This is a genomic window from Kribbella sp. NPDC026596 (assembly GCF_040638415.1).
Lineage (GTDB): Bacteria > Actinomycetota > Actinomycetes > Propionibacteriales > Kribbellaceae > Kribbella.
Genome location: NZ_JBEZYF010000021.1, coordinates 57,672 through 114,363, shown reverse-complemented (window position 1 = coordinate 114,363; position 56,692 = coordinate 57,672). Strand labels below are relative to the sequence as shown.

Annotated in this window: 50 protein-coding genes (1 of these 50 running past the window's edge); 23 read left to right on the top strand and 27 right to left on the bottom strand. The window is 68.5% G+C overall.

Translation table 11 applies throughout. From position 1 onward, the window contains the following. Positions 1-227, top strand: the end of a protein-coding gene (locus tag AB0E63_RS19730) for an LLM class flavin-dependent oxidoreductase (protein ID WP_360367784.1). Its footprint begins 628 nt before the window's first position; only the last 227 of its 855 coding nucleotides appear in the window; its start codon lies off the left edge, out of view; it ends in the stop codon at positions 225-227. A 90-nt stretch (positions 228-317) separates the two neighbouring features. On the opposite strand, the gene AB0E63_RS19725 is transcribed toward AB0E63_RS19730, so the two are convergent. Further along, the gene (locus AB0E63_RS19725; RefSeq protein WP_012921273.1) at positions 318-521 is read right to left on the bottom strand and encodes a cold-shock protein; all 204 of its coding nucleotides are present in this window, start codon (positions 519-521) and stop codon (positions 318-320) included. Between the two features lie 437 nt (positions 522-958). Between AB0E63_RS19725 and AB0E63_RS19720 the strand changes: the two genes are divergently transcribed. Further along, positions 959-1,234 (top strand): protealysin inhibitor emfourin, encoded by a 276-nt coding sequence (locus AB0E63_RS19720; RefSeq protein WP_360367781.1) that lies wholly within the window; start codon positions 959-961, stop codon positions 1,232-1,234. Here AB0E63_RS19720 and AB0E63_RS19715 read toward each other — a convergent pair. From AB0E63_RS19715 to AB0E63_RS19705, 3 genes are read right to left on the bottom strand one after another with little or no spacing between them, the layout of a single operon-like run. Continuing rightward, complete coding sequence (locus tag AB0E63_RS19715; RefSeq protein WP_360367778.1) at positions 1,231-2,763, bottom strand: beta-N-acetylhexosaminidase; 1,533 nt, start codon at positions 2,761-2,763, stop codon at positions 1,231-1,233. The two genes, AB0E63_RS19720 and AB0E63_RS19715, sit on opposite strands and share 4 nt — an antisense overlap. Further along, positions 2,714-3,487, bottom strand: coding sequence for a fructosamine kinase family protein (locus AB0E63_RS19710; protein WP_360367775.1), 774 nt, complete (start codon positions 3,485-3,487; stop codon positions 2,714-2,716). The genes AB0E63_RS19715 and AB0E63_RS19710 overlap by 50 nt, the downstream gene beginning before the upstream one ends. Beyond that, positions 3,447-4,667: an MFS transporter gene (locus AB0E63_RS19705; RefSeq protein ID WP_360367772.1), complete on the bottom strand. Its 1,221-nt coding sequence runs from the start codon at positions 4,665-4,667 to the stop codon at positions 3,447-3,449. The genes AB0E63_RS19710 and AB0E63_RS19705 overlap by 41 nt, the downstream gene beginning before the upstream one ends. A gap of 51 nt (positions 4,668-4,718) precedes the next feature. On the opposite strand from AB0E63_RS19705, the gene AB0E63_RS19700 reads away from it, so the two are divergent. Beyond that, positions 4,719-5,363, top strand: coding sequence for a CGNR zinc finger domain-containing protein (locus AB0E63_RS19700; protein ID WP_360367769.1), 645 nt, complete (start codon positions 4,719-4,721; stop codon positions 5,361-5,363). A gap of 174 nt (positions 5,364-5,537) precedes the next feature. Then, the gene (locus AB0E63_RS19695) at positions 5,538-5,954 is read left to right on the top strand and encodes a VOC family protein (protein ID WP_360367766.1); all 417 of its coding nucleotides are present in this window, start codon (positions 5,538-5,540) and stop codon (positions 5,952-5,954) included. Between the two features lie 52 nt (positions 5,955-6,006). Here AB0E63_RS19695 and AB0E63_RS19690 read toward each other — a convergent pair whose 3' ends face one another. After that, on the bottom strand, positions 6,007-6,753 hold the full coding sequence (locus AB0E63_RS19690; protein WP_360367763.1) for a phytanoyl-CoA dioxygenase family protein: 747 nt from the start codon (positions 6,751-6,753) through the stop codon (positions 6,007-6,009). A gap of 70 nt (positions 6,754-6,823) precedes the next feature. On the opposite strand from AB0E63_RS19690, the gene AB0E63_RS19685 reads away from it, so the two are divergent. Continuing rightward, positions 6,824-7,657: an AraC family transcriptional regulator gene (locus AB0E63_RS19685; protein ID WP_360367760.1), complete on the top strand. Its 834-nt coding sequence runs from the start codon at positions 6,824-6,826 to the stop codon at positions 7,655-7,657. Here AB0E63_RS19685 and AB0E63_RS19680 read toward each other — a convergent pair whose 3' ends face one another. Next, positions 7,658-8,506 carry a DinB family protein gene (locus tag AB0E63_RS19680; RefSeq protein ID WP_360367757.1) on the bottom strand — a complete coding sequence of 283 codons (849 nt, stop codon included), beginning with the start codon at positions 8,504-8,506 and terminating at the stop codon, positions 7,658-7,660. A 64-nt stretch (positions 8,507-8,570) separates the two neighbouring features. Between AB0E63_RS19680 and AB0E63_RS19675 the strand changes: the two genes are divergently transcribed. Further along, positions 8,571-9,512, top strand: a complete 942-nt coding sequence (locus AB0E63_RS19675; protein WP_360367754.1) for a WYL domain-containing protein — start codon at positions 8,571-8,573, stop codon at positions 9,510-9,512. Here AB0E63_RS19675 and hrpA read toward each other — a convergent pair. Further along, positions 9,509-13,612, bottom strand: coding sequence for an ATP-dependent RNA helicase HrpA (gene hrpA, locus AB0E63_RS19670; RefSeq protein ID WP_360367751.1), 4,104 nt, complete (start codon positions 13,610-13,612; stop codon positions 9,509-9,511). The two genes, AB0E63_RS19675 and hrpA, sit on opposite strands and share 4 nt — an antisense overlap. 218 nt (positions 13,613-13,830) lie before the next feature. After that, entirely contained in the window at positions 13,831-14,235 is a 405-nt protein-coding gene (locus AB0E63_RS19665) for a universal stress protein (protein WP_360367748.1), read from the bottom strand. Positions 14,236-14,608: 373 nt separating this feature from the next. Here AB0E63_RS19665 and AB0E63_RS19660 point away from each other — a divergent pair, with 373 nt between their 5' ends. Next, the gene (locus AB0E63_RS19660) at positions 14,609-15,454 is read left to right on the top strand and encodes an LLM class flavin-dependent oxidoreductase (RefSeq protein WP_360367745.1); all 846 of its coding nucleotides are present in this window, start codon (positions 14,609-14,611) and stop codon (positions 15,452-15,454) included. A gap of 152 nt (positions 15,455-15,606) precedes the next feature. Then, positions 15,607-16,329 (top strand): hypothetical protein, encoded by a 723-nt coding sequence (locus AB0E63_RS19655; RefSeq protein ID WP_360367742.1) that lies wholly within the window; start codon positions 15,607-15,609, stop codon positions 16,327-16,329. Positions 16,330-16,333: 4 nt separating this feature from the next. Here the strand turns inward: AB0E63_RS19655 and AB0E63_RS19650 are convergent, their stop codons facing one another. From AB0E63_RS19650 to AB0E63_RS19640, 3 genes are read right to left on the bottom strand one after another with little or no spacing between them, the layout of a single operon-like run. Continuing rightward, on the bottom strand, positions 16,334-17,938 hold the full coding sequence (locus AB0E63_RS19650; RefSeq protein ID WP_360367739.1) for an AMP-binding protein: 1,605 nt from the start codon (positions 17,936-17,938) through the stop codon (positions 16,334-16,336). Further along, the gene (locus AB0E63_RS19645; RefSeq protein ID WP_360367736.1) at positions 17,935-18,822 is read right to left on the bottom strand and encodes an SDR family NAD(P)-dependent oxidoreductase; all 888 of its coding nucleotides are present in this window, start codon (positions 18,820-18,822) and stop codon (positions 17,935-17,937) included. The genes AB0E63_RS19650 and AB0E63_RS19645 overlap by 4 nt, the downstream gene beginning before the upstream one ends. A 10-nt stretch (positions 18,823-18,832) precedes the next feature. After that, on the bottom strand, positions 18,833-19,627 hold the full coding sequence (locus AB0E63_RS19640; RefSeq protein ID WP_360367733.1) for an alpha/beta hydrolase: 795 nt from the start codon (positions 19,625-19,627) through the stop codon (positions 18,833-18,835). An 88-nt stretch (positions 19,628-19,715) separates the two neighbouring features. Between AB0E63_RS19640 and AB0E63_RS19635 the strand changes: the two genes are divergently transcribed. Next, positions 19,716-20,843 (top strand): Xaa-Pro peptidase family protein, encoded by a 1,128-nt coding sequence (locus AB0E63_RS19635; protein ID WP_360367731.1) that lies wholly within the window; start codon positions 19,716-19,718, stop codon positions 20,841-20,843. 24 nt (positions 20,844-20,867) lie between these two features. Here AB0E63_RS19635 and AB0E63_RS19630 read toward each other — a convergent pair whose 3' ends face one another. After that, complete coding sequence (locus tag AB0E63_RS19630) at positions 20,868-21,860, bottom strand: helix-turn-helix domain-containing protein (RefSeq protein ID WP_360367728.1); 993 nt, start codon at positions 21,858-21,860, stop codon at positions 20,868-20,870. 70 nt (positions 21,861-21,930) lie between these two features. On the opposite strand from AB0E63_RS19630, the gene AB0E63_RS19625 reads away from it, so the two are divergent. The 3 genes from AB0E63_RS19625 (at position 21,931) to AB0E63_RS19615 (ending at position 25,977) form a co-directional block, all read left to right on the top strand. Further along, positions 21,931-23,205 (top strand): MFS transporter, encoded by a 1,275-nt coding sequence (locus AB0E63_RS19625; protein ID WP_360367725.1) that lies wholly within the window; start codon positions 21,931-21,933, stop codon positions 23,203-23,205. Positions 23,206-23,251: 46 nt separating this feature from the next. Beyond that, the gene (gene soxR, locus AB0E63_RS19620) at positions 23,252-23,731 is read left to right on the top strand and encodes a redox-sensitive transcriptional activator SoxR (RefSeq protein WP_360367722.1); all 480 of its coding nucleotides are present in this window, start codon (positions 23,252-23,254) and stop codon (positions 23,729-23,731) included. A 119-nt stretch (positions 23,732-23,850) separates the two neighbouring features. Further along, positions 23,851-25,977, top strand: coding sequence for a DEAD/DEAH box helicase (locus AB0E63_RS19615; RefSeq protein WP_360367719.1), 2,127 nt, complete (start codon positions 23,851-23,853; stop codon positions 25,975-25,977). Here the strand turns inward: AB0E63_RS19615 and AB0E63_RS19610 are convergent, their stop codons facing one another. After that, positions 25,978-26,763 carry a metalloregulator ArsR/SmtB family transcription factor gene (locus AB0E63_RS19610; RefSeq protein ID WP_360367716.1) on the bottom strand — a complete coding sequence of 262 codons (786 nt, stop codon included), beginning with the start codon at positions 26,761-26,763 and terminating at the stop codon, positions 25,978-25,980. 107 nt (positions 26,764-26,870) lie between these two features. On the opposite strand from AB0E63_RS19610, the gene AB0E63_RS19605 reads away from it, so the two are divergent. Genes AB0E63_RS19605 through AB0E63_RS19595 form a run of 3 tightly spaced genes read left to right on the top strand, consistent with a single transcriptional unit; the run spans position 26,871 to position 29,128 of the window. Further along, positions 26,871-27,665, top strand: coding sequence for a GNAT family N-acetyltransferase (locus tag AB0E63_RS19605; protein WP_360367713.1), 795 nt, complete (start codon positions 26,871-26,873; stop codon positions 27,663-27,665). 19 nt (positions 27,666-27,684) lie between these two features. Continuing rightward, positions 27,685-28,425, top strand: a complete 741-nt coding sequence (locus AB0E63_RS19600) for an SDR family oxidoreductase (RefSeq protein ID WP_360367710.1) — start codon at positions 27,685-27,687, stop codon at positions 28,423-28,425. Positions 28,426-28,429: 4 nt separating this feature from the next. Further along, positions 28,430-29,128: a TioE family transcriptional regulator gene (locus AB0E63_RS19595; protein WP_360367707.1), complete on the top strand. Its 699-nt coding sequence runs from the start codon at positions 28,430-28,432 to the stop codon at positions 29,126-29,128. On the opposite strand, the gene AB0E63_RS19590 is transcribed toward AB0E63_RS19595, so the two are convergent. Then, positions 29,115-30,671, bottom strand: coding sequence for an adenylate/guanylate cyclase domain-containing protein (locus AB0E63_RS19590; RefSeq protein ID WP_360367704.1), 1,557 nt, complete (start codon positions 30,669-30,671; stop codon positions 29,115-29,117). The two genes, AB0E63_RS19595 and AB0E63_RS19590, sit on opposite strands and share 14 nt — an antisense overlap. A gap of 155 nt (positions 30,672-30,826) precedes the next feature. On the opposite strand from AB0E63_RS19590, the gene AB0E63_RS19585 reads away from it, so the two are divergent. After that, on the top strand, positions 30,827-32,593 hold the full coding sequence (locus AB0E63_RS19585; RefSeq protein WP_360367702.1) for a M1 family metallopeptidase: 1,767 nt from the start codon (positions 30,827-30,829) through the stop codon (positions 32,591-32,593). Between the two features lie 5 nt (positions 32,594-32,598). On the opposite strand, the gene AB0E63_RS19580 is transcribed toward AB0E63_RS19585, so the two are convergent. Next, positions 32,599-32,862, bottom strand: coding sequence for a hypothetical protein (locus tag AB0E63_RS19580; protein WP_360367699.1), 264 nt, complete (start codon positions 32,860-32,862; stop codon positions 32,599-32,601). A 38-nt stretch (positions 32,863-32,900) separates the two neighbouring features. Continuing rightward, entirely contained in the window at positions 32,901-33,209 is a 309-nt protein-coding gene (locus AB0E63_RS19575; protein ID WP_360367696.1) for a GNAT family N-acetyltransferase, read from the bottom strand. A gap of 90 nt (positions 33,210-33,299) precedes the next feature. Between AB0E63_RS19575 and AB0E63_RS19570 the strand changes: the two genes are divergently transcribed. Beyond that, positions 33,300-33,986 (top strand): GntR family transcriptional regulator, encoded by a 687-nt coding sequence (locus tag AB0E63_RS19570; RefSeq protein WP_360367693.1) that lies wholly within the window; start codon positions 33,300-33,302, stop codon positions 33,984-33,986. Here the strand turns inward: AB0E63_RS19570 and AB0E63_RS19565 are convergent. The 10 genes from AB0E63_RS19565 to AB0E63_RS19520 all read right to left on the bottom strand — a co-directional run bounded on the left by AB0E63_RS19565 (position 33,983) and on the right by AB0E63_RS19520 (position 48,165). Beyond that, positions 33,983-35,740, bottom strand: coding sequence for a gamma-glutamyltransferase family protein (locus tag AB0E63_RS19565; RefSeq protein ID WP_360367690.1), 1,758 nt, complete (start codon positions 35,738-35,740; stop codon positions 33,983-33,985). The two genes, AB0E63_RS19570 and AB0E63_RS19565, sit on opposite strands and share 4 nt — an antisense overlap. Positions 35,741-35,855: 115 nt before the next feature. After that, a complete protein-coding gene (locus AB0E63_RS19560) occupies positions 35,856-36,842 on the bottom strand; it encodes an oligopeptide/dipeptide ABC transporter ATP-binding protein (RefSeq protein WP_360367687.1) in 987 nt (328 codons plus the stop codon). Next, a complete protein-coding gene (locus AB0E63_RS19555) occupies positions 36,842-37,819 on the bottom strand; it encodes an ABC transporter ATP-binding protein (RefSeq protein WP_360367684.1) in 978 nt (325 codons plus the stop codon). Before AB0E63_RS19555 ends, AB0E63_RS19560 begins: the two co-directional genes overlap by 1 nt. Further along, complete coding sequence (locus tag AB0E63_RS19550; protein WP_360367681.1) at positions 37,816-38,697, bottom strand: ABC transporter permease; 882 nt, start codon at positions 38,695-38,697, stop codon at positions 37,816-37,818. Before AB0E63_RS19550 ends, AB0E63_RS19555 begins: the two co-directional genes overlap by 4 nt. Then, a complete protein-coding gene (locus AB0E63_RS19545; RefSeq protein WP_360367678.1) occupies positions 38,697-39,650 on the bottom strand; it encodes an ABC transporter permease in 954 nt (317 codons plus the stop codon). Before AB0E63_RS19545 ends, AB0E63_RS19550 begins: the two co-directional genes overlap by 1 nt. Then, positions 39,647-41,338, bottom strand: a complete 1,692-nt coding sequence (locus AB0E63_RS19540; RefSeq protein ID WP_360367675.1) for an ABC transporter substrate-binding protein — start codon at positions 41,336-41,338, stop codon at positions 39,647-39,649. Before AB0E63_RS19540 ends, AB0E63_RS19545 begins: the two co-directional genes overlap by 4 nt. 185 nt (positions 41,339-41,523) lie before the next feature. Continuing rightward, positions 41,524-42,024, bottom strand: a complete 501-nt coding sequence (locus AB0E63_RS19535; RefSeq protein WP_360367672.1) for an N-acetyltransferase — start codon at positions 42,022-42,024, stop codon at positions 41,524-41,526. A gap of 197 nt (positions 42,025-42,221) precedes the next feature. Further along, on the bottom strand, positions 42,222-43,418 hold the full coding sequence (locus tag AB0E63_RS19530) for an SWIM zinc finger family protein (protein WP_360367669.1): 1,197 nt from the start codon (positions 43,416-43,418) through the stop codon (positions 42,222-42,224). Next, complete coding sequence (locus AB0E63_RS19525; RefSeq protein WP_360367666.1) at positions 43,415-46,228, bottom strand: DEAD/DEAH box helicase; 2,814 nt, start codon at positions 46,226-46,228, stop codon at positions 43,415-43,417. The genes AB0E63_RS19530 and AB0E63_RS19525 overlap by 4 nt, the downstream gene beginning before the upstream one ends. Positions 46,229-46,281: 53 nt before the next feature. Continuing rightward, positions 46,282-48,165 carry an ABC transporter ATP-binding protein gene (locus AB0E63_RS19520; protein WP_360367819.1) on the bottom strand — a complete coding sequence of 628 codons (1,884 nt, stop codon included), beginning with the start codon at positions 48,163-48,165 and terminating at the stop codon, positions 46,282-46,284. Positions 48,166-48,344: 179 nt separating this feature from the next. Between AB0E63_RS19520 and AB0E63_RS19515 the strand changes: the two genes are divergently transcribed. The 6 genes from AB0E63_RS19515 to AB0E63_RS19490 all read left to right on the top strand — a co-directional run bounded on the left by AB0E63_RS19515 (position 48,345) and on the right by AB0E63_RS19490 (position 55,973). Continuing rightward, positions 48,345-49,118, top strand: coding sequence for a TetR/AcrR family transcriptional regulator (locus AB0E63_RS19515; RefSeq protein ID WP_360367663.1), 774 nt, complete (start codon positions 48,345-48,347; stop codon positions 49,116-49,118). A gap of 35 nt (positions 49,119-49,153) precedes the next feature. After that, the gene (locus AB0E63_RS19510; RefSeq protein ID WP_360367660.1) at positions 49,154-49,822 is read left to right on the top strand and encodes a TetR/AcrR family transcriptional regulator; all 669 of its coding nucleotides are present in this window, start codon (positions 49,154-49,156) and stop codon (positions 49,820-49,822) included. After that, positions 49,822-51,555: an ABC transporter ATP-binding protein gene (locus AB0E63_RS19505; protein WP_360367657.1), complete on the top strand. Its 1,734-nt coding sequence runs from the start codon at positions 49,822-49,824 to the stop codon at positions 51,553-51,555. Before AB0E63_RS19510 ends, AB0E63_RS19505 begins: the two co-directional genes overlap by 1 nt. A gap of 149 nt (positions 51,556-51,704) precedes the next feature. Continuing rightward, complete coding sequence (locus tag AB0E63_RS19500) at positions 51,705-53,627, top strand: ABC transporter ATP-binding protein (protein WP_360367816.1); 1,923 nt, start codon at positions 51,705-51,707, stop codon at positions 53,625-53,627. 89 nt (positions 53,628-53,716) lie between these two features. Next, positions 53,717-55,048: a hypothetical protein gene (locus AB0E63_RS19495; RefSeq protein WP_360367654.1), complete on the top strand. Its 1,332-nt coding sequence runs from the start codon at positions 53,717-53,719 to the stop codon at positions 55,046-55,048. Next, positions 54,975-55,973 carry a nucleoside hydrolase gene (locus AB0E63_RS19490; RefSeq protein WP_360367651.1) on the top strand — a complete coding sequence of 333 codons (999 nt, stop codon included), beginning with the start codon at positions 54,975-54,977 and terminating at the stop codon, positions 55,971-55,973. The genes AB0E63_RS19495 and AB0E63_RS19490 overlap by 74 nt, the downstream gene beginning before the upstream one ends. Before the next feature lie 36 nt (positions 55,974-56,009). Here AB0E63_RS19490 and AB0E63_RS19485 read toward each other — a convergent pair whose 3' ends face one another. Next, a complete protein-coding gene (locus AB0E63_RS19485; protein ID WP_360367648.1) occupies positions 56,010-56,636 on the bottom strand; it encodes a hypothetical protein in 627 nt (208 codons plus the stop codon). Between the last annotated feature and the right edge of the window lie 56 nt (positions 56,637-56,692).

The following is a 56,692-nucleotide window of genomic DNA, read 5'->3' as shown; positions in this document are numbered from 1 at the left end:
GGCTGGACGACGTCCTCGAGGGCCGCCCGTTCGACCGCTACCTCGCGCTGGACTCGGCCCGCTACGCCCTGTCCAGCCCCGACGCCTTCGAAGATGTCGTCAGCCGCGCCGCCGTCCTTGGATTCACCGACGTCATCACCCACTGGCCCCGCCCCGAAGGCGTCTACGCCGGCTCCGAGGACACCCTGGAGACGATCGTCACCGACATCATTCCGCGTCTGCGCTAGCACGCCGGACCCAGGCGGGACGGCGAAGGGGCCGTGCACCGGTGTGGTGCACGGCCCCTTCGATCACTTGCTAGAAGGGTGATCCAAAGATCAGATCGGACGGATGTTCTCCGCCTGCAGGCCCTTCTGGCCCTGGGTGATCTCGAACTCGACGCGCTGGTTCTCGTCCAGCGAGCGGAAGCCCGAGGTCTGGATGGCCGAGTAGTGCGCGAACACGTCCGCGCCACCGTCATCCGGGGTGATGAAGCCGAAGCCCTTGTCAGCGTTGAACCACTTGACAGTACCGACAGCCATTTGTGTCTATCTCCTTGATGGCTTGTAACAAACCGCGACCCACACCTCATGAGCCACGTGTCGCCGAAAGGCCCCAGAAGACAGAACCGGCCATGCAGCACAGCGAAAGTCAGTGGGAGTCCAAAAGTGCAACGCGATAACTGTAGCCGATCTGTGGCCTTGTGGAAGGGGTGACCACGAACACGTGTCGCTGCGAGTCGCCGCCCGCCACGCTCCGTGGCCGCGCGAATTCAGGCCCCGCTCGGCCGGCCCGCGGCGGAAACCCCGCGCCGACCTGCTGATTCGCGGCCGCGCACGCCTGCGCCGGGATGGCAACGAAGGTCATTCACCGGTACGCCGGGTGATGGCCGCGTGATTCTGATCGAGTTTTCCGGCGTGTCGCGCGACTCTGGACATTCGTTGCGCAGCACGCAAGGGTGAACCGCAAGGAGGCTGGGTTGATCGTCAAAGTCACACGTAGCGGGGGTTTCGCCGGTCTGATGGCGCACGGCGAGCTCGACACCAGTGCCGAGCCGGACGCGGATCGGCTCGAGGCCGCCGTACAGGCCCTCGGCGCCGCCGACCTGGGTTCCGGGCGGCCCCAGCCGGATCGGTACGTCTACCGGCTGGAGGTGCGCGACGCCCCGGACGCGGACGCCACGCACCACACCGTCGCCGAACAGGACCTGGACCAGACCACTGCGTGGCTACTGGACCGGGTCCTGCAGCGCTAACGCCAGTCGATCTCCGGCGCGCGGTAGAAGTTCACGCCGAGGACCTCCCACCGCGACCCCTGCTCGGCGAGGCGGTCCTTGTAGGTGGACCATTCCAGCGCGGACGCCGGTGACCAGCCGAGCTCGGCGACCCCTGGTAGCCGGGGGAACACCATGAACTCGACCGTGGCCATGTTGTCGAGCGTCTCCGTCCAGAGCGGCGCCTCCACGCCGATCACGGCGCTCTCAGGCAACTCCGGGATCAGGGTGGCCGGATCCCAGCTGTAGGACTTCTCCACGCTGATCAGCCCGGCCCAGTCGAGGCCATAGGGCGTGTCCTGGTCGTACTTCATGTCCAGGTACGCGCGGTTGGCCGGTGACATCACCACCTCGGCCCCCTGCGTCACACCCTTGCGGGCCAGCGCCTGTGCCCGGTCGTCGTCGGTTCCCCAGTACTGCACGATGCTGCCGGCCGGAAGGTCGGCATCCGCGATCTCGTGCCAGCCCATCACCCGCTTGCCGTGCTTGACGACCAGTTCGGCCGCTTTCGGCACGAAGGTGAGGTAGTCCGAGTGCGGGGTCGAGTGCGCCTCGTCCCCGCCGAGGTGAATGACGTCGCCGGGGGTCTGCTCGGCCACCTCCCGGAACACGTCGTCCAGGAACTCGTAGGTGAGGTCCTTGTCCACGGTGAGCGAGCTGAACCCCACCTCGGTGCCGGTGTAGAGCGGCGTCGCCTCGCCGTCGGCGTTGAGCTCCGCGTACGACGCCAGCGCCGCGTTGGTGTGTCCCGGGGTGTCGATCTCCGGGACCACGGTCATGAAGCGCTCAGCGGCGTACATCACGATCTCGGCGAAGTCCGCCTTCGTGAAGTGGCCACCCGGTCCACCGCCCACCTCGGAGCCGGCGGCGTACTTCGTCAGCTCCGGCCAGGAGTCCACCTGGATCCGCCAGCCCTGGTCGTCGGACAGGTGCAGGTGGAGCTGGTTGAGCTTGTAGAGCGATGCGAGGTCGATGTACCGCTTGACGTCGGCGACCGAGAAAAAGTGCCGGGAGACGTCGAGCATGACGCCGCGGTAGGGGTAGCGCGGTGCGTCGGAGATCGTCGTACCGGCGATCTCCCAGGGGCCAGCTTGCTCCGTGGCGGCTTCGGCCTTGGCAGGCAGGAGCTGCCTGAGCGTGGTGACACCGCGGAACAGCCCCTCTGGCGTGGCTGCCGTGATGGTCACGGTCGAGTCGTCCACGCGGAGCTCGTAGCCCTCTGCGCCGAGAGAGCTCGGTCCGTCGGTGGAGAGCGTGATGGTGCCGGCGCCTGGCTGGACAGGCAGTGGGAAGCCGGTGGAGAGGCGCAGCCGGGCGGCGAACTGGTCGGCGACACTGCTGGCGGCCTCGGACGGGGTGACCACTCCTACGGTCGCAGAGGACTGCAACGTGAAGGTCTGGCCTTGCAGAGCGGTCTGTGTGACGGGCTGGGGGATCAGGGTGGCCTCCGGAGGTCGTGACTCAGCCGTACTTGTGAGCCATCGCAATGGCTTGTGGAACGTAGCTTCCACCGAACATGACTACGTGAGTCAAGAGGGGGTGCAGACGGTGCAGTCCGACCCGGTCGCGCCAGCCGTCCGCGAGCGGGTGCGCTTCGTCGTACGCGCGCAGCACCCGCTCGAGCTGCGGTAGGCCGAAGAGGCCGAGCATGGCGAGATCTGTCTCTCGGTGACCGCCGTGCGCGGCCGGATCGACCAGATGTACGCCGCCCTTCGCCCACACCACGTTCCCCGACCACAGGTCGCCGTGGATCCGGCTCGGCTCGTCGGACGGGTCGTCGTACTCTCCGGCCTCCAACCGGATGCACACCCGCTCGAACACTTGCAGTTGGTGCCCATCGATCGAGCCCTGCTGGTACGCCGTCCGCACGTACGGCCGCAGCCGCAGATTCGCGTAGAACTCACCCCATGACTTCAGCGGCTCCACCGCATGCGGCAGTCTGATCGTCCCGATGTACCCGTCACCGTCCCAGCCGTCCGGCGGTACGCCGAAGTGCCGAGCGCCGGCGTTGTGCGTGACGGCGAGCCGCCGGCCGAACTCGTCAGCCGCGGCACCGGTCGGCGGAACGATGTCGAGTCGGGCCGTGCTCAGCTGGCCGGGGGAGACGTCGAGCGGCTCCGCGACCAGTGCACCACCGGGTACGGCGAGCCACCGCAGGCCGGCCGCCTCGACCTCGAAGAACCCCGTCGGCGGGTCATGCCGCCTCTTCACAAACCTGTCGCCCAGGTCGCTCATGTTCGCACTCTGCCACCGCCACCCGGCGCCGAGCCAGCACCGGCGGGTCGGCAGTCATGATTACCAGAGCTACGACCGCGAGCAGGCCGCCGACAAGTGCGACACTCCGCACGCCGGTGCTGTCGAGCAGCCCACCACCGATGAGGGCGCCTCCCGCGATCCCAATGTTGAACGCCGTGCTGGTACCCGCCGACGCCATGTCGGTGTTGCCGGGAGCCACCTGCATAGTCCTGCTCAGTACGGCGACCGCCAGCGCGCTGAAGGCCATCCCGGCAGTGGCGACGAGTAGGACCGAAGGCACCTGCCGGTCTCCGAGGGTGTAGAGGCCGAGCAGCGCCGCACTGATCAGGACGAGCGGTAGGACGATCGCAGCCCACGGATGCTGGTCGAGGATCCGGCCGACGAGCAGAGTTCCGGTCAGGCCGCCCAGTCCGCTGGCCAGGAGGACCGGACCGAGTGCACCGGAGGTGAAGCCGCTGACATCCAGCAGGAACGGCGCGACGTAGGTGTTGAAGGTCAGGAAGCCGGCCACGCCGAGAGCCGTGGTGGCGACGAGCACGACGTACCGGCGAACGTCGGGATCGCTGCCGCGGCCCGACGCGGACTCCTGGGCGTCGACCCGGGGCAGCAGGCACGCGATGCTCAGACAGGTCGCGGTCCCGAGCACCGCCATGAGCGCGAAGGGGATCCGCCACCCGAACTGCTCACCGAGCCAGGTACCGAGCGGTATGCCGATCACGGGAGCGAGCGCTGAGCCTATCGAGATCTTCGCGACCACCCGGCCGCGGACGGTCGGCGGGAACAATCCGGTCGCTATCGGGAAGATGATCGACCAGAAGAGAGCGTGCGAGAGCGCCGTGAGCAGCCGTGCGACGAGGAGAACCTCGTACGTCGGTGCCAGCGCGGTGACGGCGGCTCCGACGGCCATCAGGCCGAGTGTGGTGCCGAGGACGAGTCGGCGGGGGAGCCGCAGGGTGAGCCTGGCCAGCGGGATCGAAGCCAGGACGACGACGGCGGCGTATCCGGTGACGAGGAGTCCGACGTCGGAGCGTGAGCGACCCAGATCGGCGGCGATCACCGTCAGCAGTCCGATCGGCAGCACTTCGATGGTCACATAGGAGAACGTGCCGACACCGAGCATGACCAGTGAGGCATGGGCTCTGCGGGACGTGATGAACATGACGTCACCTGTGATTCCAGTAAAAGTGATTATGGTGGTAGCATCTCATGCATGGCAGACAACCGCAATGACGTACTCCGGATTGTCGGTGGCCATCCGGCCCTCGACTTGGTGAACACGGTCGCGCCGCGCGTGCCCGGTGGTGCGGCCGATGAGCTCGACTACCTTCCGGCGCCTGCCGATCTGCTGGCCTGGAGCCGACGGATCGAGTTGACCGACGACACCGAGGCGACTGCGGTCGCGACAGCGTGGGACAGCGCGGCTGGAATGGCTGAGCAGGCACTCCATGCGACGCTCGAGATCCGCGAGGCTGTCTATACCGTGCTGGCCCGGCGTGACGAGTCTGCTGAAATGGCTGCTGCGCTTGAGCTTTTGACGTTGCGATGGTCGGCAGCCGCAGCTCGTTCGGTGCTGGTGCCCGGCGGCGCTGTCGCCGAACTTCAAGTCGGTACGTCGCCGGCGCTGATGATTCCGGACCGATTGGTGGCGGCGGCGGTCGAGTTGCTGCGGACCGTCGAGCTGCACCAGTTGCGGGCCTGTCCGATCGAGGAGGGTGGCTGCGGCTTCCTGTTCCTCGACCGCAGCCGGAACCGTTCGCGCCGCTGGTGCGCCATGGAGGACTGCGGCACCCGGGCGAAGATCCGCAAGCTCTCCGAGCGCCGCCGTGCTACCACCGTGAAGGATGTACACCGGTAATCCTGGCGCCCGTTCACTGTCCGCGACCGGCTGACCGGTCAAGAAGGCGTGTCGAAAGATGCGAACTGTCCGTCCGACCTGTCATCGTAGGCGGCCGGGCCTTCCGACCAGATGGGCCCTGGCCGGTCCTGCCCCGACACGGGCAGGCAGTCGTGAACAGAAGTTGGAGGACAGATGACGCAGGTGGCAGAGCAGCCGGGCAGTACTGCCGGGCGGCTCGGCTCGGTGGTGCTGGATTGCCTGGACCCACTCGAGCTAGCCCAGTTCTACTCGGCGCTGCTGGGCCTGGACATCGACGAGAGCGGTGACGACGACTGGCGGAGCCTGACCGGCCCCGGCTCGTCGCTCGGGTTCTCGACGCTGGCCTTCCGGCGCTCGGAGGAGTACGTGCCGGCCACGTGGCCCGGCACCGACGCGCAGGATCTCCACCTCGACCTGATCGTCGAGGATCTTTCCAGCGGCCACGCCACCGTGGTCGCGCTCGGGGCCGAACCGCTCGACCCCCTGGACCCACCACCCGCCGACAACGCCCGCGGCTGGCGTATCTACGCCGATCCCGCGGGACACCCGTTCAGAATCTGCCTCGAGTAGGCCTTCGCACAGCCCGCCCCGGCCACCTGGCCGGGGCGGGCTTTTGTCTGCCTCAGCCCCACTCGCTGCTGCCGGTGAACGAGAAGTGCCGGCCCTCGACGTACGTCGGGCGTGGCTGGTAGCTGTTCACGCCCGGCTCGCCGCGCAGGTGGAAGGCGCTCGGGTACGGCACCTCGGGATCGGTGATCCGCGTCGACGTCGGGATGTACCGGATCGTCAGCCCGCAGCGCCGGTTCGGCGAGGTGTTCGCGTTGCTCCCGTGCACGATGTTCGGGTGGTGCACCTCGACGTCACCAGGCGCCAGCACCATGTCGACCGCCGCCGACTCGTCGACCTCGACCGCGATCTCCTTGCCGAGCACACTCTCGACCTCGGTGTTGTCCCGCATCCCGGAGACGCCGGATCGATGGCTCCCGGGGATCACCCGCACGCAGCCGTTCTCCGGCGTCGAGTGGTCGACGGCCAGCCACAGCGTCACCACGTTCATCGGGTCGAGCGGCCAGAACGCGGCGTCCTGGTGCCACAGCACCGGCTGGCCCGAGTACGGCGGCTTGGAGATGTAGTGCGATGCGAACAGCGCCAGGTCCGGCCCGACGAACTGTTCCGCGATGTCGAGCAGTCGCTCGTCACTGATCAGCCGGACCCAGAACGGATCGTCGCGCAGGTAGATGTGCCCGAGCTGCTCGGGCCGTACGTCGGGATGCCGGGCCTGCAACCATTCGACATGGTCGTTCACTTCCTTGATCAGCTGTTCGTCGATGACATTGCGGAAGATGACGTAACCGTCGGTCTCGTACATGGCTTCATGCTGCTGGGTTGCCTCAGTTGCCTGCTAGCAGCGAGCTGACGAGAACTTGTAGCGTGTTGATGTGGGTCAGGCGCTGCGGTTCGAGGCGCACGCATTCGGCCGGCCGTATCACGCCGCCCGGGTGCGGATCCCGGCCCGCGCCCGCGACACCGAGTTGCATACGCATGCGGACTTCCACGAGTTCATGGGCGTCGTATCGGGGAGCGGCGAACACTTGCTGCCTACCGGCGTCGAGCAGCTCCGGGCCGGGGACGTGGTCCTGGTCCGGCCGAGCGACCGGCACGCCGTTCGGGGCTCGGCGCCCGACGGGCTGGAGTTCGTCAACGTGGCCTTTCCGAGCTCTGCCTGGCTGGGGTTTCTCGACCTGACCCGGACCAACCCGACCGCGAGCTGGGCGTCGGCGCGGCGGCCCGTCACCTTCCGCGCTACTGAGGCGATCGCCGTCTTCGACCGCGCACTGGAACGCTTTCAAGACCAGCCAGGCCCGTACGACCTGGTCCGCTTCTGGATTGATCTCCTCGAGCTGCTCGCACCGGCGGACGACACAGCCGGTCCGGGCACACCCAGCTGGCTCGCCAAGGCCTGTACGGCGATGCGTGCCGAGGACAACCTCCGCGGCGGGGTTCCACGTCTCCTCGAACTGGCCGGTGTCAGTCCGGCACACCTGTCTCGCTCGATGCGTTCGACGTACGGCGTGACACCGACAGCCTTCGTCGCCGACCTCCGCCTCGAGCACGCCGCTTCTTTGCTAGCGGCAACCAATGCCCCGGTGGCAACCATCGCCACCCGCTGCGGCTTCAGCAGCCAGTCTTACTTCACCCGCTGCTTCACCACAGCCCACCAACTCTCGCCCCGCGACTTCCGCCACCGCTCCCAACGGGCCTTCGTGCCCTGATCAGAGCGTTTCCAAGTACTCGACGATCTCCGGCTGCTTGAACCATTTCGCCCAACCGAGCACGTCGGCGCCGAACCGGGGATCGGTCGCCGACAGGTCCGCGCCGTGCTCCACCAGGAATCGCAACGTGTCCAGCGAGCCGGTCCCCGCGGCCAGGTGCGCCGCGGAGACTCCATCCGCGGTCCGCTCGTTGATGCCGAAGCCCAGGCCGGCGAGCTTCGGAACGACGTCCCATCGCTGGGCGGCGGCAGCTTCGGCGAGCAGGGCCGGGCGCTCAGCCGGTGTCACTTCACCGGCCAGGGCGGCCGCGAAGGGGTCCTCGGCTCGCACCCCGCGGTAGAAATCGCGGACGGTGCCCACCTCCGCGCCGTGGTGGATGAGTTCGTCCAGGATGTGCAGGGCGAACGCGGTGCCGTCGTGCTCGGCCCACGGACCGGCGATCTCACCCATCGGCCGGTCGAGATCGTCCTGGCTGAGTGCGGCAACGCGCCGGCGCCAGACGTCGTACGCCTGATCGAGCGCTGCCAGGGCGGCCTCGGCCGATTCCGGCACCGGCAGTTCGCCGTCGCCGGCCGCCGGTTCGTGTCCGAGCCAGGTGGCGGTGCGCTCCTCCTGCAGGATGTCCACGATATGGGTGATCCGCCACGCGAGGGTGGTGAACGGCGCCGGCTCCGGGGGGATCCAGGCCCAGTCCGCGGAGAAGCCCTCCGCGGTCTTCCGGACCGTCCAGCAGCCGTCGAACGGCTCCCAGAAGTACTCCTCGTCGGTCAGGCCCTCCACCCGGCCGCGCAGTCGCTGCCAGGCGAAGTCGGACAGGTCCAGGAGGTTCTGCTTCAGCGTCGTGGTCATGACGTCACCGTAGAACGACCTGCGGACAGAATCGGTCCGCAGGTCGAGGCAGAATGGCCGGACCATGGATACCGCGGCCCGGTTGCTCCGCCTGCTGTCCTTGCTGCAGTCGCGCCCCCAGTGGGACGGTGCCGAACTGGCGACAAGGCTCGATGTCACGCCCCGCACCGTACGGCGTGACGTCACCCGGCTCCGATCACTCGGCTACCCGGTCGACGCCGAAGCCGGGATCGGTGGTGGCTACCGCCTCGGACCGGGCGGCCGGCTGCCACCGCTGCTGCTCGAGGACGAGGAGGCGGTGGCGATCGCGGTCGGCCTGCGCGTAGCGACGACCACGACGGTGTCGGGGGTTGAGGAGGCGGCGATCTCCGCGCTGGCCAAACTCCACCAGGTGCTGCCCGCCCGGTTACGCGCGCAAGTCGCGGCGATCGGTGCGCACACCACCCAGTTGCCCCAGGGTGAACTGCCGACCGTTGATGGCGAGGTTCTGGTCACGCTCGCGGCCGGGTGCCGTGATATCGAAGGGATCCGGTTCCGCTACCGCACCCACGACGGCGCCGAGTCCGAGCGCAGCGTGGAGCCGCTGCAGATCGTGCACACCGGCCGGCGCTGGTACCTCGTCGCGCGTGACCGCGACCGGCAGGCCTGGCGAACGTTCCGCGTCGACCGCATCGCCCACCCCGTGCTCACCGGCGCGCGTTACCGGTTCGACGACCCACCCGACCCGGTCAAGCTCGTTGCCGAAGGCACCGGAGTGGCGCCCTGGGACATCGTCGCCCGGATCCGCGTGCACGCCGACGCCGCGACGGTCAGCAGAGCGATACCGCCACACCAAGGAGTGGTCGAGCCGATCGATGCCACCACCTGCGAGGTCCGCTTCGCCGCCAACGAGCTGGGCCCCCTCGTCGCCCAGGTCACCCGCATCTATTGGCCTTTCGAGATCCTCGATCCCCCCGAACTACGCACCGCCGTCCACGCCCACGCCCGCGGCCTCCTCGACTCCTAGCTCTGCGCCAGCGCCTTGCGGATGCGCTTCTCGGAGACGGGGTACGGCGTACCGATGGTTTGGGCGAAGAGGCTGATGCGGAGTTCCTCGAGCATCCAGCGGACTTCGAGGAGTTCGGGGCTGGGGTACTTGCCGGTGGGGACGGCCTGGAGGCGTTTGCGGTACTCGTCGGTGAGGGTCTGGACGATCGCCATGCCGGAGCGGTCGCGCATCGCGTTGGCGCCGATCTTGTCCAGGCGTTGCTCCATCCCGCGCAGGTAGCGGACCAGATCCGGAAGCCGCCGGGCGCTGGTCTCGGTGATGAAGCCCGGGTGGACCAGACTCTCCAGTTGGCCGCGCACGTCGGACCACGCTGCGATCAGTGCTGGGCTCGAGGCTCGCGAGATCTGTTTGTCCACGGTGCGCGCGTGGGCTAGCACCTGCTCGACCTGGCGCAGGATTGTGAGAACGGTGTCCGCGAGCTCCGAGCGTACGGCGTCGCGCAGTACGGAGAATGCGGTCAGGTTCCACGCCGGGCCGTGGGCAGCGGCCATCAACTGGTCGACGGCCGCGGAGATCGCATCGTCGAGCAGCTCACCGACGTTGCGGTGCGGGCCTGCCATCAGCGTCATCTTCTGCTGGTTGGTCAGGTTCCTTTGTACGACGTCGATCACCGACGGCATCGTCAGCAGCAGGAGCCGGCGGGTTCCGTTCCACATCGCGGCGGCCTGGTCCCGTTCGGTCTCCTGCAGCCGGATCGCAACAGTTTTGCCCTCGTCGACCAGCGCCGGATAGCCGGCCACCGTCAGGCCGTTGCGATGCTCGGAGAAGCTGCGCGGAAGGTCACCGAACGTCCAGTCGGTCAGGCCTGACCGCTCCAGCCCGCTGACCGCCTTCGACGCGACCTTGGAGATGGCCGCCGTAGTCTTCGGCTTCAGGCGTTCCTTGAGCTTGGCGAGATCCTTGCTCTCGGCCACGGTCTTGCCCTTGTCGTCGATCACCCGGAACGTCATCCGCAGGTGCTCCGGAACCCGGGTCCAGTCCCAGTCGCCGGGCTCGATCACCACGTCGCGCAGGTTCCGCAGTTCGCGGGCCAATGCATCGGTGAGCGGGCCGGAGGCCGGGTCGAGCTGGGGGAGGACCTGGCGAGCGTGGTCCGGCGCGGGCACGATGTTCCGCCTGATTGCCTTCGGCAAGGATTTGATCAACGTGGTGACCAGCTCCTCGCGGAACCCGGGCACGCTCCACTCGAACCCGTCCGCGGTGACCTGGTTCAGCACCAGCAGCGGGATGTGCACGGTCACGCCGTCCGCGTCGGTCCCGGGCTCGAAGGCGTACGTGAGATCGAAGGTCATCCCGTTCTGGGTCCAGTGCAGCGGGAACTCCTCGGCCCTGACCTCGGCGCCCTCGCGGACCACCAGCGACCGCTCGAAGTCGAGCAGGTCGGCATCCCGCTGCCGGGCCTTCTTCCACCAGGTGTCGAAGTGCGTCCCGGTGACGACCTCGGAGCCGATACGTTCGTCGTAGAAGGCGAACAGCGTCTCGTCGTCGACCAGGAGGTCGCGGCGGCGGGTGCGTTCCTCGAGCTCCTCGACCTCCTCGATCAGCTTGCGGTTCTCGTGGAAGAACTTGTGGTGGGTGTCCCAGTCGCCCTCGACCAGCGCGTGCCGGATGAACAGCTCGCGCGACACCTCCGGGTCCACCTTGCCGTAGTTGACCTTGCGCCGGGCAACGATCGGTACGCCGTACAGCGTGACCTTCTCGTAGGCCATCACGGCACCGGCCTTGCGTTCCCAGTGCGGCTCGGAGTACGAGCGCTTGATCAGATGCCCGGCGAGATCCTCGGCCCACTCCGGCTCGATCTTCGCGTTCACCCGCGCCCACAGACGGGACGTCTCGACCAGCTCGGCCGCCATCACGAACTGCGGCGGCTTCTTGAACAGGCCGGAGCCGGGGAAGATGGCGAACTTGGTGCCGCGGGCACCGAGGTACTGGTGCTGGTTGGCCGGGTCCTTCATGCCGAGGTGGGAGAGCAGACCGGACATCAGCGCGACGTGGACGCTCTGCGGATCGGCCGGCTCGCCGGTGTTCAGGGTGACGCCGATCTGGGACGCGACCTGGCGGAGCTGGGCGAAGATGTCCTGCCACTCGCGGACGCGCAGGTAGTTCAGGTACTCGCTGCGGCACATCCGGCGGAACTGGTTGCCGGAGAGCTCTTTCTGCTGCTTCTTCAGGTAGTTCCAGAGGTTCAGGAACCCGAGGAAGTCACTGTTCGGATCGCGGAAGCGGGCATGCGCCTGCTGGGCCTGGGCCTCGGCGTCGGTCGGGCGTTCGCGCGGGTCCTGGATGGACAGCGCGGCCGCGATCACCATCACCTCGCGGACGCACGCATTCTTGTCGGCCTCGACGATCATCCGGGCCAGGCGCGGGTCCAGCGGGATCTGGGCCAGCTGACGACCGATCGGGGTGAGCCGGCGGTGGCGATCGGAGGCCTTGGCGGCTTCGATGGCACCGAGCTCGGTGAGCAACTGCAGGCCGTCGGTGATGCTGCGCTTGTCCGGCTCGTCGATGAACGGGAACGCGGCGATGTCGCCGAGCCCGATCGAGGTCATCTGCAGGATGACGGACGCCAGGTTGGTGCGCAGGATCTCGGGATCGGTGAACTCCGGACGGTTCTCGAAGTCCTCCTCGGAGTACAGCCGGATACAGATGCCGTCGCTGGTCCGGCCGGAGCGGCCCTTGCGCTGGTTGGCGCTGGCCTGCGAGACCGGCTCGATCGGCAGGTGCTGGACCTTGGTGCGATGGCTGTATCTCGAGATGCGCGCCGTACCGGGGTCGACCACGTACTTGATGCCGGGGACGGTCAGCGAGGTCTCGGCGACGTTGGTCGCGAGGACGATGCGGCGATTGGTGTGCGCCTGGAAGACGCGGTGCTGCTCGGCGTTCGACAGCCGTGCGTACAGCGGCAGGATCTCGGTGGTGTTTCGCCGATCGCTCTTGAACTTGTCGTTCAACGCGTCGGCCGTGTCGCGGATCTCGCGTTCACCGCTGAGGAAGACCAGTACGTCGCCGTCGGCCTCGTACTCGAGTTCGTCGACGGCATCCAGAATCGCCTGGGTCTGGTCGCGGTCGATCGTGCTCGGGTCGTCCGGGTCGTTGATCGGGCGGTAGCGGACCTCGACCGGGTACGTCCGGCCGGAGACCTCGACGATCGGGGCCGGCGTACCGCTGCTGTCGGCGAAGTGCGCGGCGAACCGCTCGGGGTCGATGGTCGCCGAGGTGATGATCACCTTGAGGTCTGGGCGGCGGGGGAGCAGCCGCTTGAGGTACCCGAGGATGAAGTCGATGTTCAGGCTGCGCTCGTGCGCCTCGTCGATGATGAGGGTGTCGTAGCGGGTCAGGTCGCGATCCCGCTGCAACTCGTTGAGCAGGATGCCATCGGTCATCACCTTGACCAACGACCGGTCGCTGACCTTGTCGGTGAACCGGATCGCGAACCCGATCGTCTCGCCGAGCTCGGTGCCGAGCTCCTCCGCGATCCGCTCCGCCACCGTCCGCGCCGCCAGCCGCCGCGGCTGGGTGTGCCCGATCATGCCCTGCAGACCACGACCCAGCTCGAGACAGATCTTCGGAATCTGCGTCGTCTTCCCGGAGCCGGTCTCACCCGCGACCACCACCACCTGGTGATCCCGGATCGCCGCCGCGATCTCGTCCTTCAGCTGACTGACCGGCAACTCTTCCGGATAAGAGATCTCCGGCACGGCAGCCCGCCGTACCTCGACCCGCCGCTCAGCCTGCTCCACGGCCCCGACCAGAGTCTGGAGCGCCTGCGCCCGCTTCCGCGCATCCTGCGTTCCCCGAACCCGCTCCAACCGCCGCCCAAGCTGCTCCCGATCAGACGTCAGCAACCCATCCAACCGAGCCGCCACCTCACCGACCGACAACCCACCCTCGCCGGGGAGGTTGTCGCTGGTGTCGGTCTGAGTCGAGCCCTGCTTGGATCCCGGCGTACCGCCCGGCTTCGGTCCACGCCGGCGACGAGGCCGACGGCGTACGGCGGGGTCCTGGACGGGACCGGTGGCTGGGGAAGGACTCGACGACTCGGTCCGGGCATCAGGCATAACCACACCAGTTTAAGCGCCCACCCCCAGCCCCTCACCCGGTTTACCAAAGCCGACCAGCCGTACCGGACCCCCAAGCCATCACAATCGGCCGGCCAACCGACTCCAAGGCGGAGCGATCCGACATCAACTGCAGATGTGATGGCCTGGGCGTCCGCAGGAAGCCACCTCGCCGGACCCCTCGCCAGCAGCCACCGCGTAGCTGGCGAGCGGGGCGGCTACTCGTGTGCGGACGGAGCCTTGACGGCGAGGACTGGGACGGGGGACTCCAGGAGGACGCGTTGGGCGGTGCTGCCGAGGATCAGTTTGCCGACAGGGCTCCGGCGACGCAGACCGAGGACGATCAGGCCGACATCTTCGGCGGCAGCTGCTTTGAGAAGTTCACCAGCTACGTCGCCGCCGGAGACCGCCTGCTGCACCGACACCTCGACACCGTGCTCGCGCAGCCTGGCCTCAGCGGCGGCCAACTCATCGGCGTCGGCGTACCGAGCGTCGATGTAGGCATCACCACGACTGGTGTTCAGCAGCAGAACAGACGCCCCACGCAGCCCGGCCTCCGCAGCCGCCGCAGTAAGCGCGGCCTCACCCTCGGGAGTTGGCACATAACCGACCAAGATCTTCACGCTTTCACTCTCCCATCACTCGCCAACCCCACACGCCGCACCCGGACCGGCGTCCCACCCACCGGTACACGCCCGCATAGCCGCCTCCACCAAGACCGCTGACCACTCCACCCCGGACCTGCACCACTCACTCACCAGTACCCGCTGACCACTCCACCCCGGACCTGCACCACTCACTCACCAGTACCCGCCGACCACTCGATGCCGGGCTTGCACCACTCACCAACCAACCTACGGACGGGTAGCTCACGCTCGACCACCTCGCGGCCGCGGTCAGGCACCCGGCTTGGTGAGTGGCACAGGTCCGGCCTGGCGCTCGCCTGACCTACGCCTGCGACCCGCTGGCCCCCTCAGAGCGGTTAGGGTCGGGCGCATGGTCGAACTGCAGGTGGTTCTGCCGGACGAGTCGGCAGCCATGGCTCCCGAACGGTTGGTCGAGCTCGCCGTCGCGGCCGAGGAACTCGGGTATGGCACGGCGTGGTTGCCGGATCATCTGTTGCCGCCGGGTGAGTTCGGCTCGACGTACGGCGGTGTTTACGAGCCGCTGGTGACCATCGGGTTTCTGGCAGCGCGAACGACGCGGATCCGGTTTGGCACCTCCGTGTTGGTGCTGCCGATGCGCAACCCGTACGTCGTCGCCAAGCAGGCCGCGACGTTGCACCGGTTGTCCGGTGAGCGCGTCGTCCTCGGAGTCGGCGCCGGGTGGGAGGCGACCGAGTTCGCCGCGGTGGGTGCGTCCTTCGAGGATCGCGGCCGGCGGACGGACGAGTGCCTCGGGATCATTCGAGGCTTGTTCTCCGGCGAGGATCTGGGCGGTGTGTTCGAGCCGAAGTTGCGCGCGCCGCTTCCGATCATGATCGGCGGTACGACGGTCCCCGCGTTGCGCCGTGCCGCGCGCTTCGGTGACGAGTGGCAAGGCCTCGGCCTGGACGCGGCCGGGTTCGCCGCAGCCGTCACCCGCCTCCGCGCGGAGGCAGCCGAGCCTGGCGGCCCAGGCCAGCCGGACCACACGGGCCGATCGGACCACACGGGACGATCGGGGCGCGCGGTGCGGGTTGGGACGCGGCTGGACTGGTCCGGCGGGGATCCTGGGCCGGTCGTGCGGTCGGCCTACGAGCTTGCTGAAGCCGGCGCCGACACCCTGGCGATCTACTTCGGCGACGAGCACGATTACCTGGCCCGAATGACCCGCTTCCACACCCTCTTCAAGCCCAACTGAACCCGCCGCACATCCCATTCCCGGGCGGCCGAGCCCCGCTCCGCAGCCGTTTACGGTGGGATCTGGCACAGTCGGGGGTTGGCGAGGTCTTGAGGCTGGGGCGAAACGGTTCTGTTCTGGAGGGAGCGGTGGCGTCTTCAAAGAGGAGAAGCATGAAGCACCTTGCCATCCTGGGGAGTGCGGTAGCGACTGTCGCGTTGTTCGTCGGCATGGCTGTTCCACTGCGCGGCGGTCAGGACCGGGGTGTTGTTCCGGCACGGGCCGACTTCGGCTCCGGGACGTTGGGTAATTGGCCGACGATGTCGCACGGCATCGTGGGCAACTGGTCGACGGCGGAGGTCGGGCTGATCGGCGATTCCGTCACCACGCGGTGCTACCGATCGCTGGCAACGCTGGTGGCGCGAGCGGGCAGCACGCTCGCGGTCAACTACTGGTCGGGACGTCCTGCGACTCCGGCCGTCGACTGGCTGTTGGCCCAGCCGAGGACTCCGAGAGTTCTGCTGGTGCAGTCAGGTCCGAGCGACATCTTTGATCCACCTGCGGTCACCGCGCAGGTCGTCCGCCTGAAGGCCGGCCTCCCGATCGGCACCAGACTGCTCTGGTCGGACGTGCAGGTCGCCCGTACCCGCTACGCCCCAGCCGTCCAGCTGGCGGACCAGCGGAACTCTCTGTGGGTCAACAACCAGCTGCGGGAGAACCTCCCGAAGTCCCAGATCATCCCGTGGTCGTCGTGGTTCTCCTCGAGTCCCGGACGCGTCCCGTACTACCTCCAGGACGGAGTGCACCCGTGGGCCACGGCAGGCACGGGTCACGGCGACGGGTGCGCGTTCTGGGCCGCGGCGATGATGTCTGCCGCGGCGAGTGCGATCAGGTGACACGTCACTGGGGACTGAGCCTGCTCCGGAGGACCTTGCCGGTGGCGTTGCGGGGGAAGTCGTCGAGGATGACGATCTGGCGAGGTGTCTTGTAGCGGGCGAGGTTGGCGCGGACGTGGGCGATCAGTTCGTCCTCGGTGACCGGCTCGTGGAGTACGACGTACGCGACGAGGCGCTGGCCGAATTCGTCGTCGGGGACCCCGGTGACGACTGCCTCGGCGACTGCGGGGTGGGTGGCGAGGCATTCCTCGACCTCGACCGGGTACACGTTCTCGCCGCCGGAGACGATCATGTCGTCCTCGCGGCCGTCGACGAAGAGGTGGCCGGCTTGGTCCAGGTGGCCGAGGTCGCCGGTGCTCATCCGGCCGTCGACGACGGTCTTGCTGGAGCCGTCGGAGTAGCCGCCGAAGACCAGGCCGCCACCGGCGAAGATGCGGCCGGTCTCGCCGACGGGCATCGGTCGGTCGGCGTCGTCGAGGATCCGGATCGAGCTGCCGAGGCAGGGCCGGCCGACCGTGCCGGGCGCCGCGATCAGGTCGGCCGAGGTGGCGATCGTGGCGATGCCGACCTCGCTGGATCCGTACGCGTCACACAACACAGGCCCGAACCGTTCGATGAACCGCTCGGCGAGCGGCGCGCCCAGTGCGGATGCGCCGGAGATGACCGCGCGCAGCGAACGTAGGTCGTGCTCCGCGATCGCCGTCGGCCCGAGGTCGAGCATCCGGCGCAGCATCACCGGTACGGCGACGATCGCGCCGGCGCGGGTTGCTTCGGCGTCGGCGAGCACTGTGGCTGGGTCGAACTTCGGCCGCAGTACGAGCGGTGAACCGAGGAACAGCGCGAGCATCGAGGTCAGCAGACCGAGGCCGTGGAACAGCGGCGGGCAGATGATCATCGGCTCACCTGACCGCAGACCGAACCGGCTGAGCGCGCTCGCCGTCAGACCGGCCAGACCGAGCGCGGTCGGCACGCGCGGCGCGGCCTTCGGGGTACCGGTCGTACCGGAGGTGAGGATCGTGATGTGGCCGGGGGATTCCGGCGGTGGTGCCGGAGACGCTGTTGATCCGGCCAGTTCGTTGCGGTCCGAGAGGACGGCCAGGATGCCGGGTGGGGGAGTGAACTCGGCGTCGTGGATGAGGAGGTCGGGGCGGTGTCGGTCGAGGACGGCCTGCAGTTGCGGGGGAGCGAACTCGGTGTTCACGAAGAGGACGTCGGCACCGATCCGGGAGGCGGAGAGTGTTGCCTCCAGGAAGCCGCGGTGGTTTCGGCACAGAACTGCGACCTTGCTGCCGGCAACGATCTGGTAGCGGTCGTGGAGGCCGGCAGCGATGCGCTCGCAGCGGCGGTCGAGCTCGGCGTACGTGATCTCGTCCGGCCCCGAGATGACCGCGGCGCGATCGGGATAGCGGATCGCCGCGATCGCCCCGAGGGCGGCCATCGACTGGCCCCAGGTGCGCAGTGCCCGCTCGATGCCGATCAGATGTCCCGGCCGCGCCGGCCGCCAAACACCGGACTTGATCAGCGCGAGCGATACCCCGCCGACCTCGGCCGCGCCCTGCACCAACCACTCCGGCGGCCGCATCGGCCTGATCGGACGCACGGTCCTCATGGCTTGCCTCGCTTGGTGCGACCCCCAGTACGGCGGAAGTACTGCTCGAGCAACCTGTCCGTCGGGACGCGCAACAGGTTGCCCAGGGCATCGGCCGGGCGAACCATCGGTGGGGTGATGTTGTGCGGCCGCTCGGCGACCGCCGTACAGACCTGGTCGGCGGCCTGCTCCGGTGTGAGCCCGGGCATCTTGTTCAGCAACGGGGTCGGCTCGCTCATCCGCGTGTGCACCAGCCCCATATAGACGGTCGACGTGGTCACACCGTCGCCCCGGATCTCCTGCGCGATGCAACGCAGCCAAACGTCGAACGCGCCCTTCGACGCTAGGTACGCCGACCAGCGCGCCATCGGCGGGGTCCGGACACCGGCCGTGGAGACATTCACGATGTGGCCGGAGCCGCGGTCGCGCATCGACGGAAGCAGCTCGAGTACGAGCTTGGCCGGGCCGAGGTAGTTGACCGCATTCGTTCGCTCGATGTCGTGGAAGCGCTGGTACGAGTCCGCGATCGACCGCCGGATGGACTTGCCGGCGTTGCTCACCAGTACGTCGACCCGCCCGTGCTCGGCCAGCACCGTGCGAACCAGCTCCTCGACCGCCGCCGGCTCAGCCAGGTTCGCCGGATAGACGTACGCCGTACCGCCCGCCTCCCGGATCTCGCCGGCCACGACCTCCAACTGATCCGCGGTCCGAGCCACGAGCAAGACCGTCGCCCCGGCCCGAGCGAGCCGCCGCGCGGTCGCCTCGCCGATCCCGTACGACGAACCGGTCACCAGGATCACCTGGTCCCGGACGGCCGCGGCCAGCCGTTCGTCGGAGATCCGGGCGCGCCCGTTGGTCAGCGCGACAAGCAAAGGCCACCCGATCGGACGCTTCCCAGTCACCATGCGCCAGATATTACCCGCTGGTAGCCGCGGATGGCAGGCGTTGCAGCCATTCGCGGACCAGGGCGCCGAACAACTCGGGCTGCTCGAGCTGCAGGGTGTGCCCGGCAACGTCGAGAGCGGCGAAGGTGGCGCGAGGGTAGTGCGGCAGCAGCGCGTACTGGTCCGCGTAACCGGTCACCGAGTCTTGTCGGCCACACACGATCAGCGTTGGTCCGGTGTAGACAGGTCCGCTCTCCGGCCCGATCGACAACGTCCAGTTCTGCTGGATGCGGTCGAGCGCCTTCGTATCGGCGGCGGCGAGGCCAGGCGCCACGTCGGACCGATACGCCGCCAGGGCGGCCGCTGTCTGGACCACGGCGAGATCGGTGAAGTCCTCGCCCTCGGTGAGTGACTCGAGCACGCCCGGCTCGGTGCGCAGGACAACGTGTTCGGGCAGGGTCCGCTCACTGTGGATCAGTTCGCCGACAGGGCAGATCAGGCCGAGGCCGAGGATCTGCTCCGGTCGCTCCGCGATCAGCCCACGCGCGAGGTAGCCGCCGTACGACTCGCCGATCACGATGAACGGCTCGGCGCCGATCTCCTCGTCGATGAACTCGCGGACGGCTGCCTGGATGCCGTCGGAGCTGTCGATATCGCCCGCCGGGCTCTGGCCCATGCCGGGGAGGTCGGGGTAGAGCCGCCGGTATCCGGGCAGCTTGGCGAAGATCGGCTCCAGGCAGCCGGTCATCAAGCGGTGGTCGGGGGTCCAGCCGTGCAGCGCGAGTACCGGAACGCCGTCGCCGTAGGACACGTGGTGCAGTGTCATCGTGATCGCCTTTCGCCGAGCCTGATCCAAGCTGGATCCAAGCCGGACCAGTTGTAGCAAGCCCCACCGACAGTCTTAGAGTCGCCTCATGTCGAGTCGCACACCGCAAGGTCCCGCCCCCGAAGCCTCCGTCCTCAAGGCCCGCCTGGAGCGCGCCCGTGAGGCCGCTGCCGGCACCGGTTTGCTGATCGCGCCGGGTTCTGACCTGCGCTACCTGATCGGCCAGGCGGGTGGCTCGTTCGAGCGGCTCACCGCGTTGGTCATCCCGGCCGACGGTCCGGTGGCCCTCGTCGTACCGAAGCTCGAGGCGCCTGGATTCACCGGCTCGCCACTCGAAGAGCTGGGTGTCGACGTCGTCACCTGGGTCGACGGCGACGACGCGTACGGCGTGGCCGCGGATCGGCTGCGTGGCGCGGAACGGGTCGCGGTCAGCGACTTCACCCCGGCACTGCACGTGCTCGCGTTGCGGGACGCGTTGCCGAAGGTCGAGCAGGTGCTGGCAGGCCCGATCGTCCGCGAATTGCGGATGCGGAAGGACGCGGCTGAGCTCGATGCGCTGCGGAAGGCCGGTGCCGCGATCGACCGCGTGCACGCGCGCGTTGGCGAGTGGCTGCGGCCCGGCCGGACCGAGGCCGAGGTCGGCGCCGACATCGCCGCTGCGATCGTCGAGGAAGGCCACGTGCTGGCCGACTTCGTCATCGTCGGCAGCGGCCCGAACGGCGCGAGCCCGCACCACGCGGTGTCCGACCGGGTGATCGAGGCGGGCGACGTGGTGGTCGTCGACATCGGCGGACCCGTTGCCGAGGGCTACAACTCGGACTCGACCCGGACGTACGCCGTCGGCGCACCACGGGACGCGGATGTCGCCGCGACGTACGCCGTACTGCAGCAGGCGCAGCAAGCGGCGGTGGACGCGGTCCGGCCGGGAGTGTCGGCGGAGTCGATCGACGCGGCGGCGCGGGAGGTGATCACGGCGGCCGGGTTCGGCGACCTGTTTATCCACAGGACCGGACATGGGATCGGGCTCGACGTGCACGAAGAGCCGTACATTGTCAGCGGGAACGGGTTGCCGCTCGAGCCGGGGATGGCGTTCAGCATCGAGCCGGGGATCTACCAGCCGGGGCGCTGGGGTGCGCGGATCGAGGACATCGTGGTCGTCACGGCGGACGGCGTCGAGTCGATGAACAACCGGCCGCACCACCTGGTCGTGCTCTGACCTCAGCCCGCCACACGGCAGTGGTCAGCCCGCGCGAAAGGTCTTGCGGTAGGCGAGGGGAGAGACCCCGAGCTCGGAACGGAGGTGATGACGCAGGGAAGCAGCAGTGCCAAGGCCCGCCAACTCGGCGACGCGATCGACGGACAGGTCGGTCGTCTCCAGCAGATGGCACGCGTGCCGTACGCGTTGCTGCAGCAGCCACGTGCCCGGCGATTGTCCGGTCTCGGCTTTGAAACGCCGGCTGAACGTACGCACGCTCATCTGCGCCTGCGCGGCCAGCGTCGGCAGGCTGAGCTCGTCACCGAGCCGCTCGAGCGCCCACGCTCGCGTCGGCGCCGTACCTTCGCTGCCTTCCTCCGGTACGACGCGCTCGATGAATTGTGACTGCCCGCCGTCGCGCCACGGCGCCACGACGCAGTGCCGTGCGGCCCGGTTCGCGACCTCGCTGCCGAAGTCGCGGCGGATCAGGTGCAGGCAGAGGTCCACGCCCGCCGCGAGCCCGGCGGAGGTGAGGATGTCGCCGTCGTCGATGAACAGGCGGTTCTCGTCGAGGTTCACCTGTGGATAGACGCTGCGGAACAGTTCGGCGCGCTCCCAGTGGGTGGTCGCCGGCCGATCGTCGAGCAGTCCGGCCGCGCCGAGGACGAACGCGCCCGTGCAGATCGACGCGATCCGGGTGCCGGGCCGGATGGTCGCGAACGCCTCGGCCAGGTCGTCCGGCAGCGTGCCTTCGTAGCGGGGCTTGGCGATGTAGGTGCCCGGGATGATCACGGTGTCCGCCTCGGCGAGGACCTCGGGGCCGTAATCCGGGATGAGGTTGAACCCGGCGCCGGCCCGGACCGGCTGCCCGGTCTCGAGCCCGCAGATCCGGACGTCGTACAGCTGGGTGCCGTCCGCCTTCGTGGCCGCACCGAGCACGGTCGGCGGAATGGTCAGGTCGAACCCGACCACCGGTTCGAGGGCCAGCACCGCGACGACGTGCGGACCGACCGAGCTCAGGTGACGTTTGGCAGCCATGGCCATATCTTGACACATGATGGCGTTCCGGCCACTGTTTCGACGGTGATCGAACTGGCAATCTTGCCGGGTGACGCAGATTCTGGAGACGAAGAAGACTGCCCGGGTCCATCTGGCCTGGGCAGTCGCCGCAGTAGGGTTCGTGACGCTGATCGGGGCGGCCGGCTTCCGGTCGGTGCCGGGTGTGCTGCTGGATCCGCTGCACGACGAGTTCGGGTGGTCGCATGCGACGATCTCGTCGGCGGTGTCGATCAACCTGCTGCTCTACGGCTTGATCTCGCCGTTCGCCGCCGCTCTGATGGACCGGCTGGGTCTGCGCCGGGTGGTGAGCGGAGCGCTGGTTCTCATCGCGCTCGGCAGTGGGCTGACCGTCTTCATGACCTCGTCCTGGCAACTGCTGCTGTGCTGGGGTCTGCTGGTCGGCATCGGTACCGGATCGATGTCCATGACGTTCGTCGCGACGATCACCGGCCGTTGGTTCGTCCACCGCCGCGGTCTGGTCACGGGGATCCTGACGGCGGCCGGTGCGACCGGTCAGCTCATCTTCCTGCCCCTCATCGCGAGTCTGGCCGGTCACTACGGCTGGCGTGTCCCGGCGCTCGTCGCGGCCGGCTCGGCGTTGGCCGTCGTACCGCTGGTGCTGTTCTTCCTGCGGGACTACCCGAGTGATGTCGGACTGCGCGCGTACGGCGCTCCCGAGGGCAGCACAGCCGGGCAGCGGGTCGAGTCGACCGGCAGTAGCGCGCTGCGGGCGCTGAACGCGCTGCGGACCGCAATGCGGCGTCCGGCGTTCTGGCTGTTGGCGGGTGGGTTCGCTATCTGCGGTGCGTCGACGAACGGGCTGATCGGTACGCACTTCGTCACCGCTGCGCACGACCATGGCATGCCCGCCACGACTGCGGCGTCGTTGCTCGCGTTGGTCGGTGTGTTCGATGTCGGCGGAACGATCGTGTCCGGATGGCTGACGGACCGGTGGGATCCGCGCTACCTGTTGATCGCCTACTACACGCTGCGTGGGCTCTCGCTGCTGGTGCTGCCTTCGCTGCTCGGTCCGACGGCTCAGCCGAGCGTCTGGGTGTTCATCATCTTCTACGGGCTGGACTGGGTTGCGACCGTGCCGCCGACCGTGGCGCTGTGCCGGGAGTGGTTCGGAGTGGACGGGCCGATCGTGTTCGGGTGGGTGTTCGCCTCCCACCAGATCGGTGCGGCTCTGGCTGCGACGGGTGCCGGCTGGATCCGGGACGCGCAAGGCAGCTACAACCTCGCCTGGTACCTGGCCGGCGGACTGTGCGCGGCGGCCGCGCTGATGTCCGCGAGCATCGGGCGCCGACTCGTGACCGCCTGAGCCCGTCCGCTAGCCTCGATCTAGGTTGAGGTTGGAGGGATGAGCGATGGACATCGAGCCGGGTGAGTTGACAGTCGGACAGCTGTCGCAGCGCAGTGGCGTGGCGATCTCGGCTCTGCACTTCTACGAGCGGCAGAACCTGATTCTCAGCCGCCGTACGTCGGGCAACCAGCGCCGGTACAAGCGGGACACGCTCCGTCGGGTCGCGTTGATCCGGATCGCGCAACGGGTCGGGATCCCGCTCGCCGAGGTGGCCGCGATCCTGGCGTTGCTCCCCGAGAACCGGACGCCGACGCGCGCGGACTGGGAACGCATCTCCGAGTGCTGGCAGGCCGAGCTCGACCGGCGGATCCTGCATCTGGAACAGCTGCGCGACGACTTCAAGGACTGCGTCGGCTGCGGCTGCCTGTCCCTCGACCGCTGCGCTCTCGCCAACCCGTACGACGCTCTCGCGGCGAAGGGCCCCGGTCCGCAGCGACTGGTGACCCCCGACGGCGAACCGTGTCACCCCGGGAAGTGCGCCTGACCACCAGCGGCGTGAATTGCTCCTCGAGCAGCCGGCGTCGAGGGTCGGGGCGGGGTGGTTTTCCACAGGGTGGGGGTTGGCGTCAGCGGACTGGGGGTGCGGGCGTCTAGGGTTTCGGCATGGCTGACACCAGCGGAACGCTCACTCTGACCGAAGCTCGCGCCGGGATCGCGGGCGGCGTGATCCAGGCGATCGCGGGGGAGAGCGCGCGGCTGCGAGCCGATCAGGAGACTGCCGTCGCGGCCCTGTGTGAGGCGGCCGCGCGGGTTCTGGTCGTGCAGGCCACCGGGTGGGGGAAGTCGGCGGTCTATTGGGCGGCGACTGCGATCAGACGAGCCGAGGGAGCCGGTCCGACACTGGTGGTGTCGCCGTTGCTGTCGTTGATGCGTGATCAGGTCGCGGCCGCGAGCCGCGCCGGCCTGCGCGCTGCCACGCTGAACTCGAACAACATCGACGAGTGGTCGGGTATCGAACACGACCTGCGTTCCGGTGCGATCGACGTACTGCTGGTGTCACCGGAGCGGCTCGCGAACCCCGGCTTCGGGCGGCGGGTGCTTGATGGGCTGGCTGGGCAGGTCGGGCTGCTGGTGATCGACGAGGCGCACGCGGTGTCGGACTGGGGACATGACTTCCGGCCGGACTACCGGCGGGTGTCCGACGTTCTTCAGCAGCTCAACCCGAAGACTCCGGTCCTCGCGACCACCGCGACGGCGAACTCGCGGGTGACTGAAGACGTCGCGCATCAACTGGGGGAGTCGACTCTGGTACTGCGCGGGCCGTTGGCGCGATCGAGTCTGCAGTTGGCGGTGGTCGATGCATTGTCGCCACTGGATCGGTTCGCCTGGGTGGTCGATCACCTGCCGAAGTTGCCGGGCTCGGGGATCGTCTACACGCTGACCGTGGCCGATGCGCAGCGGCTCGCGGCGGTGATTCAGGAGGTGCACGGTCGCGACGTACCGGTCGCTGCGTACACGGGTGGTTTGGACGCTGGGGAGCGGGAGAGCCTCGAGGACGCACTGCGAGCCAATCAGTTGAAGGCACTCATCGCTACGTCGGCGCTGGGGATGGGCTACGACAAGCCGGATCTCGGGTTCGTGGTGCATGTCGGGTCGCCGCCGTCACCGGTGTCGTACTACCAGCAGGTCGGGCGTGCCGGGCGAGGTATCGATCACGCGGTGGTGGCGTTGCTGCCGTCGGACGCTGACGCTGGAGTGTGGGACTACTTCGCGACTGCGACGATCCCCGTGCCGGAGAACGTCCAGCGGTTGCTGCGCGGGCTGGAGGGCTACGGGCCGGATCAGCCGGCGACCGTTCCGGCGCTGGAGGCCGAGACCGGACTGCGTCGTACGCGCGTCGAACTGATGCTGAAGCAGTTGGCGGTGGACGGAGTCGTCGACCGGGTCGAGCGTGGCTGGGTGCGGACCGGGGCGGAGTGGACCTTCGACGCGGCGCACTACGACGGGATCGTCGCGGTCCGCCGCCGCGAGGCCGACATCATGCGCGCGTACACCCGCGGCGACCGTTGCCTCATGCAACTTCTGCAGGAGTCACTCGACGATCCTTCCGCCGAGCCGTGCGGCCGGTGTTCGGTCTGCCTGGGCGAGTTGCCGGATCCGTTGGCGGCGCGCCCCGATCCGGAGACGGTCGGGACGATCACGCGACTACTGCGTGGCGAGGTGCACGTGCTCGAGACGCGCAAGATGTGGCCCGGTGGCGCATTCGGCGCGCGAGGGAAGATCCCTGCCGGGCTCTCGGCCGAGCCCGGCCGGATCATCGTGTACGCCGACGCTCCCGAGTGGCGCGAGGTCCTGGAAGCTGCCTTCAACGGAACGCCTACGGATGACGCGGTCGAAGCCCTGAGGGCCGGTGCCGTCGCGGCCCTCTCCCGCTGGCGTGGATCGTGGTCCGGCCGCCCCGAGGTCATCGTTCCGCTGCCGGCTGCCGGTCACCGCGAGCTGACGTCCGCGATCGCGGACCACGTCGCCACCGTCGGGCGCCTGGACCGGGCGGAGTTGACAGTCGACCGCAGCGGCTTCACCGACGACCTGTCCTCCGCAGAGGAAGCCAGAGTCTGGCGCGACGGCCTGTCGGTAGACGGCACCACCGCCCAGGCCGTCACCGCCCGCACCGTCCTCCTACTCGTCGACGCGAGCTCCTCCCAGTGGCCGGTCACGGTAGCTGCCGCCAAACTCCGCGAAGCCGGCGCCGCAGCCGTCCTCCCCCTCCTCATCCACAAGCGCCCGTAGTCACTTCACCGCAAGCTCGGTTTCGACGAAGGACTTGAGATCGGAGATGAGCCGGATCCAGCCGTCGCTGATCATGGCGCGGATGGCGCTGCCTGGTTCGAAACCGGTGTGGATGACGGTGAGTTTGACCTGGTCGTCGACCGGCTCGAGCTCGAAGGTCGCCCTGGACAGCGGCTCGCGGCTGGTCTGCTGGTAAAGGTCGTCGTCCATCCCGACCGCCTTCGCGAACTCCGGCGTGATGTGGTGCCAGGTGAACGACAGCCGCGTGTACGGCTCGTGCTCGAGCACCACCTGGCCCGGCCCGGCCATCGCCACCTCACCCAGGTGCCACACCATCTCCGAGCCGGGCTTCCAGTCGGTCTCGTGCTGCACGTGCCAGTACTGCTCGGTGAACTTCGGGTCGGTCAGCGCCTGCCACAGCCGCTCCGGCGTGGTCCTGATGTAGGTCGTGTAGACGAAGTCGTTGTCGCTCATGGTTTCGGCCTCCAAAGCCGTTTTGAGATCGGCGAACAGCTGGACCCGCCGACGGTCGTACTGATGGATCCAGCGGTCCGCGATGGCGTTGATCGGCTCGGCGTTGAGGTGGTGCAGCTTCTCCCGGCCGCGCCACACGGTGGTGACGAGGTTCGCGGCCTCGAGCACGGTGAGGTGTTTGCTCACCGACTGCCGGGCCATGTCCAGACCGGCGCAGAGCTCTCGCAGCGTCTGCCCGTTGCGCGTGTTCAGCATGTCGAGCAGTTGCCGGCGGCTCGGGTCGGCCAGGGCGCGAAACACCTCGTCGTCCATCCCGCTCCGATCGGTTCATGCAGCCGTCTGGCTGCATGAACACATTAGGCAGCCAAAAGGCTGCATGTCAACCGGAATGCGATTGACGGATCCGCGAGGATGGCAGCGTGGAGATCAAGAGCCTCGGATACCGGACCGACCTGTTGCTGCTGGAGCTCAGCGGGAGCGTGTTCGAAGACCGCGGCGAGTACGTCGTGGTGCGGACGCCGGACAACCCGGGCTTCTGGTGGGGGAACTTCCTGCTCTACCGCACGCCGTTCGCGCCCGGTGACACGAAGGCCCGCACGGAGACCTTCCGCCAGGAGTTTCCGGACGCCGAGCATGTTGCGCTGGGCATCGACAGTGTGGACGCGGAGATCGGCGCCGAGGACGAGCTGATCGCGGCCGGCTTCGACGTCGATCGGAGCGTGGTGATGACCGCGAGCGAGGTCGTCGCACCACGCCGGCCCAACGAGGAAGCGACGTACCGGCTGCTGAGTAGTGACGACGACTGGGAGCAGCTGGTCCAGCAGAGCCTGGCAACGGCGACGATGACGGTCGACGAGGACTACGTGCTGTTCACCCGGCGGAAGCTGGCGGCGAAGCGCGCGCTGGTGGAGGCCGGGCACGGGACGTGGTTCGGGGCGTTCGACGGTGACCGGTTGCAGAGCTCGCTCGGGCTGATGTTCGACGGCAAGGGGCTGGCGCGGTTCCAGAACGTGCAGACCTCGCTGGAGGATCGCGACCGGGGGCTCGCGAGCACGCTCGTCCACCGCGCGTCGACGTACGGGCTGACCGAGGGCGGGGCGCGGACGCTGGTAATGGTCGCGGACCCGGAGTACCTCGCGATCCGGATCTATCGCGCGCTCGGATTCGACGACACCGAGACCCAGCTGGGGTTCGCGCTGCCGCCTGCCTCCTGAGACATGACAGGGTAGGGGCATGACTGAGAGTGGGGTCGTGCTGGTCACGGGAGGGAGCCGGGGGATCGGTGCCGCGTCCGCGGTGGCGCTCGCGGCGGACGGATGGGACGTCGCGGTCAACTACCGGACCCGGGCCGATGAGGCCGCGCGCGTGGTGAAGGCCTGTGAGCAGCTCGGGCAGCGGGCGATCGCGGTCCAGGCCGACGTGGTCGACGCCGACCAGATCGAGCGGCTCTTCGACACCGTCACCGCCGAGCTCGGGCCGATCGGTGCCGTGATCAACAACGCCGGCATCGTGTCGCCGGCCGGCCGGGTCGCGGAATACGACGCCGAGCGGCTGGACCGCGTGTTCCGGATGAACTCGATCAGCGCCTTTCTGGTCGCCGGTGCCGCGGTACGCCGGATGTCCACGGCGTACGGCGGATCCGGCGGAGTGATCGTCAACGTGTCGTCACGCGCGGCCGTGCTCGGCTCAGCCGGCGAGTACGTCGACTACGCGGCCAGCAAGGCGGCCGTCGATGCCCTCACCATCGGCCTGGCCAACGAGGTCGCCAAGGAGGGCATCCGCGTACTCGGCGTCCGCCCAGGCCTGATCGAGACCGACATCCACGAACCGGGCCGGCTCGACCGCATGGGTACGACGCCACCGCTCGCCCGCCCTGGCAAGGCCGAAGAGGTTGCCGAGGTGATCGCGTTCCTCGCCTCCGATCGGTCGTCGTACATGACCGGCACCACCGTCGACGTCTCCGGCGGACGCTAAAGCCATGGGACTACGGCCGGTTGATCTGGCGCGGCGGGCAGCCGTCTCGACGCAGCTCGTGCGGAACTACGAGGCGGCCGGGATCCTGCCGCCCGCGCCGCGATCCGACACCGGCTACCGGCAGTACGGCCCGGAGCATCTGTCCGCGCTGCTGACGTATCGCGCGTTGGCGCCGGGCTTCGGCGCGGAGACCGCCACGGAGATCATGCGGGCCGTGCACAACGGCGACGAACCGCTGGCCTACCGGCTGGTCGACGCGGCCCATGCCGCCCTGCACGAGCAGCGGCTGGCGACCGATGCCGCGAGTGAGGCGCTCGGCGCGATGGCCGCCGAGTATGTCGACGAGTCGCCGGCGAACGGGCCCTCGCTGCTGGTGGGGGAGTTGGCGCACCGCTTGGGCGTCCGCACGTCGGCGCTGCGGGTCTGGGAAGCCGCGGGGTTGCTGGCGCCGACGCGGGAGCCGGGGACGAAATACCGGCGGTACGGTCCGGAGCAGGTGCGGGATGCGCGAGTCATTCACATGCTGCGGCAAGGGCGGTACTACTTCGAGCAGATCAAGCCGGTGCTCGACGGACTTCGCCGTACCGGGAGCACTGAGGCCTTGCGAGACGCGATCGCGGAGCGCCGCGCCGCCCACGACCGTCAGACCAGGGCGATGCTGCACGGAGCAGCACTCCTGTATCAGTTGATCACTGAGGGATAGCGAGATGGGTCGGCGCCGAGCGGCCGCGGACCGTGACCTGATCGCCGGGCTGCCAGCAGTCGGCCTCCGCCGGGGCTGACTCCTCGACGGCCGTCATCGAAGCGATCAGCCGGCCGGGCACGGACTTGGCCAGCTCACTGAGCCTGGCGGCTTCGTTCACCGGGTCGCCGATCACCGTGTACTCGTGCCGCCGTACGTCGCCGACCGTGCCGGCGACCACGATCCCGGCCGTCACGCCGATCCCGGCCGTTGCCTCCGGCAACTCCTCGGCCAGCCGCCGGGCCAGCTCCCGGCCCGCGCAGAGAGCGCGCCCTGCCGCGTCCGGCAGTTCGGCCGGTGCACCGAAGACGGCCAGCGCCGCGTCGCCGGCGAACTTGTTCACAAAGCCTCCCTGCTGGTCCACCTCGTCGACCACGATCTCGAAGAAGCGGTTGAGCAACTGGACCACCTCGGCCGGCGGTCGTTCCACCGCGATCTCGGTCGACCCGACCAGGTCGACGAACAGGACCGCGACGAATCGCTCCTCGCCGCCGAGCTGATCGCTGGTGAGCGCTTCCTGAACGACGTCCGCACCGACGTACCGCCCAAAGACGTCGCGGATCCGCTCGCGCTCCCGGAGACCCTCGGCCATCCGGTTGAAGCCCGCCTGCAGTGACCCGAGCTCCGTTCCGTCGAAGACCGGGATGCTCACGTCGAGCTGCCCTTCGCCGATCAGGCCCAAGGCGGTCCGCACCGAGCGGACCGGCGCGACCACGGACTTGGCCGACAGCATCGTCAGCAGCCAGCCGTTGCCCAATGCCACGATGCCCAGGGCAAGGATCACGACGGAGAGGCGCGTCGAGGAGACGTCCTTCTCGATCAGCGCGAGGACGGCGGCCAGCATCAGCCCGGCCACCGGCACACCAGAACCCACCGCCCAGAAGAACACCGTTCGCGCCTTCAGGCCGGCCGCGAGCAACCGGCGCGGCGGCGGTGCGTCGACCAGCGCCCGGGCCGCGACCGGGCGGAGCGCGAACTCGGTCAGGAGGTACGACACCGCGCAGGTGATGATCATGCCGTCGAAGACGGTGACCGCGATGCGCAGCGCGTTCTCCGGCTGCAGCACGACGGTCATGACCGTGAAGATCACCACGGCCCCGAGCCAGAGCAGGACCTCGATCAGCGTGAGCCGCAGTGGAAGCTGGAGGGTCGCGATCTGCTCCTGGCGAGTGGCCGGTCGTTCCTCCTCCACCCACCGCGTCACGCGCCGGGTCAGCCGCGTACTCCAGATGCAGCCGATCGCCACCGCGACGAAGAAGTACAGCGGGATGACGATCGCCTCGAACAGTTTGAGGTGGTCGAGCAGGGGAGGCCCGGGCAGCACGAACACCGCGAGCACGAACACGACCAGGGCACCGATCAGGTTGGTCCCGATCGAGAACGTCGTCATCAGCACCTGCAGCCGGAAGCGCAGGAGCCGTATGCTCTGGTCGGCCGGCCCGAGCAGCCATGACCCGAACGGCCGCCGCTTCAGCACCAGTTCGGGACTTCCCTGCGACATCATGGTCACAGTCTGCTAGCAGCCGCCCCTATTTTCGCAATCGGCGTCAGGATCAAAGCAGGGTTTTGGCACCATGGTGCGGCTGGCTCATTATGGCCGCCCGATCGGGCTGTGGCGTGGGTACTGTTCCCCGGACACCTTCACTCGGGGAGTTATCCGTGACGCACGATCGCCACTCCTACGCCGAACCTGCTCTGGTTCGGACGACCCATCTCGAGCTCGATGTCGAGCTCGACTTCAGCGCGAAGGTGCTGGCCGGGACCGCCACGCACACACTCGGCTGGACAGGGTCCGGTGACCGGCTCGTCCTGGACACCCGCGACCTGACCGTGCTGGCGGTCGAGGGCGCGACGGCCGACGGCTGGGAGCCCCTGGAGTACAGCCTGGCGGCGCCGGACAAGGAGCTCGGCTCGGCCCTGACCATCAGCACCGCTCTGCATGAGCGCGTGCGCGTCAACTACCGGACCGCTCCGACCGCGACCGGCCTGCAGTGGCTCGAGCCGTCGATGACGGCCGGTGGCGTGCTGCCGTTCATGTTCAGCCAGTCGCAGGCGATCCACGCACGCAGCTGGGTGCCGGTGCAGGACACTCCGGGCGTGCGGTTCAGCTACGCCGCCCACGTCACCGCTCCGCCCGAGCTGATGGTCCTGATGAGTGCCGACAACGGTACGACGTCCCGCCGGACCGGCTCGTACGACGTGGTGATGCCCGAGCCGATCCCGTCGTACCTGCTGGCCATCGCGGCCGGCGACCTGGTCTTCGAGCCGATCGGTGAGCGGTCCGGTGTGTGGGCCGAGCCGGAGATGGCCCGGCGCGCGGCGACCGAGTTCGCCGACACCGAAGAGATGATGCGGGTCACCGAGGAGCTCTTCGGACCGTACCGCTGGGGCCGCTACGACCTGCTCGTGCTGCCGCCGTCCTTCCCGTACGGCGGGATGGAGAACCCCCGGATGACGTTCGCGACGCCGACCGTGGTGATCGGGGACAAGTCCCTGGTCAGCGTCGTCGCGCACGAGCTCGCGCACAGCTGGTCGGGCAACCTGGTCACGCAGGACAGCTGGGACGACATCTGGCTGAACGAAGGCTTCACGTCGTACGTCGAGAACCGGATCGTCGAAGCGGTCTACGGCAGCGAGTTCGCGGTGATGGAAACGGCGATCAAGCAGCACGCGACGGTCGTGAAGCTGGACCCGCTGACGCCGGCCGAGCTGGCGGTCGAGCTGCCGGGGCTGAACCACCGGTCCGAGTACCACGGGAACACGGCGACCGGGCCGCTGAAGGGGTCGTGGTTCCTGTCCTGGCTGGAGGAGCGGTTCTCGCGCGAGGTGTTCGACCCGTTCCTGCGCGGGTACTTCGACCGGTTCGCGTTCCGCAGTATCAAGTCCGACGACTTCGTGGAGCACCTGCGGGAGCACCTGCTCGAGCCGCACCCAGGCGTCGTGACGGACGCCGAGCTGGCCGCGTGGCTGGACGAGCCCGGGATCCCGTCGTTCGCCCGCCGGGCGGTGTCGGAGCGCTTCCAGGTGGTCGACGGCGCCCGGAACCGGTGGCTGGCGACTGGCGAGCTTCCGGCCGGTGCGGAGGAGTGGACCACGCAGGAGTGGCTGCGGTTCCTGGACGCGGCCCCCGACGTACTCAGCCCGCTCCTGCTGCAGCAGCTCGACCGGGCCTTCGGCCTGACCGGTACGGCGAACGGCGAGATCGCCCGGCGGTGGTACCAGGTGGTCGCGGCCAGCAGCTACGAGGCGGCGTACGCCGAGCTCGCCGAGTTCCTCACCAACGTCGGCCGGATGAAGCTGGTCCTTCCGGTCTACCGGGCGCTCGCCGGCACAGACCGCGCTTTCGCCGCCGAGGTCTTCGCCAAGGCCCGCCCCGGCTACCACCCCATCACCACCGCGGCCGTCCAGAAGATCCTCGGCCAGTAGCTCTACTAGAGGTCGAGAGTGCGCCGGTGGACTGACTCGGTGGGCTCGTAACCGAGCTGGGCGTTCACGCGTCGCATCGGCGTGTTGGTGTCGACGGTGTCGGTGAGGAGACCGGCCAGGTCGGGGAAGTGGAGCCGGGCCTGGCGGATCTGCTCGGCCTTCATCCACAGGGCCAGGCCGTGCCCGCGGTGTTCCGGGAGTACGGCGGTGCCGTAGTGCTGGCCGTCGCCCTTGCCGTCACCGGGTACGACGAGTTCGGTGAAGCCCACGATTGCTCCGGTGGCGTCGTCGACGGCCGCGACCGTGGTCAGGTGCTCACCGCGAGGAACAGGTCAGCGGGGGAGCCCGCGGTCGCGTCGCCGAGCAGCGTGCGGACCTCGTGGTCGCGGGCCGCGTTGATGACCGCATCCAGCAGCTGAGAGCCCACACCTCGGCGGCGTTCGGCCGGGTGGACGTTCAGCTGGAGCTCGGCCAGATGCGACTGGGTCTCGCGACTGTTGAGTCGCAGGAAGGCGGATCCGACAGGGTTGCCGTCGGCGTCCGCGGCGAGCCAGGCGATCCGGCGGCTGAACGGCCGGAAGTCGGGATCCGTCAGGGGAGTCAGTCTGATGCTCAAGCCGTCAACATAGCTCTCGCCGGGATCACGTGCCGAGGCTCGGCCGATCGGCTACCGTGGCGCGAAGCCGAACGGGGAGAGGAGCATGGGGTGGAGCAACCGGGTTTGGGGGACGGCGTAGTGCGTACGATCGGTGCCGACCATGTGGCGTTGCGCGAGCAGGTACTCGCGGAGTTGCGCCGGCGCATCGTGGACGGCGACTACGCGCAAGGTGAGCGGCTGACCGAGACCCGCCTCGCGGACGACTTCGGGGTGTCGCGCAATCCGGTGCGGGAAGCGTTGCGCGTGGTCGAGGCCGAGGGCTTCGTTCAGATCCTGCCGCGCCGGGGTGCGGTGGTGGCGACGCTCGACGAGACCGCGGTGCGCGACCTGTTCGCCGTACGGGAACAGTTGGAGACGCTGGCCGGCGGGCTGGCGGCCGAGCGGGCGACCCCGGCCGACGTGGCCCGGTTGCGCCGGCTGCTCGACGAGGCGAGCGCCGCGACTGACGCGAAGGACTTCGACCGGGTCGCCGAGCTCAACAGCGCCTTCCACCGGGCGGTGATCGAGGTCAGCGGCAACCGCTGGCTGCTGTCGATCTCGGCCGCGATGTACCACCACGTCCACTGGGTCTTCCGCGTCGGCGCCGCCCAGCGCGCACCGCACTCGTGGGAGGAACACATCCGCCTGGTCGAGACCATCGAGGCCGGCGACCCAGCGGCTGCCACGATCGCCGCACGCGATCACGTGGCAGCCGCTGCCAAGGCCGCACTGAGCAGTCGGCCCGAAAGCGCCTAACGGCCGACGGCGTACCCCTGCATGCCGCGCGGGTTGGCCGCCGCGGCCAGCACCCCGTCCGGCTCCTTCCGTACGGCGCACAACCGGCCGAGACTCCACGCCTCGCCTTCGGTGACAACGTGCCCGCGGCGCGCCAGTTCATCGCGTACGGCGGCGCCGACCCGGCTCTCGATCACTAGACCACCCGGCTCGGTGGTGCGCGGGTAGAACGACGACGGGAAGCCGGTCGTGTGCCAAGCCGGCGCGTCGATGGCCTCTTGCAGATCCATCCCACTGCCGAGATGCCGCAGCAGGAAGAGCAGCTGCCACTGGTCCTGCTGGTCTCCACCCGGCGACCCACAGGCCATCACCGGCTGCCCGTCGCGCAGCACCAACGTCGGCGTCAGCGTGGTCCGCGGACGCCTGCCCGGCGCCAGTGAGGCCGGCAGGCCTTCCTCGAGCCAGAACATCTGTGCCCGGCTGCCAAGGCAGAACCCGAGCTCCGGGATCGTCGGCGACGACTGCAACCAGCCTCCACTCGGCGTGGCGGAGATGATGTTGCCCCACCGGTCGATCACGTCGACATGGCAGGTGTCGCCACGGGTCACGCCACCGGACGAGACGGTCGGCTCACCCGTGGTCGCGTCGCCGAGATCGTTGCCCACAGCAATCGACGGGAGGACGGGCCGGCGACCGTCCGGGTGCCCGGGCCGCAGCTCCAGGCTCGCGTCCGGGCCGATCAGCTTGGCGCGCTCGGCGGCGTACGCGGGGGAGAGCAGCGTCTTCAGCGGTACGTCGGCGCCGTCGCCGTACCAGGCCTCGCGGTCCGCGTACGACAGCTTCATCACCTCGACCGTCGTGTGCACGCCCTCGGCGCTGTCCAGGTCGACGTCACCCAGCTCCGACAGTACGGCGAGCGACTGCAGCAACCCTGGTCCCTGGCCCCACGGCCCGGTCTTGGCGACGGTGTACCCGTTCCAGTCGACCGTCGCCGGCTCCTCCCAGCTCGCCTGGAAGGCGGCCATGTCGTCGCCGGTGATGAGGCCTCCGTGGTTCTCGCCACTGGAGTCCCGGTGGGGTAGCCGCGAGAACTTGTCGACCGCCTCCGCGACGAACCCTTCCCGCCAGGTCTTCCGCGCCTGCTCGATCTGCACTTGCCGGTCCGCGCCGGCCGCCTCGCCCTCGGTCACGAGCTTCTCGAGGGTGGCGGCGTACGCCTCGTTGCGGAACCTGCCAGCCGGCGGACGACCGTCCTGCAACCACAGCGCGGCGGACGTCGGCCAGTGCTGCTCGAACAGCTCCTGCACGGTGCTGACCGTGTCACCGACGCGCGGCACGAGCGGGTGACCGTTGCGCGCGTAGTCGATGGCGAGTTCCAGTACGACGCGCAACGACAGAGTGCCGTGGTCACGCAGCAGGAGCAGCCAGGCGTCGACCGCTCCCGGCACGGTGGCCGCGAGCGGCCCGGAGCCGGGGACGAGCGTCAGACCGAGTGAGCGGTAGTGCTCGATCGTCGCACCGGCCGGGGCGACGCCCTGACCGCACAGCACGCGCGGTGTGGGGTCGTCGGCGGTGGCGACGATCGCCGGGACCTCACCACCGGGACCGTTGAGATGCGGTTCCACGACGTGCAGCACGAACCCGGCCGCAACGGCCGCGTCGAACGCGTTGCCGCCCAGCTCGAGAATCCGCATGGCCGACTGTGAGGCCAGCCAGTGCGTGGACGAGACCATCCCGAACGTGCCGCGCAACGTAGGCCGGGTGGTGAATGTCATGGGGCCTCCCGGCCTGGACTGAGGAGTGTAGGGAGCGTAGCGACTGGAACGACGAGGGAAGGGCGGGAGTCAAAGCCCCATGACCCGCCGCGCCGGAGGCGTGGCATATGCAGGGTCATCGGGTGGCTCCTTCTTTTGCTGTGCGTACGTCGGGTCCGGTGCCGTCGTCGTTGACGAGGTGGCAGGCCACCTGGTGTCCACCTTCTCCGATCACGCGCTGCTCGGGTACGACTGTCCGGCATGTGTCGATCGCGACCGGGCACCTGGTGTGAAAGCGGCACCCGGGCGGCGGGTCGATGGCGGATGGGAGATCGTCACCGAGCAGCACGGGCTTGCGCGCCCGCTGCTCGGCAGGATCGGGTACGGGCGCCGCCGACAGCAGCGCCTGGGTGTAGGGGTGCGCAGGCGCGCCGAAGATGCGTGACCGCGGGCCTTGCTCGACCAACTGGCCCAGGTACATCACCGCGACCTCATCGGCGAGGTACTCGACGGCCGAGAGGTCGTGGGTGATGAACAGGCAGGCGAAGCCCAGGTCACGTTGGAGATCCGCGAGCAGATTGAGCACAGCAGCCTGGACCGACACATCCAGTGCGCTGGTCGGCTCATCTGCGACAAGCAGACGTGGCTCTGAGATCAGTGCGCGAGCAATGCTGACTCGCTGACGCTGGCCGCCAGACAACTCATGCGGCGCACGCTGTGCGACCTCAGGCCGGAGTCCGACCCGGCGTAGTGACTCTGCGACCTTGGTGGAGATGTCTTTGCGACGCATGAGCCGGAGTGGTTCGCCGACGATGTCTCCGACCGACAAGCGCGGGTCAAGCGAGCCGGCCGGGTCCTGGAACACGATGGACACGTCTCGGCGGTGCGGCCGGAGCTGACGGCGGTTGAGATGAGTGATGTCGGCATCCGCGAGTCTGACGGTCCCACCACTCGGTTCGAGCAGTCGGACGATGCATCGGCCGACCGTGGACTTGCCGGACCCACTCTCACCGACCAGTGCGACAACCGAGCCTTGCCGGATCCGCAGAGTCACCCCGTCAACGGCCCGGACCGGCCCGAAGTGCATGACCAGGTCTTCGACTTCCAGGGCATGGGCGTCCACTAGACCTCCACTGGTTCTCTGACCGGGTTCCAGCACGCGACACGGTGCTGGCCATCGGTCAGCTGCGGCTGGGACGTCGTACAGGTGTCGGCTGCTCTGGGGCAGCGGTCGGCGAAGGTGCAGGCGTCGGGCTGCTCCGTCAGAACCGGGACGAGACCGGGGATCTCGTTGAGTCGATGGGTCCCGGCATGGCGGCCGGCTGCTGGTGACGCACCGAGAAGGCCGGCTGTGTAGGGGTGTTGTGGGTTGGCGAACAGTTGGTGGACCTCGGCGGTTTCGACGACGCGTCCGGCGTACATGACCGCGACCCGGTCGGCGAGGTCCGCGACTACTCCGAGGTCGTGGGTGATGAGGACGATGCTGGTACCGAGTCGCTCGCGAAGCCCCCGTAGTACGTCGAGGATGCCGGCCTGGATCGTGACGTCGAGCGCTGTGGTCGGCTCGTCGGCGATCAGGACCTTGGGGTCGCACGCCACTGCCATCGCGATCATCACGCGTTGGCGCATACCGCCGGAGAGTTGGTGCGGGTAGTCGCTGACGCGACGCTCGGCGGACGGGATGCCGACGAGCTTGAGGAGCTCGATCGCGCGGGCCTGGGCGGCCTGGCGGCCGAGGCCGATGTGGGTGCGGAGGACTTCGCCGATCTGGGTGCCGACGGTGAAGACCGGGTTCAGCGAGGTCATCGGCTCCTGGAAGATGTACGCGACCTCGCGGCCGCGGATCGACCGGAGGGTGCGCTTGTCGGCGCCGATCAGTTCGGTCCCGTCCAGCCTGACCGAACCCTCGACGGTCGCGGTGCGGGGGAGCAGACCGGCCAGGCTCATCGCCGTGACGCTCTTGCCGCAGCCGGACTCGCCGACGACGGCGAGCACCTCACCGTCGCCGACTTCCAGGCTGACCCGGTCGACGGCCGACAACAGGCCGTCCTCGGTCCGGAAGGTGACCGATAGATCCTTCACTTCTAGAACAGCCTTCATCGCCGACTCGCTTTCGGGTCGAGCGCGTCGCGGAGACTGTCGCCGACGATGTTGAAGGCCAGCGTCAGCAACATGATCGCGAGGCCGGGCATCACCGCCGCCCACGGAGCCCGCGACGCGAACTGCTGGGCGTCGGACAGCATCGTGCCCAGGCTCGGCGCGGGCGGCTGGATGCCGAGCCCGAGGAACGACAGCACCGCCTCGCCGAGGATCGCCGCCGGGATCGCGACGGTCGCCTGGACGATGATCACCGACGCCGCGTTCGGCAGGATGTGCCGGCCCAGCACCCACGCGTCCCCGGCGCCCTCGACGATCGCCGCGGCGACGAAGTCGAGCGACTTCAGCCGCAGCGTCTCGGACCGGACGATCCGGATCACGCCCGGGATCTGGGCGATACCGATCGCGATCGCCGCGTTGCCGAGACTCGCGCCGCGGATCGCCGCCAGCCCGACCGCGAGGATCAGGAACGGGAACGCGAGGACGAGATCGGTGAAGCGGGAGATGAGTGCGTCGATGGCCCGGAAGTAGCCGGCCATCAGACCGAGCGGTACGCCGATGACGAGTGACGTCGCGACCGCGAGCAGTCCGACGTGGAGCGAGGCGCGGAGCCCGTACATGATCCGGGTGAGCACATCACGTCCGAGGTCGTCGGTGCCGAGAAGGTGGCCGACGGTTCCCGGTGGCGCGAAGGCTTGGTCAAGGTGCGTCTGCGTCGGGTCGTGCGGTGCGAGCCAGGGAGCGAACACCGCGAGGATGACGGCGATGCCGAGGACGACGAGTCCCGTGATCGCGAGCGGGTTGCGGAGGATCCGGCGTACCACTTTGCTTCGGTTGCTGCGCAGTGCTGCGCCGGCGGTGACGGCTTCGGCCACGGCCATCAGGCATCACCTCGAACGCGGATCCGCGGGTCGATGACGGAGTACAGCAGGTCGACGAGCAGATTGATGACGATGTAGGCCGTCGCCGTGACGAGGACGACGGCTTGGATGACCGGGTAGTCGCGCTGGAAGACGGCGTCGACGGTGAGTTTGCCGAAGCCGGGGAGCGCGAAGATCCGCTCGGTCACGACCGCCCCGGAGATCAGAGCGCCGAGTTGGAGGCCGACGATCGTGATCACGACGATCAGGCTGTTGCGCAGCGCGTGCCGGCCGATCACCTCACGCGGCGGGAGGCCTTTGGCTTCCGCCGTACGGATGTAGTCGGCGCTCAGTGCGTCGAGCATCGAGGATCTGGTCTGGCGCATGATCACCGCGGCCAGGCCGGTGCCCAGAATGAGGGCGGGCAGGATCAGGTGGTGCAGGTTGGCCACCGGGTCGCTGAAGAACGGCACGAAGCCGGACGCCGGAAAGAGGCCCAGGGCAACGGACAGGTAGAGGATCGCCATCAGTCCGAGCCAGAAGTTCGGCACCGAGAGTCCGAGCAGCGCGAGCGCGTTGGCGGCCCATTCGGCCGGGCGGCCACGCCGTACGGCGGCGACCACGCCCGCGCCGACGCCGATGACACTCGCCACGAGGATCGCCAGGACGGACAACTCGATCGTCACCGGCAACGCGGTCACGATCATCGTCCGGACCGGCTCGCCGGTCCGGATCGACTGACCGAGATCTCCGCGCACCGCGTGACTCACGAACTGCCAGAACTGCACGAGCCATGACTGATCCAGCCCGTACTGCTCCCGGATCGCGCGCAGCGACTCCGGATCCCGGTCCTCACCGGCGAGCGCGAGCGCCGGGTCACCCGGCAACGCGCGCACGCCGGCGAACACGACGATCGTCGCGAGGATCAAGGTGACGATCGACTGCCACAGCCGATTGAGGAGATACCTTCTCACTTCGCGAACCCGGCGAAGGCTGTTCTGATCACGCCGTCCGGATACACCTGGATGCCGAGGAGCTTCTTGCTGACGCCGGTCAGGTTGCGCTGCCGGTACATGTAGATGAGCGGGTCGTCCTGCTGGAGCTTGGTGACGACGTCGCCGTACAGCTTGATCCGCTGGGCCTTGTCGGTGGCCTGGCGGGCGTCGGTCAGCAACTTGTCCACGTCGGGGCTGCTGTAGCCGGCCACGTTCTGGCTGCCGGTGGTGCCGACGAAGTTGTAGATGTTCGCGTCCGGATCCACGCGGCCGGACCACCCCAGTTGCAGGAGCTCGAAGTCACCGCGGTCCTGCTGGTCGAGCAGAGCGGCGTACTCGACCGGCTTGATCACCAGGTCGAACCCACCGTCCTTGACCATCGCCTGCAGCGCCTGCGCGAGTCGCAGGCTGTCGGGGTTGTTCGAGGTGATCATCGTGACCTTGTACGGCGTACTCACGCCGGCGTCGGCCAGCAACTGCTTGGCCTTGGCGGGGTCGTGCGCCGGGCAGACCTGCGCGGCGTCGGAGGTGAACTCACTCTTCGGTGAAACGGGCGAGCAGGCGACCGTGTTCAGCCCGTTGAAGATCGACTTGACCAGGGCCGCCCGGTCGATCGACAGGTCGAGTGCCTGGCGGACCCGCGGGTCCTTCGCGATCGGCGTGTCCAGCTGCTTGAGCGGATTGCCGACGCCGTTCGCGTTCGCGACATTGATCGTCAGGCCCTGGTAGCCCAGGGATTGCGACTGCAGCACGGTCACGGTGCTGTCCTTCTGCAGCTCGGGCGCGTCCTGGGACGACAGCGAGTCGGCGACCTGCGCGTCACCGGACTTCAGGTTGGCCGAGCGGATGCTCGAGTCGGTGATGATCCGGTACTCGATCGCGTCCAGGTGCACCTTGGCGGCGTCGTAGTACAGCGGATCCTTGACCACCTTGATCGAGTTCTGTGCGACCCGACTGGCGAACTTGAACGGGCCGACGCACACCGGCGCGGTGGAGAAGTTCGCGCCGAGCTTGGCGACGGCGGCCGGGCTGAGCACCATGCCGGCCCGGTCGGCCAGCGCCGCGGTGAGCGGGGCGAACGGCTTCGACAGCTTGATGACCACGGTGTTCGGGTCCGGGGTCTCGACCGAGCTGATCGGGCCGAGCTCGCTCTTGCGGCCGGAGCCGGCCAGCGTCAGGCCGCGGTTGATCGAGATCTTCACCGCGTTCGAGTCGAGCGTGCCGCCGTCGGCGAACTTCACGCCCTTCTTGAGCGGGATGGTGAGACTGAGGCCGTCGGCGGAGATGGTCGGCAGCGCGGTCGCCAGCTGCGGCACGATCTTCGCGTCCGGGCCGAGGTCGTACAGCTTCTCGCACATGGTGTGGAAGACGTAGCGCGAGTACAGGCTGCGCGACAGCGTCGGGTCGAGCTTGTCCGGGTCGGCGGAGAGCGCGACCGTGAGCGTGCCGCCCTGCTTGACCTGGGCCGCGTCGGCCGGCTCGCCGAACACGTCCTGCCCGGTCGCCGACTGGCTTGCTCCACTGCTGTCACTGCCGGCCGGTTCGACGGGGGAGCAGGCGGTTCCGGCGAGGGCGAGCACGATCACCCCCGCGACGGCTCCGGCCACCGGATGGCGGCGCTTGCTCCAACTGGAGCGGTTCAGTAGGAACGGGGGTCGACGAGTCATCACGTGCTCCTGGGTAGGCGGTCTCGACGACTGTTTCATGTATACAAGGCACATGCGCAAGTGATTCGGCGAGTTTGACTGAACCTTTTACGACCGTCCGCCGTAGTTCGGGTGGAACGTTCAACACCGACTGCCGTCCGGGCCGCCGGAGGCTGCAGCACGGCCTCCGGCGGCGCGGGGGCTGGTCAGGCAGTGAACGGATACCGGAGATCGCCGGCCGGTACAGCGGCACCGTCGAGGGCGACCGCCATCAGGTTCGGGCCGTCGTACTGCGGGTGATGGATGCCGAATTCGGTCGCCTGCCGGAACCCGAAGCGCGGGTAGTACTCGGCATGTCCGAGCACCACCACGCTCTGCTCACCACGATCACGCGCCGTGGCGAGAGCGGCGATGACCGCGGCGCTGCCGGCACCTTGCTTCTGGTACGCCGGGAGGACGGCGACCGGCCCGAGCGAGAGGACCGGCGCATCGCCGATGTGACAACGGGTGAGGAGCGCGTAGGCGACGGGCCGGTCGTCCGGGGTGGTCGCGACGATCGACAGCCCGGGAAACCACGCGATCGGGTCGGCGCGGAGGGCGTCGAGGTAGTCGACCTCGAACTGCCGGCCGAAGGCGTGCAGGGTGATGTCACGGATCGTCGCGACGTCGGCTGTGGTCTCGACGCGGGTGTTCCAGGTGTTGGACAACGGGAGTCCCTTTCGGGCAAGGGGAAGCTGCGTCAGGCAGGTTCCACGGTGAGTTGGATGATCGGGCATGCCAAGACACCTGCTCGCGCAATCATCAACTCACCTCCTCCGAAGTCCTCGTCACCTTAATGGGCTGTCGCCGGCGCCGCACCGGATTTACCAGTCGGCGGCGCCCCACCCAGTCGCCGGCCGCCGTGTCACCAGTCGGTAGCCAGTGCTGTGAGCGGGTCTGTTGTGGCTGGTGCCGTCGGGGTCCAGGTGCCGTCGACGAGGCGATACGGGTGCCAGCCTCCTCGGCGGTCCAGGCGCAGCTGGAGGTCGTCACCGAGCGTGAGTTGGTTGCCGGCTGTGCTGATCGTGACGTCGTCGTCTGCCGCGAGGAGTTCGGTCCGGGCCCGGGCGAGGTCGGCTGGGTCAGGCGTCCAGCTGTGTTCGAGTACGTCGAGGCCGGGCGCACCGCCGTACCGCCAGGCTTGGATGCCGAGGGCAAGCTCTTCGGGCCGACCCGTCGCCAGCTGCGTGATCAGCTCAGGGAAGTCGGCGGCCAGGCGGACCGAGTCTGCCCATTCGTCGAGTGGCTGCGGCTCCGGCGTGCCGTGCAGGAGCGCGTTCAGCACCGCTCGCGCCCGGCGGGACGCGTCGAGGACGAGCAGCGGGAGAGTCGCGGGCGTGAATCCGTGCGGCGGCTCGATCCCGCTCACGGCCAGGTCGTCGACGGTGACCTTCGCCGGAAGGTCAGGCACCGCGGGCAGGGCGCGGACCGGAGCCTCGAGTACGTCGCCGAGCGAGACGCCCGGCACATCCGGTGCGTCCGCTGTTTCGGCGCTCGTCGCGGACTGGCTCCGGGCGTGGAGTTGGTCGAGGAGGTCGTCGCGGGAGCGGCCGCGGAGCAAGAGCAGGATGAACGGGTCGTCGTCGAGGAGCCAGGCGACCTGGTAGCAGAGGGCGGCGGCGTGCTGGCAGGGCAGCTCCCAGCCGTCGCAGGTGCAGCTGGGATCGAGGTCGCCGATGCCAGGCAGGAGCGGTACGCCGGCGTCCGCGGCGGCCTCGACGAGGTCGTGCGGCATCTCACCGTCGAGCAACGCGGCGATGTGCCCGGCCCGCGCCGCGACCTGATCGAGGAACCGGCTCCACGCGTCTTCGGTGAGCTCGTCCACCTGTACGACCGCCTCGTAGGTGTCGTCGGGTGAGTAGACCATCGCCGCGATCCGGCCCGCGCTGATCGTGATCGCCCCGACCTGCCCGGAGTTGGCGTACATCCGGCCCCTTCGCAGCTGACCCGCATCCAGCGAGGTGTCCTCCAGCGCCTGCACCCAGGCCTGAGCCCACCACGACCGCCCCCGAGTGCTCCGCCGCTGCGCCGGAAAAGCCACAAACCCGCGCGCTTCGCTCATCGGGGGCCTCCTCGGAGCTCGACCAGGTCGGCTAGCTCGGTGTCGGAGAGCTCGGTGAGGGCCGCTTCGCCGCCGGACAGGACCGCCTCGGCGAGCTCGCGCTTGCTGCTGAGCATCGCCGCGATCCGGTCCTCGATGGTGCCTTCGGCAATCAACCGGTGCACCTGCACCGGCCGCGTCTGACCGATCCGGTACGCACGGTCCGTCGCCTGATCCTCGACCGCCGGATTCCACCACCGGTCGTAGTGCACGACGTGATCCGCCCGCGTGAGGTTCAGCCCGGTCCCCGCCGCCTTCAACGACAGCAGGAACACCGGCGCCGCACCCGCCTGGAACCGCTCGACCATCTCCTCACGCCGCCGCACAGGCGTCCCACCATGCAGCAACTGTGTCCCGATCCCGCGCGAGGCCAAATGTCGTTCGAGCAGCCGCGCCATCGCGACGTACTGCGTGAAGACGAGAACGGCACCGTCCTCGGCCACGATGGTCTCGAGGAGTTCGTCGAGGAGCTCGAGCTTGCCGGAGCGGCCCGTCAGGCGCGCCTCCTCGCCCTCCTTCAGGTACTGCGCCGGGTGGTTGCAGATCTGCTTCAGCCCGGTCAGCAGCTTCACGATCGCTCCGCGTCGCGCCATCCGATCGCTCGCCTGCACCGCCGCCATCAGCTCGCGCACGGTCGCCTCGTACAGGACCACCTGCTCGCGGGTGAGCGACACCGGCTGATCCGTCTCGGTCTTCGGTGGCAGCTCCGGCGCGATCCCGGGATCCGACTTGCGCCGCCGCAGCAGGAACGGCCGGACCAGCTTCGCCAGCCGCTGCGCGACGTCTTCGTCCTTGTCCGCCTCGATCGGCGTCGCCCACTGAGTCCGGAACGTGCCCAGCCGCCCGAGCAACCCCGGTGTCGTCCAGTCGAGGATCGCCCACAACTCGGACAGGCTGTTCTCCACCGGGGTGCCGGTCAGTGCCACGCGCGCCGGCGATGGCACGGTCCGCAGCGCCTTTGCCGTGCCGGACGAGGGATTCTTCACGTGCTGAGCCTCATCCGCGACGACGAGCGCCCACCGATGCTCAGCCAGCCGTACGGCGTCCCGCCGCAGCGTCCCGTACGTCGTCAGCACGAATCCCTCCGTCGCATCGTCGAGCGACCGCGACGAACCGTGGAAGCGTCGCACCGGCGTACCGGGTGCGAACCGCTGGACCTCACGCTCCCAGTTGCCGAGCAGGGACGCCGGACAAACGACGAGGGTCGGGCCGGCAGTGTCCTCCGACAGTTGCCGGTGGAGGTGGAGTGAGATGAGCGTGATCGTCTTGCCGAGGCCCATGTCGTCGGCGAGGCAGCCGCCGAGGCCGAGGGACGTCATCCGAGCGAGCCAGCGCAGTCCGCGCAATTGGTAGTCGCGCAGGGTGGCCTGGAGACCCGCGGGCGCGTCGATCGGCTCGTCGGCACGCTCCGGATCGGCGATGCGAGCGCGCAGGTCGTCGAGCCAGGCGGTCGGGGTGACGCTGATCTGACGGCCGTCGACCTCCGTGCTGCCGGTGAGGGCTGCGCCGAGGGCGTCGATCGGCGTGACCGGTTTGAGGATCCGTTCCCGGGCTTTGCGGGCGAGGTCCGGGTCGATGAGCATCCACTGGTCGCGCAGCCGGACCACCGGGCGGGTCGCCTCGGCCAGCTGGTCCAGCTCCGCTTCGGTCAGTGGTTCACCATCGGGCGCGTTGCCCAGCGCAATCTGCCAGCTGAACTCCAGGGTCGCGCCGCCGCTGAAGAACTTGGGCAGGTTGCTCGGCGGACCGTCCGACGACGTGATCGCCGCCCGCGCGGTGAGCGCTCGCCCGAGACTGCGAGGCCAGTGCAGGTCCACACCGGCAGACGACAAGCGCTGCGCGGACCCGGCCAGCAACTCGCCGACCTCCTCGTCCGCCAACTCCATCCGATCCGGTACGGCGGAATCCAGCAACCGACCGAGTGGCGTCCACACGCGGGCCGCCCGGCGGATGGCGAGGGTGGTGTCGATACGGGCGCGTGGTCCGAAGCCGGGGACGTCTCCGGCCCAGACGTCGTACGCGTCGCGTACGAGGGTCGGATCCTTCAAGCTGTGCAGTTGCACGACCGCGCTGAAGGCGAGTGAGTCGGCCATCTCGATCCGCAACGAGATCCGTACGCCGGTGTCGAGGCCGACCGACACCTCGTCAGCCCAGGACCGCAGGTGTTCGGCTCGCTGAGGTTTGGCGCCGGCGAACAGCCCGGTCCGGTGTGCCTTGGCAGCCGCCGGCGACCGAGGCATCCCATCCGCCACCGCATCCAGGAACCCCCGCACCAAATCCTCAGCCACCGGCAGCCGCACCGAGGAGTCATCTGTCGAGAGGGGGAGCGATCGCGCTGAGGGTGGCATGGCTTCGGCGAGTTCGAGGACTCGCGTCACGTCGGCCGTGTCCAGCGGGCCGACTCGCCAGGCGTCGTGGCCGGTGGGGGAGACGCCGGGGAGGAGTTTGCCTCGGGCAACCAGTTGGAGGGCGACCAGGGCGGCGCCGCCCCAGAAGGCCGCCGACGGATGGGCGGCGGAAGCCTGACGGGCGCGGCCGAGGATGGGAACGGCTTGCCCGACCGGGAGCTCGATCGCGCGCACGGACCGCGGCGACGCATCGACGATCAGGTCGAGCTCGGTCTGCTCACCGACACCGAGGGGGAGTGACCCACCCTCGGGATCCCAGAACGCGACCCGCCCCTCCCGTGGTGGATCCGCCGGCTTGAACACCACCGTACACCCAGCCAGCTCCTGCCCCGTACCCACCAACCCGAACGCCCTCCTGCTCACCCATCAAGACCAGCCGACGAACCCCACCACCACTCGGACCGCGAAACGGCCGCCTAGACCGTGACCACCTCCGACGCGCCCTCGGTCCCGGGCTGGTCGAACTGGGTGCGGTAGAGCTCCTCGTACCGCCCGCCGGCGGCCAAGAGGTTGGCGTGCGTGCCCTGCTCGACGATGCGGCCCGCCTCGATCACCAAGATCTGGTCAGCGGCACGGATCGTGGACAACCGGTGTGCGATGACGACCGCCGTACGCCCGGCCAGCGCCTCGGTGAGCGCGGCCTGGACGGCCGCCTCGTTGGTCGAGTCCAGCGCCGCGGTCGCCTCGTCGAGGATGACGACCCGCGGTTGCGCCAGCAGCAGCCGGGCGATCGTCAACCGCTGCCGCTCACCACCGGACAAGCGGTACCCGCGCTCGCCGACCACTGTGTCCAGCTGATCCGGCAGCGATCGGATCAACTCACCCAACCGCGCCCGCGTGAGCGCATCCCACAGCTCGTCCTCGCGTGCCTCGGGCCGTGCGAGCAGCAGGTTCTCCCGGATGGAATCGTGGAAGAGGTGACCGTCCTGCGTGACCATGCCGAGCGTCTCCCGCAGCGACTCGGCCGACACATCACGGACATCGACTCCACCCAGCTTCACCGCGCCCGAGTCCACGTCGTACAAGCGGGGGATGAGTTGCGCGATCGTGGACTTGCCGGCGCCGGACGAACCGACGAGCGCGACCATCTGCCCCGGCTCGGCGCGGAACGACATGTCGTGCAGCACGTCGACACCGCCGCGCGTGTCGAGCTTCGCGACCTCCTCGAGCGACGCCAGCGAGACCTTGTCCGCCGACGGATACGCGAAGCCGACCCCGGAGAACTCCACCGACACCGGACCCTCCGGCACGCGACGCGCGTCCGGCTTGTCCTTGATCAGCGGCTCGAGATCCAGCACCTCGAAGACCCGCTCGAAGCTGACCAGGGCCGTCATCACCTCGAGCCGCGCACTCGCCAGCGCGGTCAACGGCGAGTACAGCCGGGTCAACAGCAGCGCCATCGACACCACCGCACCCGCGTCGAGCTGATCGCGCAACGCGTAGAAGCCGCCCAGCCCGTACACCACGGCCAGTGCCAGCGCCGAGACGAGCGTCAACGCAGTCACGAAGATCCACTGCACCATCGCGGTCCGCACGCCGATGTCGCGCACCCGCCGAGCCCGGATCGCGAACTCCGCCGACTCCCGCGCCGGCCGTCCGAACAGCTTCACCAGCGTCGCGCCCGGCGCCGAGAACCGCTCGGTCATCTGGGTGCTCATGGTCGCGTTGTAGTCGGCCGCCTCGCGCTGCAGCCCGGCCAGCCTGGTGCCGATCCGGCGGGCCGGTACGACGAAAACCGGCAGCAGAATCAGCGCGAGCAAAGTGATCTGCCAGGACACCCCGATCATCACCACCAGCGTCAGCACGAGCATCACCAGGTTGCTGACCACGCCGGACAGAGTGTCGCTGAACGCCCGCTGGGCGCCGATCACGTCGTTGTTCAGCCGGGAGACCAGCGCGCCGGTCCGAGTCCGGGTGAAGAACGCGATCGGCATCCGCTGGATGTGGTCGAACACGGCCGTCCGCAGGTCCAGGATCAGTCCTTCACCGATCCCGGCCGACAGCCATCGGGTCAGCATGCTGATCCCCGCCTCGGCGATCGCGATCACCGCGATCAGTACGGCGAGTTGCAGTACGACGCTGAAGGCCTTGCCGCCCACGATCGCGTCGACCACCTTGCCGGCCAGCACCGGCGTGGCGACCGCGAGGACGGCCGCGACGATGCTGAGCACCAGGAACCAGACCAACTGCTTCCGATGTGGCCTCGCGAAGGCGAGGATGCGTTTCAGTGTGGCCCGTGAGAACGGGCGTTTCTCGTCCTGGGCGTGCATCGCGTGGTACAGCGAGTTCCACGCGGTCATCTCCATGCTCACGGCTGTGCTCCGATGAATCGGTCGATCGGGAAAGGTCGATGATTCCGGACACCACCGACAAAACCCGACGCTAGAACCTCGACAACCCTTGAGGTCAATCGCTTTCTCACTGCGTACACTGTACGACGTAACCGGACCACCCTAGCCAATCCGGAAGAATCGCGCACATGAAGCAGGAGTACAGCGGCAGCGGGGACCCGGCGAAGAGCCTCGAACTGCTGTGGCGCCGGCGTCCGCAGCCGACGCGCGGACCCAAGCCGGCCCTGACGGTCGACCAGATCGTCGAGGCCGCGGTGCGGGTCGCCGACACCGAGGGCCTCGCCGCCCTGTCGATGCGCCGGGTCGCCGACGAGGTCGGGGCCGGCGCGATGACGCTGTACCGCTACTTCCCCAGTAAGGGCGAGCTCCTCGACGTGATGCTCGACAACGTGTACGGCGAACTGCCGCGACGCGACGTGGACGGCGATTGGCGAGCCAGGCTCGACGAGGTCGCCCGGGAGAACCGCGAGCTGTACCTGCGTCACCCGTGGATGCTGCACGTCGCCGTCAGCCGGCCGCCGCTCGGCCCGAACGTGATGGCCAAGTACGAGTACGAGCTGGCCGCGGTCGAGGTGATCGGGCTGACCGACATCGAGATGGACGACACAGTGGCCCTGGTCAACGGTTACGTGCACGGCGCCGTGCGTACGGCGGTGGAGGCGCGGCAGGTGATCCAGCGGTCGGGGATCACGGACAAGGAGTGGTGGCTGGCGCACGTACCGCATCTGGACCAGATCGGCGACAGCAAGAAGTTCCCGCTGGCGTCCCGGGTCGGGACGGCGGTCGGGAATGAGTTCGACGCCCCGTACGACTCCGATCATGCGTTCGAGTATGGTCTCGAACGGCTCCTGGACGGCGTTTCCACGCTGCTGGCGAACCGGTCTGCGCACAAGCGTAAATAGTTGTGAGTGAGTACTCACTCAGTTAACCTCGAAGCGTGACTCCACGAGCGACTCCACTCCCACCCGAAGAACGGCGCGCCGCCATCGTGCGGGCCACGCTGCCGTTGCTGGAGGAGTACGGGACCGAGGTGAGCACCAAGCAGATCGCCGAGGCGGCCGGGATCGCGGAGGGCACGATCTTCCGCGCGTTCGGGAGCAAGGACGCGCTCATCGACGCCACCATGGCGGCCGCCATGGACACCAGCGACCTGATCACGGCGCTCGAACGGATCGACCGTTCACTGCCGCTGCGGGAGCGGACCATCGCCGCCGTCGAGGTCGGCCAGAACCGGTTGCGGGGCGTGTTCAAGCTGATGTTCGCGCTGCGGCTCCGGCGGCCACCTGATCTCAAGTCCACGCCGATGGACGAGGCCCGCCGCAAGCGGCAGTCCGACCTCGCCAACGCCGCGTTCGCCGAGCTGCTCCGGCCGGACGCGGACCAACTGAAGTGCTCGCCCGAGGACGTGGTCCGGATGATCGGCATGCTCACCTTCTCGGCGACCCACCCAATGATTTCCGGCGGCCACGTGCTGACCGCCGAGGAGATCGTCGACTTCGCGTTCGACGGTGTCCGCAAGCACGACACCGGTCAGCCACTGGCCACCGAGGACACCGCCGAGTTCGCGCTCGACGGTGCCCGCCATCACGACTCTGGGGAAGATTGATGTTACTTCGCATCTTGCGTACGCGCCTGCGCCCGTACGCGGGAAACCTGTCCCTGGTGGTCGTCCTGCAGCTGATCGGGACGATCGCCTCCCTCTACCTACCCAAACTGAACGCCGACATCATCGACAACGGCGTGTCCAAGGGTGACACCGCCTACATCATGCGCATCGGCGTCTGGATGCTCGCGGTCAGCCTGCTGCAGATCACCTGCACGATCATCGCGGTGTACTTCGGCGCCAAGACGGCAGCGTTGTTCGGCCGCGACGTCCGTGCCGCGGTCTTCCACCGGGTCGGCGAGTTCTCCGCCCGCGAGGTGAACCAGTTCGGCGCGCCGACGCTGATCTCCCGCAGCACGAACGATGTCACCCAGATCCAGATGCTCGTGGTGATGGGCTGCACGATGCTGGTCGCGGCGCCGATCACCATGATCGGTGGCATCTTCATGGCGGTCCGCCAGGACGTCGGGCTGTCCTGGCTGGTGGCGGTCGCCGTACCGTTGCTGGCGGCATCGGTCGGGTTCATCGCCAGCCGGATGGTCCCGCAGTTCCGGAAGATGCAGAAGAACATCGACGGGGTGAACCGGGTGCTGCGCGAGCAGATCACCGGCATCCGGGTGGTCCGGGCCTTCGTCCGGGAGCCGCACGAGGTCGAGCGCTTCGGCGAGGCGAACGCGAACCTGACCGACACGGCCATCCGGGCCGGCCGCTTGATGGCGCTGGTCTTCCCGGTGGTGATGCTGATCCTGAACATGTCGAGCATCGCCGTGCTGTGGTTCGGCGCCTCCCGGGTGGAGGACGGGACGATGCAGGTCGGCGCGCTGACCGCGTTCCTGAGCTACCTGATCCAGATCCTGTTCTCGGTGATGATGGGCGTGTTCGTGATGATCATGGTGCCGCGGGCCTCGGTCTGCGCGGACCGGATCACCGAGGTGCTCGACACCGATTCCTCGGTCAAGCCGCCGGCCACCCCGATCAGCACCTTCACCGGGCGCGGGCAGCTGGTCTTCGAGAACGCCTCCTTCCAGTACCCGGGTGCCGCCGAGCCGGTCCTGCGGAACATCAGCTTCGTCGCGTCGCCGGGCCGGACGACCGCGATCATCGGCAGCACCGGCGCGGGCAAGACCACGCTGCTGTCACTGGTGCCGCGCCTGTTCGACGCGACCGGCGGACGGGTGCTCGTGGACGGCATCGACGTACGCGACATCGAGCCGGAGGCGCTCTGGGAGCGCATCGGGCTGGTGCCGCAACGGCCGTACCTGTTCTCCGGGACGGTCGCCAGCAACCTGCGCTACGGCAACCCGGACGCGACCGACGAGGAGCTCTGGGAGGCCCTGGAGATTGCCCAGGGCAAGGACTTCGTCGAGGCGATGGCCGAGGGGCTGAACGCGCCGATCGCGCAGGGCGGCACGAACGTGTCCGGCGGCCAGCGGCAGCGGCTCGCGATCGCGCGGGCGCTGGTCCGCAAGCCTGAGATCTACCTGTTCGACGACTCGTTCTCGGCGCTCGACCTGTCCACCGACGCCCGGCTGCGGGCGGCGCTGCGGCCGATCACAGCGGACGCCTGCGTGGTGGTCGTCGCGCAGCGGGTGTCCACGATCATCGACGCCGACCAGATCCTCGTCATCGAGGACGGCGCGATCGTCGGCAACGGTACGCATGACGAGTTGCTCGAGACCTGTCCGACGTACGTCGAGATCGTCGAGTCCCAGCAATCCGCGGAGGAGGCGGCATGAGCGAGGAACAGCAGACGCCGCCGGCTTCTCCCAACGGTCAGGGACCGTCGGCCGAGGGTAGCAGTACGACGAAGACCGTGAAGGCGACCGAGCGGCCGACGACCGGCCGTGCGTTCGGCCCACCCGGCGGGATCCCGGGCGACAAGTCGATGAACTTCCTGCCGTCGGCGAAGCGGCTGCTCGGCCGGCTGCGACCGCGCGCGTTGCAGGTGGGTGTCGTGATCATGCTCGCCGTCGGCAGCGTCACGCTGTCGGTGCTCGGGCCGAAGATCCTCGGCCGCGCGACCGACATCATCTTCGCCGGCGCGATCGGCAAGCAGTTCCCGAGCGGCATGAGCAGGGAGCAGGTGATCGAGCAGACCCGGGCGGCCGGCAACGGACGGCTCGCGGACCTGCTCGGCGGGATCGACCTGATCCCGGGCGTCGGCATCGATTTCGATGCCCTCCGCAACGTCCTGCTGGGAGTCATGGCGCTGTACGTCGGCGCGTTCTTCCTGTCCTGGATGCAGGGCTACATCCTGAACGGCGTGGTCCAGCGGACGATCCTGGACCTGCGGTCCGAGGTCGAGGCCAAGCTGAACCGGCTGCCGCTGAGCTACTTCGACGGCGCGCCCCGCGGTGAGCTGCTCAGCCGGGTGACCAACGACATCGACAACATCTCGACCAGCCTGCAGCAGACGCTGAGCCAGTTGCTCACGTCCCTGCTCACGGTGGTCGGCGTGGTGACGATGATGTTCGTGATCTCGCCGGTGCTGGCCCTGATCGCGCTCGTCACGATCCCGATCTCGATGGTCCTGACCGCGGCGATCGCCAAGCGGTCGCAGGTCCGGTTCGTCGCCCAATGGCGTCATACCGGCGCCTTGAACGGCCAGATCGAGGAGGCGTTCACCGGGCACGAGCTGGTGAAGGTCTTCGGCCGGCAGAAGGAGATCGAGGCGAGCTTCGCGCAGAAGAACGAGGAGCTGTACCAGGCCGCGTTCGGCGCGCAGTTCATCTCCGGACTGATCATGCCGCTGATGATGTTCATCGGGAACGTCAACTACGTGGTCATCGCGGTTCTGGGTGGTCTGCGGGTGGCGTCCGGCACGTTGTCGCTGGGTGATGTCCAGGCCTTCATCCAGTACTCGCGGCAGTTCACCCAGCCGCTGACGCAGGTGGCCTCGATGGCCAACCTGCTGCAGTCCGGGGTCGCCTCGGCCGAGCGGGTCTTCGAGGTGCTGGACGCCGAGGAGCAGGTGCCGGACGACGCGACACCGGAGAAGGTCACCGATGCGCGTGGACGGGTCGAGTTCGAGCACGTGTCGTTCTCGTACGACCCGGAGAAGCCGCTGATCACCGACCTGAGCCTGGTCGCCGAGCCCGGCCAGACGGTCGCGATCGTCGGCCCGACCGGAGCCGGCAAGACCACGCTGGTCAACCTGGTCATGCGGTTCTACGAGCTGAACGGCGGCCGGATCACGCTCGACGGTGTCGACATCACCGAGCTGACCCGGCACGACCTGCGGTCGCGGATCGGCATGGTGCTGCAGGACACCTGGCTGTTCGGCGGCACGATCCGGGACAACATCCTCTACGGCAACCTGAACGCCACCGAGGACGACATGCTGGCCGCGGCCAAGGCGACGTACGTCGACCGGTTCGTGCACAGCCTGCCGGACGGGTACGACACGGTGATCGACGAGGAAGGCAGCAACGTCAGCGCCGGTGAGAAGCAGCTGCTGACCATCGCACGAGCGTTCCTGGCCGACCCGCAACTGCTGATCCTCGACGAGGCCACCAGCTCGGTCGACACCCGCACGGAGGTCCTGGTCCAACGAGCGATGGCGGCTCTCCGCTCCGACCGTACGAGCTTCGTGATCGCGCACCGCCTGTCCACCATCCGTGACGCCGACCTCATCCTCGTCATGGAGAACGGCTCCATCGTCGAACAGGGAACTCACACCGAGCTCCTGACCGCCGACGGCGCCTACGCCCGCCTCTACAACGCCCAATTCAGCGGCGCAGTAGCAGGCATAGACGAAGAACCCCCCGCCATCCCCACCCCAGTAGGAGCCCCAGCCGCCCGCCGCTAACTCAAGGAAGGGGACGCCAAACCGGCGTCCCCTTCCATCCCTGTGGATAACTTCCGCGGCGTCGTCGCCGAATATGAGCTACTTGATGCATGGCGACCGAACCCGCAGAATCCGTCCGCGCACGAGGCACCGCGGCTGCTCACCGGGTGGCCACCAAGCTGGGGATCGCCGGCCACGACGACATTCAGACATTGCGCGACGCCTACCTCGTTGCGTACGAGTTTCCGGCGCCGCTGATGGTCAGGATCGCTGACGACATGCTTGCCGATCTGCGTGCTGATGTCGGCTCACGCCGTACCGGCCGCGTCGTCGCACTCGGCCGCGACGGACACAGTCTCGCGCTGGCAATGACCAGACTCGACAGTCGGTTCGTCCGTCGGCATGTCTCGAACCTTGTCTTGTCCAGGGCACTTGTCGAGAACGCCCTCCAGGATCTGGAGAACCACCAGGGTCTGAAGTTTCCCCAGGTCCACGGCTATCGGCGCGTGGCACCGCGGGTGGATCCAGCGGACACGATCGGTGGATTCCGGGTGCTGAGCGACTACCTGCAGGCACATCAGGTGCCAGTCGGCGCGCCGCACAGCCGGGTTACGGTGTTCGACACCAGCTTCAAGGGGACGGTGCAGGAGCTTCTCGCGGCGGCGTACCCGGAAACGACCTTCACCGGGCGGTACGCGTTCTTCGGCGAATCACCGCACGATCCGCATCCGGGCAGCAAGAAGGGCTACGAGGTTCATCTGAACGCCTCGGAGACGCGGCAGGGCCGTCCGTTCTACGACCTCCCCGCCGAGGAGTCGAAGACCTTCGCACATCAGCTCGCGCTCAACAGTGTCGAAGAGCTGCTCGACGGTCCGATGACGAGTCCGGTGCGGCTCCGCGCCAACGGTCCAGCCCAGACCGGGCAACGCAACGAGCCGGCTCTGCTCGTGGGCCTGAGCCAAGGACTCGTCTCGCCACGACTTCGGCAGTTGCGGGTGCGTGAGGGTGTGAAGGTGGTGAATCTCCTCGCGGTCGCGGACTGCGCGCAGCACGCGGCCTCGCTCCGGGACTCCGGCGGGGACTACCGTCGAGGGCTGGAGGCCGGTGCTCAGCGATACCGCACCGAGATTCGAGCCTGGATCGGCGGCGGCGAAACCGATCCTCGGCTCAAGGAGTTTCTCGACTCGTTCGTCCACCGAGCCGACAAGCAGCACGCGGAGCTCCTCCAACGAACGCTGGAGGGCGCACGGGTGACCGCGGGGGACAGCGCTCCGATCTGGGCTGCGTACGACCGTTGCGCCAGCGACGACGACAAGCGGGTGTTCGTACAGAATGTTCTCAACTCAGCACAAACAGGCGGAGGTATGCATGGGCGGCAGCCGGAGCGAAGGGGATCCGACCAGCGACTGGCTGGCGCTCGTTGGGCTGAGCGAGAGTCATGAGGAGCTCGGTGACCTCGCCGACGCGCTGACGTCGGGTGGGCCACCGCCGCCGGTCGGACGGTCGCCGATCGCCCGTGCGCCAATGATCATTGACACGGACATTGGTGGGGATCCTGATGACACCGTGGCCCTGGTGGTGGCGGCTCGGCGGGTGCCGGAGCTGGCGCTTGTGATCACCAGTGATGAGTACGGCGGGGAGCGGGCTCGGTTTGCGCGGTATCTGCTGGATCTGGTGGGGAGGCGGGATGTGAAGGTGGTTGCCGGGTCGGATCTTGGGAACAGCCGGTTGTACTTCGTCGACGGGCTGTTTCCGGCCGACGTACCGAAGCAGTCGGATGATGTGGTCTCGGCCGTGGTGGACGTGTGCGGGTCGGTGTCGGGGCGGATTCGGTGGGTGGGGATGGGGCCGTTGTCGAATCTGGCGACGCTGCAGGCGGAGCGGCCGGACTTGGTGGCGCGGCTGGTGGTCACGCAGATGGGTGGGGCGATCAAGTACCGCGATCCGTCGCGGGCGGAGCACAACTTCCGGGTGGATCCGGAGGCGGCGATCCGGATGCTGCCCGCGCTCGAACCGTGGCTTCCCACGCTGGTCGTCTCCGATGTCACGTTCAGCGAGGCCATGGAGATCACGGCCGATTCACCGATCTACCAGCGGTGGACCCACCCGGGCGCGCCGCCGTGGGCGAAGATCCTCCAGTCGCACCTCGACCGCTGGATGGAGCGCTACCCGGGCTCGATGCAGCACGACGCCCTCACCCTCGCGGCGGCGACTCTTTGGCCGGGCATCAGATTCGCTCGGGAGCGGGTTGCCCTCGACTCCATCGCACGGATGAGCCGCAGCGACCAAGGCACCGAGATCATCATGTCCATCAGCGCGGACTACAGCACCTTCATGACCTGGCTCGATTCCGCCCTGCACCGCTGAGGCCGGGCGCCACCCGCAGTGGGTGGCGCCCGTGTCTCAGATCTTCGGTAAGACGAGGTGCGGCCGGAGTGCGAGCAGGACACCCAAGGTCGCGTACCCGATCAGGAGATGCGTCCCGCCGATCCAGCGGGAAGCTCCGTCACCGAAGACGACCATCGACGGCACGGTCACGATCGCCCAGCTCTCCGCGACCAGCGGCCACCAGCGCAGTACGCCGCGCCAGCGTCCGGCTACCGCGATCTTCACCGCGATCACCGCCATACCGATCATCGACAACGGCCAGCAGATGTCCATCGGGACCAGCCACGTCGCGTCCTGCAGGTTCGATGGGAGTACGCCGTGCAGCAGCGACCAGACGCTGGCGATCCCGAGGATCACCGCCTCCACCTTCAGCAGTACGGTCGAGTTCCCAGTGGCACGGGTCTTGAACTGGATCGCCAGCAAGCAGAACACGCCGAGCTGGAACGCGAGCCCGGTCAGGTCCCCGATCCGCTCCGGCACTCCTTCGGTCACCGTGGTGAACGCGAAGATACTCGCGGCCCACGCCAGCGTCCCGGCCGTCAGACCAAGACCGAGCCGGCGAATCGTGCGTTCGGCCGGACCGGCCGTCACCTGAGGCTGCGGCGCCACATCGGTGCGGGCCCTAGCAGGTGTTGTAGTCATTGCGGTTCCTCCCCCTGAGGTGTGTCTCATGGCTCCGAGTCTTCGGGCCCGGCCGA

What these genes read in the sequence shown, in the direction of transcription:
- AB0E63_RS19655 (WP_360367742.1), top strand. Translation starts at nt 15,607, where the DNA reads ATGAAGCACCTTGCCATCCTGGGGAGTGCGGTAGCGACTGTCGCGTTG.
- AB0E63_RS19705 (WP_360367772.1), bottom strand. Translation starts at nt 4,667, where the DNA reads ATGTTCATCACGTCCCGCAGAGCCCATGCCTCACTGGTCATGCTCGGT.
- AB0E63_RS19495 (WP_360367654.1), top strand. Translation starts at nt 53,717, where the DNA reads ATGGCGACCGAACCCGCAGAATCCGTCCGCGCACGAGGCACCGCGGCT.
- AB0E63_RS19725 (WP_012921273.1), bottom strand. Translation starts at nt 521, where the DNA reads ATGGCTGTCGGTACTGTCAAGTGGTTCAACGCTGACAAGGGCTTCGGC.
- AB0E63_RS19540 (WP_360367675.1), bottom strand. Translation starts at nt 41,338, where the DNA reads ATGACTCGTCGACCCCCGTTCCTACTGAACCGCTCCAGTTGGAGCAAG.
- AB0E63_RS19520 (WP_360367819.1), bottom strand. Translation starts at nt 48,165, where the DNA reads ATGACCGCGTGGAACTCGCTGTACCACGCGATGCACGCCCAGGACGAG.
- AB0E63_RS19690 (WP_360367763.1), bottom strand. Translation starts at nt 6,753, where the DNA reads ATGTACGAGACCGACGGTTACGTCATCTTCCGCAATGTCATCGACGAA.
- AB0E63_RS19615 (WP_360367719.1), top strand. Translation starts at nt 23,851, where the DNA reads ATGGCTGACACCAGCGGAACGCTCACTCTGACCGAAGCTCGCGCCGGG.
- AB0E63_RS19530 (WP_360367669.1), bottom strand. Translation starts at nt 43,418, where the DNA reads ATGAGCGAAGCGCGCGGGTTTGTGGCTTTTCCGGCGCAGCGGCGGAGC.
- AB0E63_RS19700 (WP_360367769.1), top strand. Translation starts at nt 4,719, where the DNA reads ATGGCAGACAACCGCAATGACGTACTCCGGATTGTCGGTGGCCATCCG.
- AB0E63_RS19555 (WP_360367684.1), bottom strand. Translation starts at nt 37,819, where the DNA reads ATGAAGGCTGTTCTAGAAGTGAAGGATCTATCGGTCACCTTCCGGACC.
- AB0E63_RS19515 (WP_360367663.1), top strand. Translation starts at nt 48,345, where the DNA reads ATGAAGCAGGAGTACAGCGGCAGCGGGGACCCGGCGAAGAGCCTCGAA.
- AB0E63_RS19710 (WP_360367775.1), bottom strand. Translation starts at nt 3,487, where the DNA reads ATGAGCGACCTGGGCGACAGGTTTGTGAAGAGGCGGCATGACCCGCCG.
- AB0E63_RS19490 (WP_360367651.1), top strand. Translation starts at nt 54,975, where the DNA reads ATGGGCGGCAGCCGGAGCGAAGGGGATCCGACCAGCGACTGGCTGGCG.
- AB0E63_RS19635 (WP_360367731.1), top strand. Translation starts at nt 19,716, where the DNA reads ATGTCGAGTCGCACACCGCAAGGTCCCGCCCCCGAAGCCTCCGTCCTC.
- AB0E63_RS19600 (WP_360367710.1), top strand. Translation starts at nt 27,685, where the DNA reads ATGACTGAGAGTGGGGTCGTGCTGGTCACGGGAGGGAGCCGGGGGATC.
- AB0E63_RS19610 (WP_360367716.1), bottom strand. Translation starts at nt 26,763, where the DNA reads ATGGACGACGAGGTGTTTCGCGCCCTGGCCGACCCGAGCCGCCGGCAA.
- AB0E63_RS19675 (WP_360367754.1), top strand. Translation starts at nt 8,571, where the DNA reads ATGGATACCGCGGCCCGGTTGCTCCGCCTGCTGTCCTTGCTGCAGTCG.
- hrpA (WP_360367751.1), bottom strand. Translation starts at nt 13,612, where the DNA reads ATGCCTGATGCCCGGACCGAGTCGTCGAGTCCTTCCCCAGCCACCGGT.
- AB0E63_RS19500 (WP_360367816.1), top strand. Translation starts at nt 51,705, where the DNA reads ATGAACTTCCTGCCGTCGGCGAAGCGGCTGCTCGGCCGGCTGCGACCG.
- AB0E63_RS19645 (WP_360367736.1), bottom strand. Translation starts at nt 18,822, where the DNA reads ATGGTGACTGGGAAGCGTCCGATCGGGTGGCCTTTGCTTGTCGCGCTG.
- AB0E63_RS19695 (WP_360367766.1), top strand. Translation starts at nt 5,538, where the DNA reads ATGACGCAGGTGGCAGAGCAGCCGGGCAGTACTGCCGGGCGGCTCGGC.
- AB0E63_RS19550 (WP_360367681.1), bottom strand. Translation starts at nt 38,697, where the DNA reads ATGGCCGTGGCCGAAGCCGTCACCGCCGGCGCAGCACTGCGCAGCAAC.
- AB0E63_RS19595 (WP_360367707.1), top strand. Translation starts at nt 28,430, where the DNA reads ATGGGACTACGGCCGGTTGATCTGGCGCGGCGGGCAGCCGTCTCGACG.
- AB0E63_RS19505 (WP_360367657.1), top strand. Translation starts at nt 49,822, where the DNA reads ATGTTACTTCGCATCTTGCGTACGCGCCTGCGCCCGTACGCGGGAAAC.
- AB0E63_RS19640 (WP_360367733.1), bottom strand. Translation starts at nt 19,627, where the DNA reads ATGACACTGCACCACGTGTCCTACGGCGACGGCGTTCCGGTACTCGCG.
- AB0E63_RS19485 (WP_360367648.1), bottom strand. Translation starts at nt 56,636, where the DNA reads ATGACTACAACACCTGCTAGGGCCCGCACCGATGTGGCGCCGCAGCCT.
- AB0E63_RS19590 (WP_360367704.1), bottom strand. Translation starts at nt 30,671, where the DNA reads ATGATGTCGCAGGGAAGTCCCGAACTGGTGCTGAAGCGGCGGCCGTTC.
- AB0E63_RS19680 (WP_360367757.1), bottom strand. Translation starts at nt 8,506, where the DNA reads ATGACCACGACGCTGAAGCAGAACCTCCTGGACCTGTCCGACTTCGCC.
- AB0E63_RS19650 (WP_360367739.1), bottom strand. Translation starts at nt 17,938, where the DNA reads ATGAGGACCGTGCGTCCGATCAGGCCGATGCGGCCGCCGGAGTGGTTG.
- AB0E63_RS19565 (WP_360367690.1), bottom strand. Translation starts at nt 35,740, where the DNA reads ATGACATTCACCACCCGGCCTACGTTGCGCGGCACGTTCGGGATGGTC.
- AB0E63_RS19630 (WP_360367728.1), bottom strand. Translation starts at nt 21,860, where the DNA reads ATGGCTGCCAAACGTCACCTGAGCTCGGTCGGTCCGCACGTCGTCGCG.
- soxR (WP_360367722.1), top strand. Translation starts at nt 23,252, where the DNA reads ATGGACATCGAGCCGGGTGAGTTGACAGTCGGACAGCTGTCGCAGCGC.
- AB0E63_RS19660 (WP_360367745.1), top strand. Translation starts at nt 14,609, where the DNA reads ATGGTCGAACTGCAGGTGGTTCTGCCGGACGAGTCGGCAGCCATGGCT.